The following is a 57671-nucleotide window of genomic DNA, read 5'->3' as shown; positions in this document are numbered from 1 at the left end:
GCGATGTACGTGATCCCGAAACGGTGCAAGCCATGGTGCATGAAACGGTAGAGACATGGGGCGGCATTGACATTCTCGTGAATAATGCGGCAGGCAATTTCGTGTGCAGGGCCGAGGATTTGACCGTGAATGGCTGGAACGCAGTGGAGAATATCGTACTTAACGGAACATGGTACTGCAGTCAGGCAGTTGGAAAACAAATGATTGCGGCTGGTAAGGGAGGCGCGATTCTTAATATCGTTGCCAGTTATGCATGGACAGGAGGTCCAGGAGTCGTGCATTCCGCTTCCGCGAAGGCTGGAGTTATTGCCATGTCGCGCACGCTTGCTTCAGAATGGGGGAAATACGGAATCCGCATCAACTGTCTCGCACCAGGCCCGATTGAAGGAACCGGCGGAATTGAGAAGCTGATGGCCAATGAGCAAATGAAGGAAGCGGTAATTGATAACGTTGCACTGAAGCGATTAGGGACGAAAGAGGAAATTTCTTCTGTCGCAGCTTTCTTGGTCTCCCGCTACTCTTCCTTCATTACGGGTGACGTGATTACCGTGGACGGCGGTAGCTGGCTGGATACAGGCTTTCTTCACCAGTGGGAACGTACTGGAGCAATGTAAGACAGCATACCTTTCTGATGATGAGTATTACGAGGACATAATTAAAACGACTTCTTTATGAGGAAGTCGTTTTAATTATGCATGACAGGAAACGATAAATCGGAAATGATACAAATTGGACAGCGAGATATTGTTGACAGAAGAAGGATAGTGGACTACCATATCTATGGAGATATTTTCCTAATATAGCACTATATGTGTTTACATTCATAGGATATAAGGAGGTTGCAATTATAGTGGATGTTTGTAAAGTGTTAATTGTTTGCGATCACCCTTTAAAAGCATCTGCATTAAAAGAAATTGTGGAAGGAGTCAGTCTTACAGAGGTAATGTTATTGGAGGATCCTGATAAATCGGCATTTGACCAATTGCCAAATGTCAATATAGATGTGGCGCTAGTGGCTATGGAAGAATTCGATAATCAATTGGACATCATTTCGATCATAAATAAAACGCTACCCACATCGAAAATCGTTGTACTTTCAGATCATATCTCATTTTATCACATGTCAGAGCTGGGTTTAAGCGGTATTCTTCCTAGGAAATCGAAAAAGAATCAGATTACCAGAATGATAAGTACAGTTATGCATGGGGAAACGATTGTCCCCATCTCCAGCATAACCCAACTATACTCTCCCAATGACCGCATGACAGCACTGACCGTGCATGAACAACGTATCTTGTCTTTTGTCCTCCGCAAATTTACGAATATGCAAATTGCAAAACAGCTTTTTGTAAGTACCAGAACCGTCGAGAATTACTTGAGGCGAATCTATGAAAAGCTGGGCGTCCGTTCAAGAGGGGAATGTATTGAGATGATGAAGAGTAGAAACATTCATCAGTAAAAGTTGTAATACCGAAGAGACTGTTGCGGGATACCGAAGCAAAAAATTCGTTTTCCACCTAATTCCATTTTCGGGATAGAAACCCTTATATTTGAGGTAGGCAGCAAATATAGGTTGAAACTATGAAAATGGAGGGATTTTTAAATGGGTGCTCTGGTTAGAAGAATTGCTCGGTTTTTGATTGATAGATGGAATGGTCTCAGCAGTTGGGCGAAGAAAGCAATTGAGTACATTGCAGGATCGGCGATCGTTGAGGCAATTATGAACGGATTCGATGCTCTGGTGAACTACTTGTCCGGTTTCGGCCAGTCCGTGTTGGAAGCTATTGCACGCATTTTGGGGCTGTAATAAAGAAATCGCTTAGCACGCTACGATTCGCACCAATCATCACCGGTTCAAGAAAAGAAGAGGCGTCATCGATACTTGTTCATCATCACATGCTAAGCGGGTATGCCGCAGAAGGAATAACTTGCCGGTTGCTTCCTTTTGCCTGGTATTGAAATCCGATTTGCCGACAACCTATATTTGCTGCCGTCACCACATATTACATTATATTGAGGAAGAATTCAAATATGCCACATTCTATTTTAGAAGTTTCTAATTTATCCAAGGCATTTCAAAAGCAATCGTTATTCGAAAACGTAAACCTTCAAATCCACTCGGGAGAAATTTGCGCGCTCGTCGGCAAGAATGGGATGGGGAAAACCATATTTTTAAAATGCATATTAGGTTATGAACCGTTCGATGACGGAGAAGTTACGATTGCCGGTCACCATTTGAACAATCGTGAACAGATTAGGCTGCATTCCGCCTATATCCCGTCTGACGGTCATGACCTATGCGACTTGCTAACTCCCCTGGAATATTATCGCTTCATAATCGCTGTTTATCAGTTGCCAGAAAAAGAAACGCTGCTTTACGCCAGTGAGCTTTCTGTACAGTTAGGAATAGAATCCCATCTTGAACGGTTAATGAAGGAATTGTCTTTTGGAACGAAAAAGAAAGCCCTGCTTCTAGGCGCGTTATTATATGATCCTGCATTATTGATATGTGATGAGATATTTGAGGGACTTGATCAATCTTCAGTGGAAGCCGTGATCAGTCTATTTCAAGAACGTGCTAGGAATAATAGGTCTGTATTATTTACGACTCATTTGCAAGACTTGCTCGATGCAGTATCTACAGTTGTGTACCGGATAGAGAACAATCAGATTATGCAGATAGCCAAATAGCGAGTGAGGACAGAGACGTTATGTTAATGAAGGAATATCGGCAGCTTTATTCGAGAATACTTGGGTATTCGTTTTCGTGGGCGCTGTCGGTTATCAGCGCTCTAATTGCAGGGGGATTGGCGTTCGTAGCCTTATTGTATGTAACAGATACAGAGCTTGTTTTGAAATCCATTCCTTCCATACTTTTCTTTTTGCATGTCATTGCAATTTTTATGGAAGACCCGAAAAAAGGGAACATGGGCCACTTGTTTTCGTTTCTAAAGACGACACCTCTAAGAAAAGCACTTATTATTAGGATGAATTATGTATGCAAAGTTTTAAATCTTGATCAAATGCTGTTATATGCAGTTTTCATTCTTGTTTTTCTTCTGTGCCAGGTTGCGTGGGTAGACGTGCTGATTTTGTTTACAAGGCTGTTCATCATGCTCTTTATAGCTCAGATGATTGAGTATGTTTACATATTTTATAAAGAAAAATTTCTTTATCATTTTGCGTTTCCGGTTCTTTTGCTGGTTATCAGCTTACTCGTCAGCAATGCAAAACAACTTCAGTATCACATACAGGTGATTTTCAGCCATTATTTCGATATAATAATAATATCTGGATTTGTGTTGACCGCCATCATTTGCCCCATCATTGTGTCCAAATTGCTAGTAGCTCAAAAAAAGTCTGTCCCCGCTGCCGTAATTCGGTTAAGCCGTTCAATGTCTAAGCTCTCCCACATCTATGTCATGCCTTCGCAATGGAAATCGCTTATGGGATATCAATTATTGGCTTACGTACGAAATATTCAAATTTTATCGAAGTATGCTCTTATCGCATCATTGACCGTAGCATATTCTACGTTTAGCTATATGCTGCGAGAGGACACGAACAGCTCGATAAACTTCATGGTAATGGCCTATATTATGAGTATTTACTTCTTCAGTGAGATTCGATTGAATTTCCTACTTGAAAAGCACTCGCTGCTGCGTTTTTTTCCGGTTTCCACATTTGTGGAAAGAAGGATCGTACAGAGCTGCGGGCTGCTGTTTGTCTGTTTATTCGGATCAATCGGCTTCATTTACAGATACATGCTTATGGACATTTCAATCATTGTATTGGCAAAAAGCCTTCTTTACTTAAATTTCTGCTATTTGATCGGCACCCGATTCCGTATTGCAAGTCCCCCTATTTCGAAAGTACATAGGTTGAAACTAGTTGCATTATACAGTGCATTATGCCTGTTAGCGTTAGTTCTCATTTACAACTTTCATATAATCATCGACGTGTTCATTATTATTGCATTTGGATGGCAGGCAAACAGAAAAAGAAATAAAAGGGAGGAGATAACATGGCGCATCTAATTATACTTATCGGCCTTATTGGTTACATTGTGTTTCGCTCAAGCACGCCTTATCAGTATATTTTTGTCGTTATTATGATCGTTGGCTTGGTTATGGCGTTCATGGGGAACAGAAAAAAGAAAGGCGCAGATCAGGTTGAGCATCATGACAAATAAAGAAAAGGGGGCGGCCTGACCGGCATGTACGCAATTGCAAAGAGGGAATTTTTGACGCTATTCAAAAGCTTTAAATCTGTTGCGATAGTGCTATTGTTTTGTGTCGTTGCTTTCTCAATATCGAATTTCGTGAAAAATAATCCAGGTTTGATGTTCGGAGAGGAATCAAATCCCTATGTATCAGGTATTCGTTTCCTTGTAACAGTGCTTGGTTTTTTATTTGTCTTAACCCTTTCCCACGATACGATTAATCGGGAAGTGGAGAGCCAAACCATTCGATTTGTCGTGACTAAAGTACCGAAGACATCCATCGTTTTCGGGAAATATCTCGGCATTTTATTGTTTTGGGCAGTATGTCTGGCCTGTTCATTCATAGTCATTTTCCTAAGTATCGGGCAGCTTTATGTTTTAGAATATATTCGACTAATCGTGTTTATTTCGTTTGCCGTCGGAGTGAATATGCTGTTATCCACAATCATTCCCAAAGGTAGTTATTCGATTTTTGCGAGTTTGCTGTGTGGATTACTGTTACCAGCCGCTGGAATGTGGAGCGTTTTTACGGAAAATCAAGCATCTCAGCTCGTTAAATATGCAACTCCTTATTTTTATCTCATTGAATCGAACTGGAAGTCCTATTTTCCGTTCGTGATTTCCATCCTGTTTGTATATGTGTCCATTTTCATTTTCAGGAGGAAGGACTTATAATGAATGCGCTCGAGGTACATGGTCTGAAAAAGAAATATAAAGATACATATGTCGTTAAGGGGGTTACATTTGAAGTAAAGCGTGGGGAATTGTTCGGATTTCTTGGCAAAAACGGAGCGGGGAAGTCAACGACTATCAATATGCTGACCGGGATTGTTCGTCCGACGGAAGGCAGTATTCATATACTGGGGGAGAATCATGCCCGGATTAACGAAATCAAAAGCAAGATTGGCGTTATGCCGGATGCGGCTAATTATTATTATGACATGACCGCACTTGGGCACCTGATTTATTTTTCTGAATTGAAACGAACGAGATTGAAACGGGATGAACTCGTTGAGCTCTTGGGAAGCGTGGGTTTGCGAGGACATGAAGAAAGCAAGGTAAGAGGGTTTTCGTTTGGCATGAAAAAAAAGCTCGGTATAGCGCAAGCGCTGCTCGGCGACCCGGAACTTATTTTCCTTGATGAACCTACTTCTGGACTAGATCCCGAATCGGCAGTCGATATTCAGCAAATCATTCGAAACCTTCATATCCAAGGCAAGACGATTTTTTTAACCTCCCATAATCTCCACGAAGTGGAGATGTTATGCAGTAGAATCGCTATTATGGAACAGGGCGTAATCACCAAATACGGCACGATGGAAGACTTAAGAAAGGAATATCAACAGCATATCGAATTATTCTGCAAAATCAGTCCTTTGTCTTCCGAGCAGGGGGAACATATAAAAAAGCAACTCATCGATATCGCAGAGAACCTCGCTGTTTCAGAAAGGGAAATCACTTGCACAATCACTGATGAGGAAGTCATCCCTGATATCGTGCAAACGTTGGTGGACAACAAAGTGCGTCTTTATAAATTGGAGCCGAAGCAAGTTACGCTAGAGGATATTTTCTTTGAAAAATAGTTGCAGCAAAAAATTAAACAGGTGAAACGGATAGAGGCAGCATCAGCGATGCTGCTGTTTTCTTTTTGTGTGTCACTCGGCAGCCCTGAAATATGGTATCCTTTGATAAAGCATATGAGCAAGCAGACATATAGGGAGGAGCTGCAAGATGACGAGAGAACAAGAAATCGCGCTGGATTGGGAAGAAGAAAAAATTGATGACCCCGCACATTTTTTGCTTCATCAAGGGATGAGAGGAATTTTTGAGGCTGAGGAAATGATAGAAGGGGACTGTATCATCATCCCGAAATGGGAACTTACAATACGTCCTCATGTGGCGAAGTGGACGGATCAGACCGTCATGCTACAGTTTCAAGTAAGTTCACCGAAATGGGATCGCGATATTTTCGAAACGACGGCGGGCATCGGCAGTAATCTAAAAAATGCATTCGGTACCGCAATAGGCGGCTTTGCCTTCTCCCTCATGGAAGGAATCGCCTCCATGGAGCAGGACAGAAATCCTGAGACGCTGCATACGACTTACGGAGACACCGTGCATCACTGGAAGGCGTATAAGAGCAATATCGTCGGCCTGGGAGAATCATCGCCTGAGATGGAAGAATCCCCATATTGGGAAATGCTTAAGGACGAAATCGCGAAGAGAATCGGCGATCAGAAGCTGTGCTATATCAAAATCTATGCCGCAAAGCACGGAGATGACATTACTGGTGAATGCCGCATAAATGATATTTCGAGCCCGGAACTGGGGCAAATGGTAGCGGATATCGCAAACAATTGGCAGGTGGAAGGCTTTGCATCTCAGAAGCAGTTTATTTTCTTACAGCAGTCGGAGGACACATATACACCGTATCCATATCAGCCGGAGCAAATTGAGTATGCCACGCATACAGCGGTACGCCTCTTCATGGAGTGCGATACGCAGGAGAAGTACGACAGTTTCCCGGATTTATTGGCTGAGAGATTGCAGGATGCTGATTTAGCCCAAGAGCTATACGCCTTTTTGCCTGAGATCTGTGCAGAGCATGCTTTTGATACGCTTACTTACAACGAAGAGATGCTTTTGTATAGGGGAGATGAATCCTTCCGTGTGTATCGGACTCAATTTGCCAGCTATTTTATGATTTCTGCTGCATTGTTTGAGGGCTTCCGTACAGGAGAATTTGATGATGACATATACAAGCAATATATAAGTGTCAGCTCTATTTACAACGTAATTTGCCAAGCGAAGGAGCAAGGAGCGGACTTGGTGAAGGATGGCGGCGTCTTGACGCTTTCTTACGGTATGTCGGAGCAATATCGATTTAGTTGAGGAAAGAGAGACACGTCGAGTTTATTAGCCTGTTGCGAGATTGGGAGCAATAGGCGGAAGTTAGCTCGAATGCACTTGTCTTTTTCCGGAAAAGAATGCCATACTATGTATATCAATCATGGGAGGTGTTGCAATGGAACGTCGTACCATCACAGCAGAAGATCTGTACCAGTTCGTCTGGTTGTCTGATCCGGATGTCAATCCTGCAGACGGAACGATTGCTTATGTAGCGAAGCAGGTCAATGAAGAGAAGAGCGGTTATTGCTCGCGCATACATATCTCGTCAGCAGATGGAACGAAGAGCAAGGTATTTACCCATGGAGAGCAGGATAGCGCTCCGGTCTGGTCGCCGGATGGCCAGAAGCTGGCCTTTCTTCGTAAGAAGGATAAGCACCAGCAGATTTGGACAATGGCAGCTGATGGCGGCGAAGCAGAGGCGATTACAAGCGCGGAGATCGGAGTAAGCGCATTCTCATGGTCGCCGGATGGTTCCCGACTGTTGTACACAGCGAGTATCGATTCTTCCAAGAAAGAAGAGAAGGAGCAGCTTGCGGACGACAGTCAGAAGTCAGCCAAGCAGGTGATCGTAGTTGATCGGTTAAGATGCAAGGCAGATGGAAGAGGCTTGCTGGACGACAAGCGCACTCATTTATTTGTTCATCATATCGAAACAGGCCAATCCGTTCAATTGACTTCCGGAGATTATGATGTCCATGATTCCGTATGGTCACCAGACGGGAAGGAAGTGGCCTTTTCTACGAATCGTGTTGAGGATAAAGAAGTTGACCCTGATCTGGTTCTTAGTCAATTCATTTATATCATAAACTGTGAGGATAGAGTGTGCCGCCGTATAACGGAATCTGGTCTCGTCATCGGGAAGCTTGCATTCTCGCCGGACGGCCAATCGATTGCATTCTATGGACATGACCGACAATACGAGAACGCCACCCTGCTTAAGGTATACACCGTACCAGCAGCAGGAGGAGCACCTGAATGCGTTACTGCCGACCTTGATCTGTACGTAGGCAATGCAGCAGTTACCGATATGAAGGGTCTTGGATCCTCGCCACTCGTCTTTACATCAGACGGTTCTGCTGTATACTCGCTTGTCTCAGCTGAAGGAAATGTACAGCTCGCACGGATCTCGTTAGAAGGTAGCTGTGAATATGTAACGGTCGGTGATCGGGAGATAACTCAATTTACGATCACGAAGGACGGAGAGCAGATTGTATTCATTTCGGCTGATAGGCTGCAGCCCGGAGAGCTATTCATCAAAAATTTGGGCACAGGGCAAGAACAGCTGATTGAAGCCCCGAACGAACGTTTACTAGCGGAACTGACGCTAAGCCAGCCGGAATCGTTCTGGTTCCAGACAACCGATGGTTGGAAGGTGCAAGCTTGGATCATGAAGCCACCAGCAATGTCAGCAGGCGATAAGGTACCGACAATTGTTGAAATTCATGGCGGCCCGCATACGATGTATGCGAATTCCTTCATGCATGAGTTCCAACTGCTTGCCGCTCAAGGTTATGCGGTTCTCTATTCGAATCCGCGCGGGAGCCTCGGTTATGGCCAGAAGTTCGTGGATGCTTGCCGTGGGGATTATGGCGGGAAGGACTACGAGGACATTATGGAATCCGTTGATCAGGCGATTGCCCGCTACGACTTCATCGATGAAGATAGACTTGGCGTTACGGGCGGCAGCTATGGCGGATTCATGACGAACTGGGTTGTCGGCCATACGAATCGTTTCAAGGGAGCTGTTACACAGCGTTCAATCTCGAACTGGTTCTCATTCTATGGGGTTAGCGATATCGGTTATTTCTTTACCGAGTATCAGATCTGTGCACAGCCATGGGAAGACCCGGAGAAGCTCTGGAAGCATTCACCGCTCGCCTATGTGGACAATGTGCAGACACCGCTCCTTATTTTGCACGGAGAGCAGGATTTGCGCTGTCCAATCGAGCAGGCTGAGCAGCTATATGTGGCCTTGAAGCGTCTGGGCAAGACAACGCAGCTCGTGCGATTCCCTGATGCGAATCATGATCTATCGCGCAACGGGCACCCAGAGCTTCGTGTAGAACGTCTGAACCGGATTGTTGGCTGGATGAAGCAATATGTGTAGGTCTCGATAGACCTCTAGCAATCATTAAATCCGAATAGGAATTGGATAAGAACAGATTGGAAAGAATGTGCTTTCCATCTGTTCTTTTTTATATGAACCTTTTCAACTAAAATGTTAAGCTACATTGCCAACTTATATCTGATTCAATAAATAAATTTAGATGAATAAACAGTCTAGCATTAAAATTTATGTATTTATGGTTAGGCAAGCAATTGTCGCGTGCAAGCCTGTACTCGAATGTCATCATGTAGCCGGCCAATACGACTACTTATTGAAGGTACTCGTTGCAGATATGCAGGAGTTGGAATATTTCATATCTCATACGCTGAGTAATATGATCGGTGTTCAGAGCAGTAATTCGATTATTTCCCTTTCTTCTCTGAAAGAAAATAAAGTTGTAGACTGACGATACTTCATTAAGCTATACCAGCAGGATAGTCCAAAGTTTTCGCGAATACCCTACATAAGGAATTATTTACGAAGTTCGTGAATAAGACGGTATGCAAAAGTCTGTTAGAACATACAAGCCAAAGACCATTAAGAAAGATGTGATTCAAATTCATGTATTAAATCATCAAGTAGAAAAACTAGCTCAAATCGTACGAAAACATAAAGCTATATATGAATTTCTTGATAGAGTTCAAGAACTGAAGATAAATAATTACTATGTTGGCGCGGGATGTATTACTCAGACAACATGGAATTATTTAAGTGATTTGCCCCTCGATCATGGAATTAAGGATGTGGATTTAGTCTATTTTGATGATAGTGATTTATCTGAAGAGAAGGAAGATCAAGTAAAATCACAGCTAGAAAGGATGTTTCCTAATTATCCATTTAAGATCGATGTAAAGAATGAAGCTAGAGTTCATTTATGGTACAAGAGCCGGTTTGGATATGAGATTAAGCCCTATCAGTCAGTGGAAGAAGCAATCGATACATGGCCAACGACAGCTACGTCTTTAGGAATAAGAATAACTTCCGATGAATGGGATGTATATGCACCTTACGGATTGGATGATTTGTTTAATAAAGTTGTAAGACCAAATAAGCGACAAATTACTAAAGAGATCTATGATAAGAAAGTAAGTCGATGGAAGGCGCAATGGAATGATTTAAGAATAGAGCCTTGGTAGTTGATTCAGGAAGAACAGACCATCGCATAACACCATTTTCACGCATCGCAGCCTAACGGCTGCTCGGTCACTCGAAGAATTTTGAGGAGGCGGAATCAGGCAACAACCCTGCACTGGCTAACTGAACAGTGCAGCCAGCGACTATCTCGCATTAAAACGAGGTATAACCAGCATAAATTTGTCATTCTAACGGGACACGTCTGTTCCTATTTTTCAGGTCAGTCTATAACTTATTTTATGGATATACGCCAAGAAGCATGAAACAAAAACAGGGCAATCCCGGGAAAGGGATCTGCCCTGTCTATCTATTTATTGCTGAGCAAGTCTATCTCTCCGCTCATGCTCAGGCTCAATATGAATCAGTACTTCTGCCCGCTCGAAACTGCCTTGAATCGTATGCTCGATTTCATCACACAGATGATGCGCGGTTGCAATATCCATTCCAGAAGGTACCACGAGATGAAAGTCCACGTATTCAACAGGGCCGGAGCGTCTCGTACGAAAATCGTGAAACTCAATATACTTATCTTTGTGCAAGAGTATCAGCTGCTGAAGCTGCTGCTCTTCCTCTTCGGACAACCTAGCATCGATCAGGGGAGGAAATGATTCCTTCATAAGCGTGAATGCTTCCTTCATAATGTACACCGCAAGAAAGATCCCAATAATCGGATCTAAAATTGTCCACCCTGTCAGCGTTACGAGCAGCAAGCTTACACCTACGCCAAGTGACGTATACACGTCAGTAAGCAAATGCAGTGCGTTCGATTTCATCGCCACAGAATGCAGCTCATCTGCGGTCTTGCCAACCTTCCTCGCAACGACCAAATTAATCCCGGCACCAATAAACATAACCGCGATTCCAAGATACGGCATCTCAATTTCTGCTGGCCGCAATAACTTATGAACACACTCATATATAATCCAAATGCCTGCAACGAAGATGAGCAGTGTTTCGATCGTACCGGAAATATTTTCAACCTTACCATGTCCATAGGGATGATTGCGATCCGCTGAACGATTCGATATGCGTACGGAGAAAAACGCAATTACAGACGCTGCCAAGTCCAAGGAAGAATGGATCGCCTCTGAAATAACGGCAATCGATCCCGTCAGAATTCCTACGACCAGCTTTAATATCACACCAGTTGTATTGCTAAGAACTGATAAAAATGCAACCTTTTGTCCGTTCAAGATCATCACCCTTACCATTATCATCAACTTATTCTTGCCAACATAGTCAACCATAGCAGATGAAAATCGAGTGGGTCTATAGAAACCTTTTTTCACGAAGTCAGATAAATAGGGGCAATTGAAAAAAGTTGACGCCATGCAAAAAGACTGGATCATACCATCATATTCCATATGTTGCGGCATTCCGTACAGAAGTTGTGCTACTATATGGATATACTTGGACAAGGAGGCATCTTTGTGTCGAATGAAACTCGAATTATGGGAATACCTGTCCCTAAAATAACGATGACAGAGACTGTGCACATCATTAGCGATGTCATTCATACTGAGGGCATGGAGAATCAACAATTGTTCCATGTAGTGACGCTAAATCCTGAGATTACGATGGCCTGCCAACAGGATAAGAACCTGCGAACAATCATTGACGATGCTGGGCTGCTCACAGCTGACGGTATCGGCATTGTCATGGTATCTCGCTTGAAGGGCAATCCGCTTCCTGAACGGGTGACGGGCTGTGACTTATTATTCAATCTCTTAAGCGAAGGGAATCAGCGAAAGTGGTCTTTCTACTTGCTTGGTGCAGAAGAAGCTGTGAGTAAGAGAGCCGCTGAGGTTATTCAGGAGTCTTATCCTCATGTGCATATTGTAGGAAGGCATCATGGATTCTTCCATTCAGAGGACGAAGCCAAGATAGTCAACGATATTGCTGCCGTGAAGCCGGATGTATTAATCGTGGCACTCGGAGCACCTTACGCTGAACGGTGGATACATAAATACAAGCATCAGCTCCATTCCCGCGTAGCAATTGGCGTTGGGGGAAGTCTGGATATCGTTGCAGGGAAGGTCAAGAGAGCCCCTGCTGTGTGGCAGAAGCTGAATCTGGAATGGCTGCATCGGCTGCTTAATCAGCCGTCGAGATGGAAGAGACAATTGATTTTGCCGCGCTTCGCAGTCAAAGCTGTCTTGTACAAAGAAAATAAAGAATGAGCGGACATTAGGTCAGAATAGATGTAAGAGCAACATTTCAAAATATGCCTTGTGCTATAACATAGTTGACCCTATACATAAGGAGATGAACTATGAACAGCTTACAAGGTAAAGTCGCCGTAGTAACCGGCGCTAGTCGAGGAATCGGACGTGCCATTGCACTGCGCCTTGCGCGCGAAGGAGCCTTCGTTGCGGTGCATTTCGGGAGAAGAGAAGAACTTGCTGAGGAAGTGGTACGGCATATTCAACAACAGGGTGGCTTGGCTTTTAAGATAGGCGCAGATATCAGTCAATTGAGCGGGATTCATGATTTATATAGGTCTCTAGACGACACTCTGCAGAAGCATACAGGGAATAATCGCTTCGATATTCTGGTGAATAACGCTGGAATCGGCCAAATATTGAGCCTGGAAGAGGCAACGGAAGAATCGTTCGATGAAGTAATGAGCATCAATGTCAAAGGGCCTTTTTTCGTCATTCAACAAGCGCTGCCGCGATTAAATGATGGCGGACGCATCATTAATATTTCTTCCTTTGTCACCCGAGCGGCGTCGCCAGTCGTCTTTACGTACAGCATGACGAAGGGGGCGATCAACACACTAACATCCGCTCTCGCTAAGCAACTTGGGAAACGCCAAATTACGGTGAACGCCATTCTGCCAGGGATCATTAACACAGAGATGAACGCCGGCACGTTAAGCCAGTCCGAAGGACAGAGGTATGCGGCTGGACTGTCGGCCTTCAACAGATGGGGAGAACCGGAAGATGTAGCTGATATAGCCGCATTTCTAGCTTCAGAAGATAGTCGTTGGGTAACCGGACAATTGATTGACGCGAGCGGAGGATCACATTTGTAATAGCGAGAGCAATAAAAGAGAGGGATACCCACTTATCGCATATGGGCAGCGTGATCCGTTATGGACGCGCTGTTTTTTGTGACATGAGGCGAGATTGTGAAATTGACGCGATATTCATGATTTTGAAATATTTGATGTGATCGTACGCACTCGGGGGTGCTTCCCTATGTAGTATGTTGAAAATAGAAAATCATTTTGACAGGGGGAAGCGCAATGTTCTGTCATCAATGCGAGCAGACGCCGACGGGCGGCTGCATGGTTGTCGGAGTGTGCGGCAAGGACGAGACGATTGCTAGTCTACAAGATACGATTGTGTTTGCGTTGAAAGGCATCGCGGCGTATGCGACGCATGCGCGGCAGTTGGGTTATGTCGATGAAGAGGTTGACGCGATTACGCATGAAGCGCTTTATATGACGTTGACTAACTCGAATTTCAACTTACAGGAGCATCTGGACATGGCGATGAAGGTAGGGGGCGCGGCGATCCGCATTATGGATGTGCTGGATCGGGCCCATACGGAGCATTTCGGCGTTCCGGTTCCGGTTACCGTCCCGCAGAACAAGATAGAGGGCAAGTCTATCGTCGTGACAGGGCATAACTTGTATGCGCTGGAGGAATTGTTGAAGCAGACAGAGGGCAAGGGCATCAACATTTACACTCATTCCGAGATGCTTCCGGCGCATGGTTACCCGGCATTGAAGAAATATCCGCACTTGAAAGGCAATATCGGCAAAGCCTGGTACGACCAGCGCCGTCTGTTTGAGCAATATCCTGGCGCCATCCTGGCGACGACGAACTGTGTAATGCCTATTAAGGGGACCTACGCCGATCGGTTCTTCTCCTATGACGTGGCCGGACTCGAAGGTGTGACCAAGATCGTGAACGACGATTTCTCGCCGCTGATTGAGCGTGCGCTAGTGCTGCCCGCGGCGGATGTGGAGAGCGAGCAGACATTGATAACGGGGTATCACCACGAGACGGTGCTCGGGCTGGCGCCGGAAATTATTCAGGCCGTTAAGGATGGCAAAATCAAGCGCTTCTTCGTCATCGCGGGCTGCGATGCGCCAGGCAAGGGCGGCGAGTATTACCGGGAGCTCGCGACATCACTACCGAACGATACTGTTATTTTGACGACCTCGTGCGGAAAATTCCGGTTTAATGATGTCGATTACGGTACGGTGGCGGATACAGGCATTCCGCGTTATATCGATCTTGGGCAGTGCAATAATTCCGGCTCCACGGTCAAGATCGCAGCTGCGCTTGCAGACGCCTTCGGCTGTAGTGTCAATGAACTGCCGGTGTCGATCGTGCTCTCATGGTTCGAGCAGAAGGCGGTTGCGATTTTGCTTGGCTTGTTCAGTCTGGGCATCCGTGATATTCGCATCGGGCCGAAGCCGCCGGAATTTATCTCGGAAGGCGTGATGAACGTACTGACCGATCTGTTCGGCCTGAAGCTTATCGGGGATGCGCAGGAAGATATGAAGGCGATGCTCCGTCTTGTCTAGATGGTGAATGAGATAAAGTATTTATAGAGTTAATTGATTGAGACGCGATCCCTTAAGGGGTCGCGTCAGACTTTTGACAGGACTTTGTCGAGTCTGAGAGAGGGGGATACCCTCTCTTTTTTTATTGAACATGATGTCCTTGAGCTGCCAAGCTGCAACAAAGGATGAATGCCAATCATGGAACGATAAAACTAGCGTAGCTTGCCAGTCAGATCTATTGCATGCACCTCGCTATTCTACAGATGATTGATCGAGTATAATAGAATCATTAGATCGAGTTGGAGGAAGGGCATGGATCAGGTAACTTCAGCTTATGGCAAGCACGCAATATACAACATATTTGTTGAGCTTATTCATCAACAGGAACAGCACGAGGATTTGATTCAGAAGCATATCGCTCATGAAATGAGAAAGTTAGGAGATGAATTCGACGAGGAACTGCAGCTGAATATCACAGAACTTCACGTTATATCCAGTATTGGGGAGCATGAACCTATTAATGTGACGGCGCTCGCGGAACGATTACGAACATCTAAAGCGACAGTATCTCGAATATGCTCCAAGCTCTTATCTATGGACATCATACGAAGAACCCAACTAAGCGATAACAAGAAAGAGGTATATTTCCGCTTAAATCCCAAGGGAAGGAAATTGAATGTACTGCATGAGGATGTGCATCATGAACTGGAACAACGATTTCTGGGTATCCTAGATCCCTATAATGAAGATGAGCTGCTTATCGTCCAGAAGGTGTTTCGGGACATACTGAACAATTGGACATCCATACACGAGAATTTAGATACACGAGGTTAGGTACTCCTATGAGAGCCCAGTCCATGAGCATGCGGACTGGGCTCTCGTCCTACCACAAGGAATTGCATTACTTAGCTGGTGCAAGTCTAGTCTGCTTGCTGCTGAGATTCAACGCTTTTCTGATCTTTCTTGCGAAGATCAATGGTTTCTCAACAGCCTCAATATTGACATAGACTAAGCGTGGACGTTCAAACAGCCATTCACTGTGTACAGACGATACGAGGATACCTTGCTCGCGAATAGCGGATAGGAAGCGGTTCGTTTCTTTTTGTAATAATGCTACTCTGCCTAGACATAAAGCTCTGCGTGTTCTCTTAGTTAGGGATTCAAATGAAAAAGAAGAGGTTACGCCGAATTTCTTTCCTAAAATAAATGCCCGAATCTGCTGACGAGATATCGTAGCTACGCATTTACCACCTGCAAATCCTGGTTGGCCACCAATGATCATTGCGAACTTTCGACAAAGAAGTTCCTCACTGGACATCATGTATCGATAACCTCCTATGCGAACACAACTCAGAAACGCGTCATAACGTCAATAGACAAAAACAATGGTCGTTCTACATAAGTAAATACGTGGATGGAAGTTCATTATTATTTTGCCTGCTCCGATTGTCATAATTCTATTGTCAAGACAATGTATGTCTCTCGGAATAATGATGTCTAGGCACGTATCTCGATTGCGTTTCAAATGATTGGATTCATAAGGAAGCTGAAGCACGTTACACAGGTTGAGCCTTTTCATACCGTGTACACATGATAAACACAAATGATTTTGGAACGGCTCCGCAAAGAACTGATCGCGAACATTTCCCATGAACTAAAGACCCCGCTCGGAATTGTCAAGGGGTTCGCCGAAGAGTTGCAGGACAATGTTGCATACGACAAGCGAGATCCTTATGTAGCTCACATTCTGTCCGAAGTAGATAAGATGAATGCATTGATTATGGATAAAGAACAGCTTCAACGGGTATGGGAGCAATTTTACGGAGGTGAGTGCTCAAGGGATCGCAAATCTGGCGGAACAGGCTTAGGGCTGGCGATCTGCAGGCATATTCTTGAACTGCACGGAAGCACGTATGGGGTATAGAACACGAAAGATGGCGTATCGTTTTATTTCACAGTAGCTCGATTAATAGGTGAAGTAGGTGACAACAATGAACTCGAATAAATCGCAATGGCTTCTTATTAGTCTTGTATTGTTCATGCTGCTGACCGCATGCGGAACAACAGGTACAGCTGATTCAGGCAAGAATGCTCAACCAACGCCTGCAGCGAAGGAGAAGGTTAAGCAGGAAACTCCAATACTGGTTGTCGTCGACCAGACGACGTATCCAGGCCAATCCGAGCATCATTTTTATTTTCAAGTGGAGCAGCTCCCCAAAGGATATGCACTAGCCGAGATGAGTTGGAAATCAGAGAAGACAGACATTATCAATACGACAAAGCAAGCTATCGAACACGGTGGAAATGGGGAGGATGGCTTCTATATTAGCGGAAATGGACAATTTTCAGGATTTATCTATGACGACAGTTAAAGGGGGAGAATGGTGAGGTCACCTTCGTATTCCGCAACGATGCTGGTGAAGAACGGAAATGGAAGAAGAAGCTCACGTTGAAGTGAACAGACGCGAATGAAGTTCCGCATCAATAGCCGGAGTCAGGCAGTCAGTGCTTGCTCCGGCTTCATTTACATTCATAACTGTAATCCGAATCTCTTCAGCTCAATGAATGTCCCTTCCAGTAGTTTGCCTCTCTCTGTTAGCGAATACTCTACGCGGGGAGGAACCTCAGGGTATACTTTTCTCATCACAATGTCGTGCTGCTCCAGTTCCTTCAATCGAAGCGAGAGTGTCTTCGGACTTATTCCATCCATTGCTTTCAATAAATCGCTAAACCGCATTGTTCCCTCGATCAACAAGTCACGAATAATCAAAAACGTCCATTTCGTACCAATTATATCAAGCGTTTTCGCGATAGGGCAGGTTTGACCAGGGGTTCCTTTTGTCAATGTTACAGGTTCAGATGGATGAAGCATGATCGATCCTCCTCAACAATTTTTAGATGTTACGTCCCCATCATAACACAATACTTCCCTAACGGAAATAAGGTGAATAAAATATCAGTACTTCCTTAAAGGAATTATTGAGTATTATACTGTTCTTGCAGCCAATACTTCACACTCAAGGAGCTGAATCCGATGAAAAATATTCTGATTATTAACGGTCATCAACAATACCGTTCTTCTGAAGGGAAACTGAACAACACCTTAATGGAAAACATGGTTCGTGTGTTACGTCCACACCACAATGTCAATACAACAGTTATCCAAAATGGTTATAACATCGAGGAAGAACAGAAGAAATTTTACTGGGCCGATGTTGTCATTTATCAGACACCAATCTATTGGTTCAGTGTACCAGGTCTGCTCAAAACCTATATGGATGAGGTGTATGCATACGGTACATTCTTCACTGGTTCCGATCAATATGGTGCTGGTGGATTGCTGACAGACAAGAAATACATGCTCTCCACGACTTGGAACGCTCCATCTTCTGCATTTGAGAGAAAGGATCAATTTTTTGAAGGGGAAGGCTTGGACAATGTGCTAAGTCACCTTCATCGCATACACAAGTTTCTCGGTATGAAGCCTTTACCAAGCTTTTCTTGCTACGATGTAATTAAGAACCCGAACATTGATCACTATATTGCCAAACTTGAGCAGCACTTAATGGAGGTATTCACAGATGAATATGTTGCAGAATAATAAGGTTGTATTTATCGGTGGCAGCTCCGGCATCGGACTTGAATCTGCTAAGCAAGCGATTGCTCATGGAGCTGAAGTAGTCATAGCAAGCCGTTCCGAGAACAAGCTGCAGCATGCCAAGGAACAGCTTGGAATGAAAGCATCGGTTCAACAGCTTGACCTCACGATTGAACATGAGGTAGAGCAATTCTTTCAGAATATTGGATCATTTGACCATCTTGTCGTAAGTGCGGCAGAGACGTCTGGCGGCCCGTTCCTGAAGACGGATACGAGTCAGGCAAGACAATTGTTCGAGAATAAATTCTGGGGACAATATTATGCAGTCAAATACGGCGCTCCAAAGCTGTCTCCTAATGGCTCAATCGTGTTATTCTCCGGCGTTGTTGCCTATAAATCGATGATCGGTTCATCTATTCTCGGCGCGGCCAATGCTGCTGTATCCAATATGGGGAAGACGTTAGCGTTGGAACTTGCGCCAATTCGGGTAAACGTTGTATCACCAGGAATCATGGATACACCTTCTCGAAGCAAGATGACGGAAGAAGCACGCCAGCAATTGTATGAATCGATCGCAAGCCGTCTTCCCGTACAGCGTGTAGGAACTCCAGAAGATGCTGCGCAGAGCGTAATGTATCTACTCACGAATTCATTCGTGACCGGTACCGTTATCCATGTAGATGGCGGACACGTATTAACGTAAAGCTCCATCATTAGCACTTTGCAGCATAATTTACAGACGAGAAACATAAAACCCCCCGGCATGAATGCCGGGGGGTTCATTGTATGATCAACATACAAATATTAGTATTGAAAAATTACTAGGTATATGTTACTATAGTGTGTGCTCTTAATTTTTACATGCAATTAAAATAAATCATATCATAGACTTTTTTCTTTGTCAATTATGAGTAATTCACTCACATACCGGAAAAAAACGGCTCGAATCCGTACGCATACTTTTAGGGGGGCGACAGTTTGACTAACGAAGAACACAATGAGCAAACTCATTCAGATGCAGATATTAATTTACTACCTCCAGGAGTCAAGATAGATGACTCTGTGCGGATGTATCTAAAGGGAATTGGCCGGGTTGGTCTTCTAAGCACCGAAGAAGAAGTAGATTTGGCTAAACGTATTGCAGAAGGCGATGAAGAAGCGAAGAAAATGCTTACAGAAGCTAACCTTCGCTTGGTCGTGAGCATTGCAAGACGGTATGCCGGGCGAGGCATGTCACTCTTAGATCTTATTCAAGAGGGCAACATGGGTCTGATTAAAGCTGTAGATAAATTTGATTATACAAAAGGCTTTAAATTCAGTACTTATGCCACATGGTGGATTCGACAAGCAATTACACGCGCAATCGCTGACCAGGCAAGAACGATCCGTATTCCTGTTCATATGATTGAAACGATCAATAAGCTTGTTCGTGTCTCCAGACAGCTGGTGCAGGAGCTTGGCAGAGAGCCTGAGGTAGAAGAGATTGCTAAGGAAATGGAATTGAGTGTAGAGAAGGTTCGCGAGATTATGAAGATCTCTCAAGATCCAATCTCACTGGAAACACCAATCGGGGAAGAGCACGATACCAAGCTTGGCGACTTCATCGAGGATCAGGACGCCCAATCTCCAGTAGAATCAGCAGCTTATGAGTCCTTGAAGACACAGCTAGGTGACGTCCTTGATACACTCACTGAACGTGAAGAGAATGTACTTCGCTTGCGCTTCGGACTCGATGATGGTCGTACTCGGACATTGGAAGAAGTAGGCCAAGTATTTGGTGTTACGCGTGAGCGGATTCGCCAAATCGAGGCGAAGGCTTTGCGTAAGTTAAGACATCCGAGCCGCAGCAAACGCTTGAAGGACTACATCGAATAATGAAATGATATGCAAATGAATGAAGCTGCGTTACACTTCAACGGATTGGAGTGTAATGCGGCTTTTTTTCGTGCAGGCGTACAGGTTTTCATTAACAAGCATGAAAAGCAACAATTTGTAACAATGATTTGGGGAATATCATTTATTTTTCATCTGAACTTCATATTATCTTCATAAGTTTATGTTATTGTATGTTCGATAGAGCATGATAACGTACCCAAGCAAGTATACACATATTGCGTTTGCGCGTTGGGGTAAGGATATTTGGAGGAACAATGAACACCAGCATAGATCAGATTCAACAACTCGTACTCGCCGGAGATGAACGCGTATATACGAAATTATATATCGAATATCGTAGCTTGCTAGTTCAGCACGCTTATCGTTATGTCCGCAATCAACAAGATGCAGAGGATGTTGTACAAGAGGCGTATATTCGTATTTTCCGAAATTTGCATCGGTACAACTTTTCTTGCAAAATATGCAGCTGGATGAAGCTTATTGTAAAAAATCTATGCATTGATCTCATACGGCAGCGTACTCGTAAACCTGCCGTACATTTTACGGAGAACATTGCCTACGACAATCAAGAACAATCATTAATCGAAAGCCTGCAGGATCAGACTCAAGGACCTGAACAGCAAATTCTTGAACAAGAAGTTCAACACAACGTAATTAACATCGTGAATGAAATGCCCGATGCATATCGAGATGTGTTCCGGCTGCGTTACTTATCGGAATATTCGCTTGCAGAAATATCGAATGTCTTATCCCTTGAAATCAATACGGTGAAATCCAGACTGTTTCGAGGAAAGAAATATTTACGCAAACAGGTTGACAGTGGTGATATTTGTTCCTGACCAATTAAGTAAATAGTTACAACTTATTTATCATTGACCATTCATCATTGGACATGTGTACAATAATAGATGACGGCTATTACGGATGACTCTCATCCCTCAGGAGGGCAATACTAGACGATGATCAGCTGTCATTACTCTTCAGGAGGTATCATTCATGATTCGCAAAGCTACACCAGAAGACAGCAAGTACATTATCCCATTGATGATGGAGGCGATCGGCACCATCGCCTATGAACTATCTGGAACTACGAACAGAGATGAGACGATGCGCATACTCGAGCAATTCTATAAGCAGTCCGACAATCGCTTGAGCTGGAAGAACAGTATGGTCTGGTTGCAAGAAGATGTACCTGTCGGCTATGCATTGGCTTATGCGGGGTACAAGCTGGTCGAATTGGATCGCCCATTGGAGGAACGTTTATCTACTCTTCAAGGCAATCCTGTTCAACTTATCAAAGAAACAGAAGGGGAAGAGTACTACTTGGATTCATTGGCTGTAGATTCTTCTCAGCGTGGATTAGGGATCGGAACGAAGCTCATGAAGGCGTTCGAATTAGAAGCAGCTCAATTCGGGTTCAGCATCGCCTCGCTGTTAGTGAACGTTGCGAACACGCGAGCGAAGCAATTGTATGAAGCACAAGGGTATACAGCAGATGGCAAGATCATAACAATTGCAGGGGAAGATTATGAACATATGGTGAAAAAGGTACAGTAACGTATACACGAATGCAGAAGAAGCGACAACTTAGTTGCAGTCACTTTGCGATTACTTACATCAGCTGCAGCACCTTGCACAGTTTAACAAGTTCATGTACTCCTCGGAATTGCTGGCGATTTCGATCATGGAGGCTGCGGATAGCATTTTCCGTCACTTTTTTGGCCTGCTCGATGCTGTGATGGTCAAGAGCATCTACAATTTCTTTCATGCTTTTGAGAAAATATAACGTACTGCGCAAGGTGCGAAGCAGCAATATTTTGCGGATATGCAGCGCGTTGAACATCCGATACCCGTTCTCGGGATTACGTTCCGGGATGATTAACCCTTCCTTCTCCCAATGCCGGATGGCGGACGCGGCAACCCCTGTATATTCAGCAGCTTCGCCGATGGTCATTGGGCTCTTGAAGGTCTTATTCCCAATAGTCGGGAGGTCAATTTGCTCCAATACCGTTAATAATTGATCTGCCACAACCTTCTCCTGATGCAAGTTAGCCTGTTCCTCATTGACAAGCCAGAAGGCTTCGTCCACCTCTTCTTTCTGCATATGTTTGAGAACTGTACAAGTTAGCCCCACCCCAAAGCCAGGGAACATCGCACGAAGACATCGAAAATAAGCAAGATGTACGTCGGTGTACAACCTGTATCCATTCGCATCCCGATCCGGTGCAGGAACCACTCCCCATGATTCATAATGCCGAAGAGCACTCGTACTGATATGAAGTACCCTTGCGATATCCACAGGTTTGTAATACTGCATGTTTTTCCTCCTCAGCTAGTAATGACCTCAATGTATCAGATCGTTTCCCATAAAATCAAATCTTCCAGTAAAACCTTAAAGCACCGTGCTAAAGTTTTGCACGATAAGTCTGTGTCTATCAACACATTTTTTTATAAAACTCTAGCACTTGCATGAATGTTGTAAAGTGGATCATGTAACTCGTATTTCACCGTCACTTTAGAACGATGGAGGGTGCTGCATGAAAGACGTTATCCGTATTCAAGGCGCTAGAGAAAATAATTTAAAAAATGTGACATTAGACATTCCAAAGCATCAGCTTATCGTGGTTACGGGTCCTTCCGGCTCGGGTAAATCAACACTTGCTATGGACATACTGCAGCGGGAATGTCAGCGTCAGTATGTGGAGTCTAGTGGGATATCAGCCGAATCCATTGCCAAGCCTAATGTCGATTCGATTACTGGACTTGCACCGTCTATCTCGATTGGACAGCATGTGACGAACCGCAATCCTCGATCAACTGTTGGGACGATTACGGATATGTACACGTATTTGCGGACAGTTTATGAGAAAAAGGGAGTTAGGACATGCAAGTTCTGTGGAGAGAGCATAACTCCTTCTCCCGTAGACGTTGCGGGTGAGTCAATAAAGTGCCCAGCATGCTCACAGCCACATACACCACTGACGAAGGCGGATTTCTCTTTCAATACACCAAGCGGTGCGTGTTCCACGTGCAGTGGTTTAGGAACCGTAGTCGATATTCAAGTTGAGGCTGTATTCAACAAGGAGAAAACGATTCGTGAAGGCGCCGTAACCTTCTGGTACGAATCCCTAACTGATTATCAAGCCAACATTATTGAGGCGGCAGGGAAGCATTATGGCTTGGATATGAGTGGGCCGCTGCGCAGTTTCAGCCCTGTACAATGGGAATTATTGAAGCATGGGGTGGAGAGCGAAGCATTTGCATGTCAATTCCCGCAAATTGAACCGCCCAAAACAGTTAGCAAAGGCCGATTTAAAGGTGTACTAACTGCAATGTGGCAAAAGTACAAGGAGCGGGATGGGCAGTCAAGCGAGGCGGCTTATTTTACGACTCAATCATGTCCCGATTGCAGGGGAGATCGTCTGAAGCCCGAGAGCAGAACAGTTACCGTCGAAGGCCGTACCCTGCCTAGCCTGGCGAGATGCTCGTTAGAAGAGCTGAATGATTGGTTGCTTGCCGTTCATGTTCATGCGAAGTCTCGTATGGAAGGCGATATGATCCTTATTGCCGTACTCGAAGAACTCCTTGGTAAAATAAAGCGCGTCATTCTTGTAGGACTTGGCTACTTATCGCTCGACAGACAGATGATCACATTATCAGGCGGGGAAGCGCAGCGACTACGGCTAGCATCGATCCTTGGATCTGGGTTAACTGGTGTACTGTATGTCCTTGATGAGCCGACAACCGGCCTTCATCCAAAGGATACAGATGGTCTGATCGAGGTGATGAAGGAATTGCGCGATATGGGTAATACTGTACTCATGATCGAGCATGATACACGTGTGATGCAGCAGGCGGATCACATTATCGATATCGGTCCAGGGTCAGGTCGGTTCGGAGGAGAGATTGTTGGGCAAGGTACGCTTAATCAACTTATGGAACAGACTTCATCCGTGACTGGACATTATGTTAGAGCGCAATCACGTCTTCAATCCAAATGCCGACAAGGCAATGGGGATGTTATCTCCATTCATGAGGCAACCCTTCATAACTTGAAGCAGGTATCCGTGTCATTCCCATTAGGCAGTCTGATCTCGGTATCTGGAGCCTCAGGTTCTGGCAAGTCGACACTCGTATTCGATCTGTTGGCAAATGCCAGCGGCACTGGAGGCCGAGTTGAAGGATGCCGAGAAGTCAAAGGGCTGAATAAAGTTAACAGCATCATTACTGTAGATCAATCTCCCATATCGCGAATGCAGCGCTCGAGTGTGGCAACTTATACAGATCTGTATACCTTGCTTCGCAAGGTGTTCGCCTCACTTCCAGCAGCGAAGGCACGTGGCTTGAACGAGAAATATTTTTCCTTCAATTCACCGGGCGGAAGATGTGAGCAGTGCGAAGGACTCGGAATCGTTGAAGTCGATATGCACTTCCTCCCGCATCTGCGTGTGCAATGTCCAGCTTGTCATGGCAAGCGGTTTATTCCGGAAGTTCTGGCCGTTACGTATGAAGACTACACCATAGCTGACATCTTAGAGCTTAGTATTGAAGAGAGTTTATCACTATTTAAGGGCCACCCAAAAATGGCGAATCTGCTTAAGCTGTTGTGTGATGTTGGTATTGGCTATCTCCAATGGGGACAATCTGTAACAACGCTTTCCGGTGGGGAAGGGCAGCGCTTAAAGCTTGCTAGGGAACTGAGTGCACCTGCTAACGGTCACACCCTGTATCTGTTGGACGAACCGTCTTCAGGCTTGCATCCGCTCGATGTACACAAGCTGTATGTATTATTGGATAAGCTTGTAGATGCCGGAAATACCGTAATCTTGGTCGAACATAATATCGATCTGATTGCGGCATCAGATTGGGTCATTGATATGGGGCCAAGGGGAGGCAACTCTGGAGGTCAGGTTATAGCGGCAGGTACACCGGAGCAAATCGTTAGCTCTGAAGCGTCTTGTACAGGAACCTATTTATCGATATAGATATAACTGCCCTAGGGTAGTGTCATATAACATATACGCAGTCAATGCATTTCAATTGGATGCGAAAAAAGCCAGCCAGATCCATGATGTGTTCTGGCCGGCGTTCTTCTGAACCCGAGTTAAGTTTGTCTGCATTTATTCCTTGGGTCGCCTGCTTGTATACCTGCTTGTATACCTGCTTACGTCACCAGGCTAGGACAATCCTTCTTATTTCTTTACAGCCGTTTCAGCAAACTTTATCAAATCTTCTTTGGTGAGCGGGTTGCCCGGATTGGTTGTGATGCTATAAATATGATCCTGATCTGACCATATCAGCTTGTTTCGAACCAAGCCAGGGATCTTCTTGCCTTGTTCGGCATCGACTTCAGTTGATTTAATGTACCGGTATCCGTTGTTTGCCGTTTTTCTGCCAAGACTGTGCGCTACTTGCATTTCTAAATTGTCTTTTCCGTTTACGAATGTAAGATTGATTTCGCCCATTTCGTTCCAGTCGAATTTTTTGTAATAGACGCCTTTTCCTTGAGCTTCCGCTTCCGCTTTCACTTCTCGTTGAAACTCCTTATGATGCTTTGCAATCGGGGGTTGGATGTTTCCATTCTCAAATTTATAACCTTCAGGCAGACCTTCTGGCTTTTGAAGCACAGGACCCTGCAGTTTGCCTGCCTGGTTTAAATAATCATCATAATTTGTGAATTTGAACATATCCAGATAATACAAGAATGCAGATCCGCCATTGAGACTTGGGTCACTTACGTACAAGAGGTACGTATCCCCTGTATTCTTTCCAATCTCCCCATTTACTTTCTGGGAGAGTTCAGCTTTTGCCGCTTCAACAGCTTCCTTACCAACCGCCGGCGTTTTCGATTCCAACTCCTGTGCGGAGTTTGTTTGGTTTGCAAATGCCTCCGTCATATTTGCGGTGCCAAACAACAACGCGATACCCGTTGCGACAACGGCTGCCTTCTTTACGTATTTCATGTGAATATTACTCCTCTCATTTATGCAAGTTTTATTTTTTTGTGAAGACCGGACGCTATCGATTGGGATCCCTTTGTGCCAGCTTCTGTGATATAAACACAGCTCAGGAAAATTTGGTTCACTATTTCGAACAATATCAGAAACAATAACAATGCGTAATGAAAATCACACTTTGTTTTGCCCCTTTGGAATCGGCATTAATGACATTTTTCAAGCGATTATAATCTATAAACACAATTGAAAGACCGCTTACGCCCATGGAGCGGTCTTCGTCATTTTCTGCCAAAATTCTTGAGTGACATGTTAAAATAGAAAAAGACATATAAACGTAGTAGGATAATTGTCATTGCAAACCTTTGGAATGAGAGGAAGGCGAGATTCAACTGTTGGTTGGAATAAAAATAACATTGTCAAGTTGCATGAAAAATCAGTATGCTTAATTTTACTTGAAACGATTAGGACTTTAGCCCCGTACTAACAACAGTAGGGGATATTACCTAGCGCATTGGCCGATGAAACGAATATTGTATTGGTAGCATATTCCACCATTTCGTGTGAAGGGATGCGGCAACAAAAAAACGTCTATACCTGAGAGCGGAATGAGTACATTTCTATAACAGTTGGCTTCCAAACAGCAAATGTCAACATTACCAAAGTGTAATCATTCGCAACACGAAATAAGGTAAAATGAGATTTACCAATCAATTTATAGAAAGAATTTTTCCGGATAGGAGTAGATTATGTTTCAAAACATCATTGATTTTCTAATGGACTATGGGATATGGGGGCTAGTCATCCACTCTTTCGCAGATGCAGTTATTTTTCCTGTACCAGCCTTCTTCTTGCAGGTGCCATTAAGCTTACTGGATCCATCAAATGCCTTATGGCTAGCAACAGCAGGATATATTGCATGTCTGCTCGGTACTCCAGTAGGCTACATGATCGGTAAGCTGTTAGGCCACTCCGTCTTGGAGAAAATCCTTAAAAAATCATGGATTGACGGCGCCAATCAAATGTTTAAGAAAAATGGAGAAACTACGATTCTTATTGGCTCTTTTACTCCAATTCCGTTCAAAGTATTTACGATTCTATCCGGCTGCATGAATTTCCCGCTATGGAGACTTATCGGATATGCAGCAATCGGAAGAGCAGTTAAGTTCTATGCAGTAGGTCTGCTGTTTTATTTGTATGGGAGATCTGCAGAAGGAATGGTTAAGCACGTCTCGCTGTATATCTTCCTCATTGCTGTTCCAATCTTGGTTATCTTTTTGATTATTCGCAAGAGAAGAAGAAACAAAGCTGCAGCAAAACTAGAACAGACTGAAGCCAATACAACCTCAATCAGCGATTAAACAGCTTGTAAAAAGGTCGACCCTATGGGTCGGCCTTTTATTATCTTCATCAGTCGTATGAGAGTACCTTACATAGTAGGTTGCATATAGCGTAAATCCAGTTGGGCTTCATTCCAAATGGGGAGCAATCTTTTTCCGGTGTCCATCCTGCTTAACTTCATCGAATAAATTCTCTTCTTTCTGGGGCTGCTTCGGAACAGTCTTGTTCCATGCTTTCATGATCCTTTCTAATTCTCCGATCGTCACAGGCTTAGCATGTCGTGCTAACTCGTAACCGATATGACCGCTCATCTCGATTGTCGCCGTTTTCACTTCCGACAACGAAGTAATTCCCTTTGTTCTTAATTTTGCTTCTAGCTGATCGACGGTTAGCCGCAGCTTTTTGAGACTCTTCTCTACAATAACCCCATCCTCAATTACTACCGTTGATCTCCCCACGAACCACTTCTCGACCCAATTGAACTTAATAGCAAGGAATTGAATAGTGAGGAGAAGACTGACAAAGATGCATAAGGTTATCAATGTTCGCAATAGACCGTCCCCTTTGACAGCATGTCCAATCATGGAGGCCATTGCGAGCAGCGTAATGATCTCAACGCCTGTCATTTCTCCGACCGTTTTTTTACCGAGAACGCGAAGCAGACAATAGCCAAAGCTGAGAACAATGACTGCTTCCCCAATGAATGAGAAATCCATAGCATACTACCTCCAGACCCTGTCAATGATGGGAAGGCAACATCGTGCGTTCCACTGTGTTCCAGACATGAGTAGTATGCATATTCGTTCAAATTTTACTCGTAAGGTTGATGTCACTCATTCATTCATTTGCGTTGATTGGAGAAATGCACGGACACATTGCTCGCAGACACAAGCTTTCCTACGAAATTCTGATGGGATTTTCTCTAACAGCACTTGCGGCACCGATAGAGTCATACACCAGCATTCCTGATGGGGGCGGCCTGCCTGGTATGCGCAGTGGTTCTCATTGCCGCACAAGGGACATATTTTCGGATCGATTACTACCTCAGACATGGTAAACACCTGCTTTTGTAAGTGTAATAGCGAAATTGATGCTATACAAAATAATAGCGTATCAGTGAGCATTAACCCAATATATTTCATCACAGCGCACAATTTCATAAAGAAAGTGAAACTGTTTCCTGTGTTGAAGCATCTAATTTGATAGAAAGCCTGAGCTACGCTTGCTAACTCGCAAACATACCACGTTTATATAATCATGGCAATTACCTTTAGAAAGAGGGATAAGGTGATCAAGCGAATAAAGTTACGCACATTATTGATTGGAGCCATCTTTACAATCTTTTTCGGGGTCATTTTCGCTCGGCTGTTCTGGTATCAGGTTATCAATCAATCGTTCTGGATGGAGCAAGCGAGAGATTCGTGGTCCGTGAGGAAGGAGCTGACTCCTATCAGGGGAACGATCTATGATCAGAATGGCGACGTATTGGCCATGGATGCCCGTACTTATACCGTAGCGATAAGCCCCAAGGTGATTCAGGAGCTCCGCAAGAAGGGCGATCTGATCGAGAAACGGATTGATATGGAGCGCATCATCGTAGACAAGTTGCATGCCGTACTGAAAAAGCCTGAGAATGAACTCTTTGAGCTTACACGAAAAATGAGAACAAAGGACGGCAAAGACGAATATTATCCTCAGGTCGAGGTGCGCAATGAAGGATGGAAGCTGGACGACGAAACAGCCAAGAAATTGCGCGTATTTATCGAGGAATTAAAAGATATGACGAGATTGCGTGACGTCGGACTTTACCTGCTGCCCGAGGTCAAGCGGTTCTATGCGAAGAATGCGCTGGCCTCACACGTTCTTGGATATATGGATAAGCAGAACAATCCCATCGGCGGGATTGAGAAAATGTACGATGAACAGCTTCGAGGCACTGTCGGTTTCCTACAATATGAGAAGGATCGGTTAGGAAATAAGCTTCCCACAGCATCGGAAGTATTTCAGCCTTCCCGGGACGGCAGCAACATCTACTTGACGATAGATAGCACGATCCAGCAATATATCGTGAATTCGATGCGCGAGGTGTATAACAAATATACGCCCAAAAGCATGACAGTCATCGCGGCCGATCCGAAAACGGGCGACATCCTGGGACTGGCCAATATGCCGGATTTTGATCCGAATTCATATTGGAAAGCCAAGGACCTATCCGCTTTTTATAACCATGCAGTCCAATCGCGTTATGAGCCTGGGTCGACGTTCAAAATCGTGACGCTGTCGGCAGCCGTACAGGAGGGCATCTTCAATCCGGATGAAAAGTTCGTGTCTGGCAAAATCATAGCCGGCGGAGTACCCATTGGCGACGTGAATCAGACATGGGGAACGATCACTTATTTAGAGGGTTTGAAGCGATCCAGCAACGTGGCATTCGTCAAGCTAGGCTACGAGAAATTGAAGGAAGAGAAATTGAAATCGTACATCGAGAAATTCGGCTTCGGCAAGAAGACTGAGATTGAAATGCTTGGTGAGAACAGCGGACTGATTCGCTTTGAATATGCGGCAGATGTGGCCGCTGCTTCATACGGCCACGGGCAGGTGCTGGTGACGCCGATCCAGCAGGTTATGGCCGTATCTGCAGTGGCGAATGGCGGAAATCTGATGAAGCCGCATCTTATTCGTAAAATCGAAGATACCGTAAGCGGTGAGGTGTCGGAGCGCAAGCCGGAAATCGTGCGCGAAGTTATCGATCAAAATGTAGCCAAACAAGTAAGTGAATATTTAGAGCAGGTGGTTGCCGACCAAGAGATCGGTACAGGTAGACATGCCTATATCGACGGATATCGCGTCGCAGGCAAGACGGGTACCGCGATCAAGGTTATTAACGGGGAGTATAATAATGACCGCGCGGTCGTATCGTTTATCGGCTTCGCACCCGTAGAGGATCCGCGGATTGTTCTGCTCGTCGTGGTCGATGATCCCAAAGATTTTTACCAAGGCGGCGGCTTCGTCGCTCCTTATATGTTTAAGGATATTGTATCCCAATCCTTGCGCTACATGGGGGTACCCTCCTCTTTGCAGTCGAATCCGAAGTTTAGTGGTAACAAGCTCGGCTCGCGGCCGACCGTATCGACACCCGATATGCAAAACATGAAGGTGCGCGATGCGAAGCAGCAGCTTGCAGAACAAGGTATGGTATTCGATACGATTGGCGCAGGAGATACAGTGAAACGCCAATATCCAAAGCCGGGTGATCCGATGGCTGTCAGACAGCGCATATATTTGCTTACGGATGACCCTGAGAAGCTGCTACTTCCGGACTTTAAGGACAAATCGCTGCGTGAAGTGATGGAAATTACTTCGCTTCTCGGATGGAAGGTACGCGTCGATGGCGAAGGATATGTAGTAGAACAGAAGGAAAGCAGTGAAAACGGCGTGCACGTCCTTCATGTGAAGCTGGAACCGAAGTATCCGGGAGGATGATGTGAAAACGGAATTACGCCACCGTGTTCTGGGATCCAGGAACAAACGCTCCGGGATTAAATCATGTAAAAGTGTAAATTGGTTTGGGTAATGAATCCACAAAAAACAACTTGTAGAGCCTGAATCCTTGTAGGTTCAGGCTCTACAAGATGAACATAGCGATAGTTGTACGTGACACGTATCTCTTACCACAGTTTACTTCTGCTTGCGAGAGAACTCCTTAATAATCGGGTATGTTTTTAGCTTTTTGAGAATCTCTGTCCGATCGATTAGATGCCCATTCATGATGACCGCATGGATTTGGGTTGTGTTGCGGATATCTGCGAGCGGATTCGCGTCTAGCAGGACGAGATCGGCTAGCTTTTCTACCTCTACCGTGCCCTGCTTATCCTCATTTTCTAAATAACGAGCCGGATTAATCGTGGCAGCCTGAAGGGCTTGCAGCGGACTTAGTCCTGCTTTGACTAGCAGTTGAAGTTCTTCATGCAGGCTAAAGCCGTAATATAGATTTGGCATCAAGTAAGTAGAATCAGTGCCAGCCATAATCGGTACCCCAGCTTCATTCATTTTGCGAACTAATTGCAAATTGTTCTGTTCCAGCTCCTGATGGATAGCAGCCCCTCTTTTATCCTTGTGCCAATTTTCTATTAATGCTGCCCACTTCTTCTGAACAGCAGGTTCTAAGAAGCGTACTCTTTCATCAGGTACCTGCTTATTTAAGCTCGTCATCGTTACAAGTGTAGGAACCTGCCAAGTTTCGTTCCGTTTAAAGATCTCAAACAACTTTCCGGCTTCATTTGCATCATAATGCTTTGCAGCTTTATTTTCGTATTCGAGATACAACAACTGATCCTTGTTAATAATCCCCGCTTCTGTATCCTTAACAAGGCTGTTGAAAATACCTGATTTCTTTGATGCTGTAGCAATATGCATCCCATGCAAATGCTCGAAGCTTCTCATACCGTCGTTAGAAGCTTCATCTGCGCGTACAGTAAATGGTAAATGGCCACTAACCGGAAGCTGTAGCTTCTTCGCTTCCTTCATAGCCACAGAATACAGGTCTTTAGGCATGTGGGAATACATTTTAATTTGATCGACCTGATATGTTTTCAACTGTTGTACAGCTTTGCGAACCGCTGCTTCATTCTTTAAATTATAGTGATGCGAAGGTACCTCATTATTTGGAAATTGATTAATAACTTTACCGGATTGTACAATTCGCGGAGTCAACTTTTCCTGATTATTAATGCTGCGCGTCTCTTGAACATGGTGGAGGCTGGAGCCCATCTCCCTAACACCTGTCACTCCGTTTGCTAACAAGTGGGGGACTGCACTATCCATGTGATTTTCCAAATGGACGTGCATATCCCATAAACCAGGGATAAGATATTTCCCATTAGCTTTGATCACACGGGCATCGTCAGGTACATCAACGTCAGTCGTATCAGCTATTGCTGTAATTTGGTTGCCCTGAATGACTACCGACTGATTTGGTTTAAGCTTGCCTGTCTTCACATCCACTATGATGACGTCCTGCACAATTAAACGATTCTTATTACTTGGATTTGGTGGTTCTATTAAGGAAAAGGCAGGCCGAGCCAACATTCCCGATAGAACGATCACAATCAACATGATGACACTGTTCTTGAGCAAATACAATCACCCTTTACTCCAATGTGTAGCACACCTAACAGATGGCTCAAGGTGAATATACTCGTTCGTTTGTCATCCGGCATAGTGACGAACTGTCATATGACATTTCATCATATTATGTTATCCCGTCTCCAAAATAAAATAAATTCCCAAAACTCTCCCTTTCTTTATTGTCATACACTTCCGTATTTATCCATTAACAAGTCTGTAGACATCAGTAATAATCTAGGATTTTGCTTTGAACAGGTCTTAAGCGGATTGGATACGGACAAAAAATGAATAGGCATTTGGCCGATCCATTTAAAAGCACGATATAACGGATTATGGATCTGTATGATATCGAATCCCAAATGCGTGCATCCTCGATGCAGCATCGTAATACCGATAATGGCCTTAATTTCACGGAATTTTGGATGGGCTTGAATGTGCCGACACACCCCAGGCAAGGACTGCTCTACTGTGCGATAAATAATTCGCCCCTTCTTTACACCATTATCCATATAAAAAATTTCCGTAAGCAAACGAACATTATGAAGATGTATTTTTACCAATAGATCGCTATGTTCGATGCGTGTCCCGTCAGACAGTATGATTGTCTTGCCTCGATACCTGAGTAATCTTACCCTGAAGATATTCGAACGTGATTGCTCAGGAAAGGTCAGTCGCGTTAACGAAAAATATATCGGATCTAACATACTCCATACGAATAATATCAGCATTTTTAGTTTCATATGGTCTAATTTCCCCTTAACGTAGTTAATGATAATTTGGATTAAACAAAAGGATTTTATCCACAGGTTGAAGTTGCAGCGAATATAGGACTTTACTTGATGCATATCATGTGCCAGGTAATAGGATTAATTAGTATTGTGAGATGATGATATGGAACTTAATAAGGGGGGAGCGAATGGCTGCAGAATTATCGAATTCGCAGCGAGCCGCGCTGCATTTTGTGACTACCTATGCGAGAGGCCGAAAAATGAACGCACAGCATACGATAGCGGGCATATTACAAGGTTCCGCCATTTCACAATCCGAATATAACCAAGCTGTACGAATGATAAAGTCATATGCTAGAGTTGCCCTACACTTCCACCCGGACAGACCTGACCTGAACATGAAAAGTGTTGCTGAAGCTCTTTTGGAACAAGGATTGTACAAAAGCCAATTTGAAACGCTTCTATCCAATGGAAGTGTATCTGCTTATCCTGGAGGTGAACGCGATCTTTGGGAGAAAAAGTTGTTTGGCGGCGCCTATCAGTGCGAAGGCACGGGCAATAGCGAGCGTCCCAAATATGGGGCGCTTAACCTTATGCTTCATTCTGACGGGCCTGCTCCTCGATTTGGCTCGTGTTATTTCCTCTTGTCACCCAAAGTATCAACGCGGTGTACCTTCACATATATGGATTCCCATCTAGATCCGTTGGAAATGGGAACCTATGACGAGCTTGATGATATATTGGCGGCTCTCTTAACAGATGCATATCGCAATAACTGTGCCATTGGGGACAAAAATCTTAGTCCAAGCAAACTAATTAATCAATTACGATGCAGGCTGGCATGTTCATTTCCCAATCCTTCCTGCAGAGAACCGAGTCGCAATCTGGATGAATATATTGAAGCGCAAATTCATGGCGACCTTTCACTACAGGATGACGTTGATATACTAGTCGCTGATCCCTCCTACATACATACCCACATCGGCAGGACACTGGAGGAAATATGCCGTAAGTATGCAATTGCGCTTTACTGGCATAGGGGATTCTCGTTGTTGGCACATGAGGTGCCTAGTGACTTTAGAGGATCGGCAATGCCATCATTAGCAATGCGCATTGCTCGTGAGGGCAGGGTAGATGCCAGCGTTATAGGCGATGCTGTCATGGAATTAAGGAGCGACCCGACTAAATGGATGGATCGTGGCAGCGATAAGGAAGTACTTCAGGAGCTGAAATTGCTGTGGCATGTACTTGTGAGATATGGGGAGCCCATGCTGTAGCGCTACCTGTTTTTTGCTCGACGGAAAGAGATGAGTTGCAACAACTATCGGTTTTCTTTATACTATTAAGTAACAGGGGAGGTGGCAAGGGATGGCAAAAAACTTTGCCAGAATCAGCAACGACTCATGCAAAGCCTGATTTAGGGGCGATACTTTGCATGGGGCTGGACAATACGAAGAATGATTGTCGCCCAAGTACGCTTATATCGTTTCTAATAATGGGCTTTGCACCTTATTTCTTCAACTATTCAAAATAAGGAGCTGTAAAGCATGACAACACCATTTATTAGAAACCACCAATATAATTTGATTAAAAGGCAAGCGACTTTGCTTCAACATACTTGTCAGACAGTAGCGGATCACAAGATTGTTGATACAGTACGATACAGCGCGTTCAACAAGATTACAGAGGCGTTCCAGAGTGCAGAAGAGCAGCAGCTTCGTCTGCTTGAGCGGATTACGACACTCGACAAAACGGAAGAATTCTCTCAATTTCTGCTTTCTCTTGAACCTTACCTGATTGAGTTCGAACAGGTAACTGACAAGCAGCTGAAGAAGCTCTATCCGAAGAGTAAGAAGCTGAAGCTTCCGAATATGGAGGGACTGGATCTCCGCCATACGACGTATCTTGGATGGACGGACATTGGAACGAATCGCATGTATCTGATCCATCAGTTAGACGGACGACTTGTCGGTATTGAGGGGAAATTCACCCAAGCAAAGAAGAAGGGTACTTGCTTCCTATGCAATCGACAGGAAGAAGTGGCCTTATTTACAGCAGAAACGAAATCCAAACCAGCGAATGCTACGCCTGATTATTACAAGGCCATTGGGAATTATATGTGCATGAACAGCCATACCTGCAATCAGAACATTACGGATACGACAGCGTTGGAAATGTTTATTCGCAGCATTATTGGTTAAGTTTACGAGATAAAGAAGAAGAGGATGTCCATTCGGACATCCTCTTTTTCTATTCTGCATGTAGATATCGTCCTATTGTTGGGATAATAATCATGTTATTTTCGTGATGCATTGCTCTTTAATACAGAGGCTATTTTTTTGAACTGGATATTTTCTTGGTTCATTTTGACCATCTGATCTTTAAGAACCTCTGCTGTAATTCTCCCGCCAGCGCCGACATGCCCAATTGCAATACATACATCATGACGGCGGAAATGCTCGCGCATTAGCATGAACTGCTTATGAACAGCCGCCTTCGTATGTACATCATCTAGGAAGATGTGATTCTCTAGGCTGGGAACCTGCACCTCGCTTGCGATCTTGCCAACAATGCTGCGAAAATTAGTATGGCTGTCTACGAAGAAAAGCCCACGTTCTTTGCACACTTTCAACACATTTCGCATAACACGCTCATCAACTGTAGCCTTAGAACCCATATGATTGTTCATGCCTATGGCGTGGGGGACATTATCGATAGCTGCATGTACCCGTTTCTGAATTTCTGCATCACTCAGATCCGTTGTTATTGCTCCAGGCCCAAGCCAATGTTTCTTGCCTGACAATGCTTCCATCGGCATATGAACGATAACATCATGACCTGCAGCATGCGCACGCTTCGCGTCTTTTTCTGTACTTGGCATGAAGGGCATAACAGCGACAGTTACTTTATAGGGCAGCTCCATAATCTCTGTAGTGCCCTTGGCGTTATTCCCGAAATCATCAATAATGATCATTGCCGTTTTTTCTCCGTGCTGCAGATCGGATAAGGATTGTACGTCAACAGGGAATAACGGGAAGCTAAAGAATGCCACTATAAGGCTAAGGGCAATCCGGCATGACAAGCGTTTATTTACATCTTTCACATCAGCACCTGCTTTCTTGCTTGCTTCAATGATATCCTTGCTTATCATTGTTCATCGAAAACGTACAAACCATGCTTATTATTTTTTAGCAGAATCAGTTATTCGATGCAGGGCATAGTAAAAGGGTGCTGTATTTATGTATTTCACGAGCAGGGTGCGAAGTTTATGTGGTCGAAGTGACAAAAGGAAAAAGAGGGAGGAGTTTGTCGTTAACATGTATAGATGGTTTGTTATCCCTATATTCGTTATCGTTTGTATTGCTGTATCCTCCATACCGCAATACACATTCTCCGCAGAACAGCAAACAGTAGATAATGAGCTTACAACATTTATTCAGCAATTATTTGCGAATCGAGCCAAATATTTACTTCGTCAGGAAGATGGGCTGCTCCGCGATTTTTATATGCCTGAACGCGCATCAAGCATGAGGGCGATGAAGCATGAACAGATGCGTGCACAATATGTACAAACGTGGGTGAAGCATAGGCAACTTCAATTGGCGGATGCTGCTAGCAGCCCAAGAGTAATTCGGGCGAAAAAACGTAATGATCAGGTATTTGTCTCCGCTGTAGATTCATTGCGTCTCGGATATACGTACAATCAACCGTCAAGTCAAGTCGAGCACTTCGGGATAGGTACGCGGCATGCGCTTACCCTGATAAGGAAGAATGGATCGTGGAAGGTACTACGAGAATGGTATTTAGACCCTCTGGAAGAGAATCCTGATCTAATCCCGAAATTAACCGAGTTACCGCGCAATTCAGCGTCTAATCGGGTTAATGCCAAGACAAACCAAGCATCGGGTCTACATTCAACTTCAACTCGCTACAACCGTGATAAGGCTATTGATTATGCGAATAAATACGCAGGAATAGCTTGGGGGGCTGGTAACAATCATCGCTACAATCCCAGATATCGGGATTATACCGGGCAAGGAGGGGATTGTACGAATTTTGCTTCCCAATGTATTGGCGATCAAGAAGGCGGCGGATTGCGCATGAAGGGTGGATGGCATCACTATCGCTCAGGAGGCAGTAAAGCATGGGTACAGACCGATGCTTTCAAAAACTTCCTCATATATAGCGGGTACGGCAAAGTCATCAAAAAAGGAACCTACACTACAATTGTCCAGACCAGCAATCAGCATCCAAACGGCGCTTGGGCTGGTCTAAAGGCGGGAGACCTGATTGGGTACGAGCTTAATGGCGATATCGATCATTTTTCGATTGTAGTTGGCTTTGATGCTCAAGGTTACCCGCTCGTGAATTCACACACTGCCGATCGTTACCGAGTACCTTTTGATCTAGGCTGGGATAAATATACGAAGTACTGGCTCATCCATATTCGTGATTAGCTTGCAGAACTGGTCAGCACTTCGGCACATACCTCGTCCACTCCGATCATACAATGATGAGGACAAGAAGGAGTGGTCGGAAGGTGAACGAATGTTGTTGTCATCACTCGTAAAGCAAACTGCACTTCGAAGTGCAGTTCTCGTCATTGGTAAAGGAATAGGCCTTGCAGGCAGAGTAGCCATAACAAGAATGCTCGGTGCAGAAGGCATTGGGTTATACCAGATTGCCTATTCCTTCTTTGGCATGGCCTTGATGGTTATTTCCGGAGGGTTGCCTACTACGCTCGCCTTATTCACAGCGAAGCAGACTGATCGAGGTTGGAGGGTATTCCAGCTTTTATCCGTTTATACTGCATTGATTGGGATGGGGCTCGCATTTTGGACACAATACTATGCGAACAACATTGCTGTGCTAATTGGAGATGTTGAACTTGCATGGGCGCTGCGAGCCCTAGCCCCGGCATTAATCGCTGTACCACTTCTCCAATTAGCACGCGGTTATATGCAGGGAATCCGCAGCTACGAAGCGATTTCCTTGTCCGAATTAACGGAGCAAGCAGTGCGGATTACGGTACTGATTACTTTCGTAAGCCTGTACGCGGCTCAAGGAGTAGGTCGAGCCATAGGCTACGGGTTGTATGGCACGACGATTGCAGCTATTGCTGCGTTTTTGTTTTTGACGATATATGCATCTTCCACACGGCGTACGGCGATAATGATCACATATTCCCCATTGAGCAAAGAAGGGTTAGGCCTTTTTCTAAGATCCTCCTTCGTTATCGGTTGCACGCGAATGCTTGTACCACTTTCAGACTTCATTGACTCCATCCTTATTCCGAACAGATTGCAGGCTGCAGGGTATTCTATATCAGATTCAATCGCAATGTATGGCATTATTACAGGAATGGCTGCTGTCATCGTCTATATGCCGACGATGATAACGGCCTCTGTCTCTTATACGGTAACGATGAAGATAGCAGCGAAGCACGAAGCAGGCATGGAGAGCGGGCGAGATATCGAACGAATTCTCCGGTTTGTCTGGACATGGGGAATCATTAGCGGACTTTTTATTTTTCTGTATGCGAAGGAAGCGGCAATACTCCTATTCGGCGTGGAAGCTGCAGCAGAGCCTATTCGATACCTATCTGCAATCCCTCTTATTGTTGGGTTGCGTGAACTTACCACGAGTATTCTGTGGGCCCAAGATCGCAAACGGATTCCATTAACGGGTCTCGCACTGGGAATCGGCCTATCCGTCTTGCTCCAATACGTTATTGTTGCAATTCCAGGGTTTGGGTACAGAGGAGCTGCGATTGGAATTCTTCTTATGGAAACGGTAGCCGTTCTTTGGAATTTGCATGCGCTTCGGAATGCTAACGTAACCTTATTCACAATTAAGTGGGTAGGATGGGATTTAATATTGTTTTCTTGTATCATGTTTGTCCTCATCTCGCCCCTTATTAAGGAAGGGCAACTAACATTGATTGTTCTAAGTGCACTTTTCTATTGGATAAGCGCAGCTTTCCTTATCGTTATAAGATACCGCAAGTAGAAATTTGCAGAATGATAGCGAGATAGGGAGCCCCCTGTGTTCCATATCATGTTAAAAATTCACACAGGGGCTTGATTTCGTTCTCATCAGGACTACAGGAAGAATGGAAGTAAAAATAAGTCATCAATGAACCCAAATGGGATTCGGCGAGGGAAAAAGCGGCGTCTTGGGAAAAAACCAGGCTGAAACCCAAATTGTCTGTATACAGTAGGTTGTGCAGGCATGCCGCTCATTTGCGTCATCATTTGATCACTTGGTATGGCAAGTGTTAACCCATCTTGATCGACATGAGAGATAAACCCATCATGATACATATTGTCTTTCGTACGAATACCTACATAATTGTTTACACAATTCCAACTCACTTGATGATAGTAATTAGGATCCATAAGTGCCTCCTTGTAAATATCAGTCATCTCAGCATCAGTCTATCCGCGAATCCCCATATTGCTCACGGCTATAGCCCAAATTCAATAGAAACAAAACTAATCCATTTTCTTCTGTCACAAACAGCTGTGCTATGTCGTTCTATGTGCAAATCGATCTTAAGGAGAGAAGCACATGAGAGAACAGACATGCATCATTATTGGAGGCGGCTATGCCGGATTAAATGCTGCACACGCGATGTCAAGTATTATGAAGGGCATGAAAGACTCCTCCCTTCATATTTTTCTTATTGACCAGCATGCACATCATTTGCGTAAAGTACTCCTTTTCAAGCCTACCGCAACAGACACGGCCATTACGGTTCCATGGTCGGATGTATTGCCTAGCAGAGTTACATTCATTCAAGGGAGTGTTACTTCCATACAAGGAGCCAACAAGCATGTACTATACGAAGGTCGGGATGGCCAATTACATCGCATCTCCTATGACTTTCTCATTGTTGCTCTTGGGAGTACTATTCGTAAACCGGCTGAAGAACAAGGAGGAATTGCGCTTACTCATGAACATGCAGCATTGCAGATCCAACAGCAATGGCGAAGCAATATGCAGAAGGCTGCAGGAATACAAGATCAGCTCGAACGCAAGCGTCTCATGTCGGTTGCTGTAGTAGGAGCAGGAATTAGTGGCATTGAGGCTTCTGCCGAATTAGCTTACGCAATGCGGATGGAGGCTATTGAGCTCGGATTAGCTGCGAATGACGTTCGAGTTTCTTTAATAAATGCGCAGGAGCGGTTATTCACCGAAGGCCCCTTGAAGGTAGCTGCCAAGTTGGAAGCTGCACTGAACGAGTTAGGTGTTGCTGTAATTCACCACAGTCGAGCAAGTCATGCAAGGGATGGTATGCTGCACCTTGATGACTGTGATCCGCTGCCAGTTGGCTTATGTATTTGGACACTGGGACTTCAGTCTAATCCAGTCCTTCGTTCACTTGGTTTACCCGTAACTGAAGAAGGGAAAGTCATCGTAGATGCAAGTTATCGAGTTCATGGCCTCCCGGGAGTATATAGTATCGGTGATTGTGCGCATATCGTTGACCCGAAAAATGGTAGACCAGATCGTATGACATGCAAGGAAGCTATTCCACAAGCGAATCGGCTAGCCAAAATCATAGCAGCAGACATTGCGCATCGTCCTGCTCCATCCCACCAATCTTATATGGAGCTATTTTGTATTGGCTTAGGCCCTGAACGCGGATTAGTGTGGTTCCGGCAATGGGGAATAGATTTCGTACTGACAGGCAAGCTCGGATGGAAGATACGAAAGTTCACCTGGGATTCTGCTAGTTTGATAAAATAATGGCATCAATTGTGATTACAAGGGAGAAGGACAATATGGATACGACAGAACTTTATCATCAATATAAAGCACTGCTGTTCACACTTGCCTATCAGTTGACTGGTTCAACTGTTGACGCAGAAGATGTTGTGCAAGAGGTATTCGTCAAAATCCATAAGTTGAACGGAAATGAGCTTGAACAACCGAAGGCATATTTGTGCAAAATGGTTACGAATCAGTGCTATGATTTGCTAAAATCGGCTCAGCGCCGACGAGAGCAATATTTCGGTACTTGGCTGCCAGAGCCTGTTGCAACAACCTACGAGGATCCGATGAATTCAATTGTACGTTCTGATTTGCTATCCTACGCGATGCTTGTGCTGCTTGAACGATTAGCGCCTGTGGAACGCACGATCTTCATCTTGCGTGAAGCGCTCGGGTTCGACTATCCCGCAATTGCACAAATTGTGAATAAAAATGAGGTGAATTGCCGCAAGTTGTTAAGCCGAGCCCGCAATAAGATGGGAATTTCGGAGGAGGAGCCTATCCCTCATGAGCTGGCTAGTGAGGAATGGGTAATGCGTTTATTACAAGCACTGAGGTCGAATAGCGTGGATGCCGTCGTGTCTATGCTGCATGAAGATATCGTTGTTCTGTCTGATGGAGGCGGCAAGGTGTCGGCTGCTGCACATCCAATTACAACGCCAGAACGAGTCGCACAATTCCTCATCGGACTTATGAAGAAGACTGTCCAACAAGAATACCTGTTGCATTATGAAATTACCTCTATTAATGGGCAAGCGGGAGTGATCGTCCATACCGATGGACGACCCGACACCGTTATCCTGCTTCATTCGGAGGGGGCTGCCATTCGCAATATCTATTTCGTACGCAACCCAGATAAGCTTGTACGACTCTAATAGTGGATGACCCCTCTAATATAAGACTGAGAGCCGATCGACCGTTGTTAAAGAATTTACAGTAGTTGATTCGGCTCTAAAATAATGAGGACTTGACAATTATATAGTTAGGAGCCATACTTTTTGTATGACCAATCAACCATTATTTACAAAGAGCAATGAAACCGCACCTACACTCATTCAATCCAAGCGGCAGATTGATCGCTACAACCTCGACGTCGACGCACAAGCCATTCTTGTTGCTGCTCGGTTAATGGAGGCTGGTGCGAAGCTAGGACATGCGGCAGAAGTTCATTTCTCCAGATTCGGATTATCAACAGGTCGATATCGCTTGTTAGCTGACTTGGAGGACAATGGGGGAGAGGAGCTGCCATCGCAATTAGCCAACAACCTCGGTGTGACTCGTGCGACTGTCACGGGCTTAATCGATACCTTGGAACGCGATGGTCTCGTCACTCGGCGTACTAGTGCATCAGACGGTAGGCAAAAGTCAGTTGTTCTCACGGATCAAGGAGCTAATAAGCTCCGTGAGATGGCACCAGAGCATTTCGCAAGACTGGAGGCCATGGTAGAATTGCTAACCAGTGAAGAGCGCACCGTGTTTCTCGATCTGCTCGAAAGAGTTACCGAAGGAATTTCAGCACTTACCGCGGAATCTATCGTCTAAACAGGGACAGTGGATGATCGTGAAAGGGGCTAGTCTTGACTAGCCCTCCTTTCCACCCATATAGTTAGGAACCTAATTATATGGGGGGGGTAGGAGTGAGCAATTTTTTTAACAGAAAGGGTGAAGTCAAACATTGAACAGATCAAATGATGCAAGTGAGACCAAGGATGGTAGTAATAGGATATCTAAGCCTTCTGTTCTCTGGCGCGATATCATGATAGCTTATGCTGCGCCGGCGTTGATGGCCGGGATTGGAGGAGTGGTGATCGGTGACCAGATTCTGTTCATTGCCGCCTTTACTTCGATAGGAGGGACATCTGCCGTAACAGCATGGATCATTGGTCGTTGGCTGCAAGATTGGGGATTACATACACAATGGTTGAACAAGTCGCATCTTCTTGTCATTGCAACGATATTCGCCTTTTTAGGAGTAGCAACAGGGCTGCTGATAGCTTTGGTTGTTACAGAACTGTCGATTTATGCATTTTCACAAGAGATTGCATGGTTGGATCGGGTGTGGATAGACTTTCCTCTATCTGTCGCGATAGCGAGCACAACTACAGTATGCCGCTGGTATAAGGCAACACACAAACATACATCGAACAGGAGCGTGTAAGAAATGATAGTAGTAATCGGTGCAACAGGAACCATCGGCAGAGAACTGCTAAACAGTCTGATTCAAGCAAACGTACCCGTACGGGCCATCAGCAGAGAGCCGGACAAACTCCGGATTCAATTGGGTGCGGGTGACCATAGACAGGTGGAGATTGTCCACGCAGATGCATCCGACGCATCAGCATTGCGCTCTGCATTTCAAGGGGCGAGCCAACTTTTTCTGTCCATGTCGAATAGTCCAAGACAAGTGGAATTAGAGAGCACTGTCATCCGAACGGCTATCGAGGCCGGCATTGAGCATATTGTAAAGATTTCTAGCCCGCTGTATAACGCTCTTGCTCCAGTGGAGATTGCCAGATGGCATCTGGAAATCGAAACCTTGCTCAACCATTCAGGTATTTTGCATACCGTATTGCGACCCTATGCTTTCATGCAGAACTTACTTCGATTGAATGGGCCGATTCGCAAGCACAATGCCTTCTACGGCTCAATGGGGAACTCAGCATGCAACTACATCGATTGCCGAGATATTGCGGATGTCGCCGCAGAAGTACTGACGAATCACAAGAAAGCAGGACGCATCTATACACTCACTGGTTCAGAAGTGTTCAATTATGAACAAATTGCGGCCAAATTCACAGCAATGCTCGGTCGTCCTATTACGTATATCAACATGGATTCGAACACACAGCGCCGTTCCTTAATGGAACAAGATCATATGCCGCTATGGCTTGCGAATCACGTTGTAGAGATTCAAGCCATGTCTGTAGCCATTCCGGAGCATCCTACAGATACAGTTGCTCAATTGCTCGGCCAAGCACCGAGAACGCTCGATAACTTTCTCGAAGAACATATCGTCCTATTCCAGTAGTAGTAGATGCATTTCGCCGCTTTTGATTTCTTACTTATACCAGTTGTAATATTTTCTATATAATTCATAAAAATTGATCGATTAACATAATCTTCGCATGAACATAAGTTTCCCTTAACATACGAGCCCCATAATAATGTTGAACGGAGAGGTGCAATCCCCCGCATCACAAAATGAGGAGGCGAAGAAGAATGAATATGCTAACTGTGTTGAAACGCAAATGGTTCAAAGTTGTACTTGCTGCATTAATCGCACTGCCCACGTTGTCCTTGGGAGCAGGGTCTAACGCTTATGCGGAGGGGCCAGCCGATCCGGCGCCATATATCACGGCAAAGGGTACACCGAACGGCAAGAAAGTATTGTTCGATAACACTCACGGTCAAACGGCTGGCGCAGCAGACTGGGTAATTGATGGCGGCTTCTCAGATTTCGCTAACGGCATTGCAGACAAAGGCTATGAGGTTAAGGAATTGCGCAAGTCTACGCCAATCACTTATGATGATCTGAAAGATTATCAAGTGTTTGTTATTGGCGAGGCCAACATTCCGTATAAGACATCCGAGCAAGCAGCAATGTTGCAGTATGTCAACAGTGGGGGCAGCATCTTCTTCATCGCAGACCATTACAATGCGGATCGCAACAAGAACCGCTGGGACGCTTCTGAAGCATTTAACGGCTACCGCCGTGGAGCATGGAGCAATCCAGCACAAGGGATGAGCACAGAGGAGGCCAACTCAGCTGCTATGCAGGATGTTGCAAGCTCCGATTGGCTGTCCGACAACTTTGGTGTTCGTATTCGCTACAATGCACTCGGTGACATTAATGCTAACGTGATTGTCGATCCACAGCAAGCATTCGGCATTACGAATCAAGTAAGCAGTGTTGCCATGCATGCGGGTTCAACGGTTGCAATTACAAATCCGCAAATTGCGAAAGGCATCGTGTACTTGCCTGCGGTAAGCAGCAGCCAGAAATGGCCAAATGCAGTAGATCAAGGCGTATATAACGGAGGCGGTGTCGCAGAAGGGGCTTATGTATCTATCTCGAAGGTCGGGTTAGGGAAAGCCGCTGTCATTGGTGATTCCTCTCCAGTAGAAGATGCAACTCCGAAATATTTGCGCGAAGAGAATGGACAGACAAAAAAAACATATGATGGCTACAAAGAGCAGGATGATGCCGCACTGCTCATGAACCTTATTGACTGGCTTGCCGAGCAGGAGTCATACACAAGCTTCACACAGGTGCCAGGACTGCAGCTTGACACACCAACTGCATTGCTGCCGTTCGAGACACCGCAGCTCAGTACAGAGCCGCAGCCTGAGCCGTGGGCAGCACCTGCAGCGGGCTACAAATGGTGGGATTCTTCCACATTCAAGAAAGGCTCATATGGCGCTCCAAGTGGGGGACAGAACCCATCTGGCAATCCTGCGATGACACATCCTGCAACGGTAACTGCAGCCACGCCATTCAATGTAACGATTACTGCAGGCGGATTAACGCCGAACAGCAGCATTACGCTTCAAATCGGCGTATACTTAACGGGCGGGCAGCAAGTCGGTCAAGTGCAGCAAGATAATGGCAGTTGGCCTGCCGGATATGGCTATAACAGCGCCACACTCACAGCGGATAGCACTGGTACTGCCGTGAAGACAATCCAGGTGCGAACACAATCAGGCAAGAGCGGGGCAGCCAGCATTCGTCTCCGCAAGGATAGCAGCAATGTATATCAGACTAATCCAATTACAATTGCACCTTAAGCTATAAATGTCATGAATTGTCTGACTTAGCTAGATCGTATAGAGAAGTCCCGGCGGGGTTGCCAGGGCTTCTCTATCCTTTCTTTCGAAAGACACCAGCCAAGATAGGGATAGATGCTTCCAACACAGATGAGGAGAATCCATATGAGCAATGAAACAGCAGTACCTCTTCACGAAAACAGTGATTCCTGCACAGCAGCCATCATACATACAAGTGACATTCACGGAACCGTTATGCCTTATCGTTATGCGGATCAGCAGCATATTGAAGCAGGGTTAGCCAGAATGGCGACCGCTATTGACACTCTGCGCCATCAGTATAAGGAATCTGTACTGATCGACAATGGCGATCTGCTTCAAGGCACACCGCTAACCTATTATCATGCTCGCATACAACCAGAGCTGCCTAATCCAATGGTCGCCTGCATGAACCAGATCAAGGCGGATGCTGCCGTCATCGGGAACCATGAATTTAACTATGGGCTTCCCTATTTGAAGCAGGCGATTAAGGAGTCTCAGTTCCCATGGCTCAGCGCAAATCTACTTCGGGAAGAAGACGGAGAGCCTTACTTTGGCAAGCCCTATATTGTAAAGGAGTATGCGAATGGACTTAAGATCGGCATACTGGGCTTAACAACCCCGTATATTCCGAACTGGGAATTGCCGCAGCATATTGCAGGAATTTGCTTCGAAGACGCGGTTGATGCGGCGAAGCGCTGGGTGAACATTCTTCGATATGAAGAGCGGGTTGATCTCGTTGTCGTATCCTATCATGGCGGATTCGAGCGGGACATGCATACTGGTGTACTAACAGAAGCTGATACGGGTGAAAATCAAGGCTTTCGAATTTGCATGGACGTTCCCGGAATCGACATCTTGTTAACCGGTCATCAGCACCGATTGATTGTAGATGAGCAGGTGAACGGGGTATGGATCGCGCAACCGAGCTCCCATGGGCAAGGAATCGGATTCATGGAGCTTAGCATGATCAAGCTTGAGGGGAAATGGGCACTAGAACAATGTCAATCTCAGTTCATTTCTGTAGAGGGAACAGTCCCGGACGAACGTATCTTGGAAGTGATCCATGACATCGAACAGAAGGTTCAACACTGGCTGGATCAACCGATTGGTACTATGGAAGGCAAAATGTTGGTCGATGATCCGTCGCAAGTCCGGCTTGCAGACCATCCGTTGATCGCATTCATTAATCGGGTTCAAATGGAATACGGATGTGCCGAAATATCGAATACCGCTCTCTTCGATGATAGTGCGCCAGGATTCTATGGAGAGATTACGATGCGACAGGTGCTGGCCAACTATATGTATCCGAATACGCTAAGAGTCATTCGCGTCTCGGGTCAAGATATTAAGGACGCCTTGGAGCAATCTGCCTCTTATTTTGCATTATCGGAACAAGGGAATCAGATACAGGTTAGTGAAGCGTTCTTATATCCGAAGCCCCAGCATTATAATTATGATATGTGGTCAGGCATTGAATATGAGATTCAAGTCTCACGACCGATAGGACAGCGCGTTACTACGCTAACCGTTGGTGGCGCGCCAATTGAGATGAACGCTGAATATGATGTGGCTATGAACAATTATCGAGCCGGGGGCGGGGGGAATTATGTCATGTTCGCCAATAAGCCAATTGTGCTTGATCTGCCGACAGATATGGCTGAATTAATCGTGGATTATATTAGGAAGCGGGGAACCATTGCAGCCGAGTACAGTCATAATTGGAGAGTTGTCTTGTAGGATTTGAAGCAAAATACCATCTTTCAAATCCGAACAAAGGTTATGACTACGAACTAAGGGAGGCTGATTGAGCAGCTTCCCTTGTTTTTTGGGATTCACTCACTTAGAAGCATTTCGCAACCGCACATTCGGATATTCGCCGACATGTAAAAGAAACAGCTAATGTGAAGAGTGCAGACCCACGGTCATTCTACCAATCCAAGATGTACATAAATAGGGAAGGAAACAACGCCATTTGGCTCTAGCTGGTGATCGCGTTGATAACGCTTGAGGGCCTGCGTCGTGCTTGATCTGAACTTGCCGTCACACCTTCCTGTGTAATATCCTGCACTTTGCAGCCTCGACTGAATCAATTGCACATCTCCGCCAACATCACCTTCCGCTAAATCGCGTGGATTATGCCTCAAATCACCCAGTGCATGTCCCATAATCGTTACTTTCGTGCCAATCGGAATCATCTCATACAATTCGATAACATCTTTATTGCGCATACGAATACAACCATGACTAGCGTGGCGTCCGATGGAATAGGGCTTATTGGTACCATGGATACCATAATTCCCCCATGTCACATTCAAGCCGAGCCAACGAGGTCCGAATGATGGACCCCAGTTCTCCCCCTTAAATATGATACGGAATTCACCCGTGGGAGTTGGGGTAGCGGGATCACCAACTGCGATATGATAAGACTTGATTGTCTTGTTATGCTGTTGCACAACAAGGCGGTGAAGGTGGGGGAAGATGATGATCGAGTAGTCATCTCGCTTCGATTCAACGGTATTCAAAGGTTTTGCTTCAACCATATCTGGCACGAGGGCGATCATTGCCAAAGGAATGGATATACTTAACAGCAACAGCCGACATAAAAGTACATAAGCATGTAAATTCATCGATTTATTTCTCCATAAAGTTTTACACTACGCTGGGGATAGTTTCACCGACATTGCGAAATTTATACAATTTGTGCAAGCAGTAATCATAACCTTATTCAATGCCCTTTGTAGGAGATTGGGTATATGCCAGCGATGCATGAAATAACTGCAATCTCAGTATTTACAAGAAATTATCAAATGATCAATTCTTTTTAGAAAACATTTGATTGACCCTCTTTCCAATGACATGTTTCAATGTGCTAGTAGATGAATTTGACAGGGAAGGGCGAGTCTGATGAATGATTGGTCACTTACACATCCTCAACTTAGAATCTGGTACATGGAGAATATGCAGCCGAATACAAGCTTGGGCATTATTTCAGTATCGTTGCGGCTTAAGTCGAAACAAGGCAGACTGGAGATACCTTTCCTGCAACAAGCTATAAATGAAGTCTTGAGGCGAAATGAAGTTCTGCGTCTTCGTATCGTAGAGAGGGACGGACAGGAGCCAAGACAATACATCAGCAAGTATCAAAACTATGAGGTTCCAGTCATTGAGACCGTCGGTGTTGATGTAAAATCCTGGGAAAAGACGAGAGCTCAGATGCCAATGCCGTGGAAGGATACCGATCTATTTGAGTTCATTCTGTTGCGGATAAATGCTACAGAATGTGTATTATACCAGCGTTTCCACCATTTCATTCACGATGGAATCTCCCAGCAGCTTATCATTGATGATATTCTTGCCTATTACAGTTTCCTTGTTCAAGGCGCAGCCTTACCAGAGCCACATCGACCTTTCTATTTGCAGTTCATCGCTAGTGAGCTGGAATACGAGCAATCTGAGCGCCGGGAGAAAGACCGAAAATATTGGCTGCAGGAATTTGAAGCACAATCCTCTGACAGCGTTCATACAATCTCGCCACTCCTACTGCATGATCCTACCTGTAAATCCGATCGTATAACTTATCCATTGTCTGCCTCCGTGCAGCAGCACGTATATCAATTCTGCGAAAAGCATCAAGTTAGTCCATTTACGTTATTTACCGCACTACTTGGCATTTATTTATACAAGTGGAATGGGAACCAAAATCAAGTCATCGGCACGACATTAAGCAATCGAACGAATAGAGCAGAGAAAAACATGTTAGGTATGTTCGTCAGCACCGTGCCACTCCGCCTCCAGATAGAAGGGGAACAAGACAGGATCTCATTCATTAAGCAAGTGAACAAAAAGCAATTCTCAGCGGCAAGGCATCAGAAATATCCATTCAATCAGCTTGTACAGGACATTCGTTCCAAGACAGGCGACAGCTCGCCTCTCTTTCACACATCCATTGAATATCGAGAGACGGATACGTCGAATGAAAACAGCAATGAGCACGTTCAATATGAATGGGAGCACATCCATTGTGGCTATGAGGAAAATGACTTCCTGCTCCGGGTACAGCGAGTCGCGGCGACGAATGAATTGTCCCTGCACTTTGATTATCAGATAGCTAAGTTCAATCCAAAAGAAATTCAGCGACAGATTGAACAGTATGTATATGTAATCGAAGAAGTGCTTGCACAGCCTGAACGCTCTATCGACTCAATCGAAATTTGCACGCCTGAGCAGCGTGCAGAGCTGATGACTTCCTTTCAGACAGCGAAAACACAAGAGTCCAATCCCACTCTCTTAGTAGTTCAAGCGTTCAATGAGCAGTGCGAACGAACCCCTGATGCTATAGCCATTCGATGCGATCTGAAATCCATCACTTATCGAGAACTAAGTACCAGAGCTGACCGATTGAGTGCGCATCTAAGGAATAAAGGTATCGGGCAGGACGATGTCGTAGGCATCCTGATGGAGCGATCTATCGATACCATTGTCAGCATGCTCGGGATATGGAGAGCTGGGGCGGCCTACATTCCGCTAGACCCTGCACTCCCTCATGAACGAATCTCATTTATGCTTACAGACAGCAGTGTCAAAGTCATCGTTACGCATCGAGGCCTAGAAAGGCGTTTCCAAATCGATAGAGCATATGAATGGTTGGATCAAGATAAATGCACCGCAGACAGCGACAAGCAAGAAAGTAGGCAAGAAAGCCAGCTATTAAATGACATTTCAATAGATGACATTCAAGTCACTCACCCTGCTCCAAACAGCCTTGCATATATCATCTATACCTCCGGGTCGACCGGCAATCCGAAGGGGGTGATGATCGAGCATCAATCATTCGGCAGCACTCTGCATTATCGGAACCAAGAATACAAGACAAGGGTAGGAGACACCGTGCTCCCGTTGATTTCCTTCGCGTTCGATGGTTTTGTGGCGACGTGCTGGTCACCGCTTATTACGGGAGCGACAGTTGTGCTGGCAGTTGAGGAGGCGATGAAAGACTTCTATGCCCTACGCAACTTGATTATACAAGAGAAGGTCTATCATATTATTTCCACACCAAGCCTATATGGGTCTTTACTCACTGGATTATCAACAGAAGATATGTCGAGTCTTCGGATTGTTACCTTAGCAGGCGAGCGGGTCAGTGATGCGGTGATAGAGAGAAGCAAGCAGCTTCAGTCCGACACTGAAATTGTAATTGAATACGGCCCTTCCGAGAACAGCGTTGTCACGTCAATCAAGAAAGACGCGCAAGCGGGAGGAGCCTATAGCATTGGCAGACCGTTAGCGAATAGCTTCGTATATATCGTGAATGAGCATCTTCAGCTGCAGCCAATTGGGGCACAAGGACAGCTATGTATCACCGGAATAGGACTTGCTCGCGGATATCTCAATCTACCGGAGCAATCAGAGCAGTGCTTCATAGCGAACCCCTTCTTCGACTCGGATGGATGGAAGCGAATGTACTTGACTGGTGATTATGCCAGATGGCTTCCTAACGGGGAACTCGAATTCATTGGACGAACAGACGACCAAGTGAAAATTCGTGGTTATCGAATTGAAATTGGTGAAATTGAATCGCAGCTGCAGCGCTTGCCAGGCATTCAAGAAGCTGCCGTGCTTATGATCAAGCAAGATACTTCCGACTCGACGCTATCTGCCTATATTGTATCGGATCAAGGACTCGTGATCTCAGATATTCGTACTCAGCTGCTGAATCAGCTTCCTAGCTATATGGTTCCTGCACACTTCATGAAGATTAACAGCATGCCGCTAACACACAATGGCAAGATTGACCGCAAGGCACTGCTTCACATGACCGAACTGTCTTCTGGCAATCAACCGTATATTGCGCCTGCTACCGAACGTGAGCAGCTGCTGGCGGAGCTGTGGGCAGAGACGCTAAATAGGCACCCAATCGGGTTACACCACAGCTTCTGGAAACTCGGCGGTGATTCCATCAAAGCGCTTCAACTCATGGGGCGATTGCATCAGTTCGGGTATACCTTGACAGTAAAGGAACTTCATTCATATCCAACGTTGGGTGAGGCAGCCGCCCGCATGAGATTTACAGACAAGCGCCCCCAGAACGAGATCATCACTGGAGTCGTTCCATTTACACCTATTCAACAGTGGTTCTGGGAGCAGCGGTTCGCGAACCCGCATCATTGGAACCAGTCATTCGTCCTATTCAGTAAGACGAGATTTGTGCAAGAGCACATCGAACATGTATTTGACCATCTTGTTCTTCACCATGATGCATTGCGAATGACCTATCGCCCAGAAGGGAAGTTGATCGTTCAAACCATCCGCCAGCCAGATGAAGGGCCCTTCTATCATTTCGTATCATACGATCTAGAAGATGCTGACCATCCTGAGCGAGAAATGGAACAGATTGCAACTCAACTGCAGCAGAGTATTAATCTCTACAAGGGCCCAATTGTCAAAGTTGGTCTATTCCGTACGAAGGGTGGGGATCACCTGCTGCTCACGATTCATCATCTGATTGTAGACGGATATGCTTGGCGTGTGCTCCTCGAAGATTTTGCTGATGGATACGATCAGCTTGTGAACGGACATCCACTGCGTGTTAGGCCAAAGTCAACTTCTCTGAAGCAGTGGGCAGAGAGACTACACACCTATGCTCAGCAGGATGAGGTTATTCAGGAACTTCCTTATTGGCTTGCGCTTGAACAATATTCTGGAGATCCATTACCCCTCGGTATACGCAGCGATGTGCAAGCTGCCGATTTTGGCGTATGGAGCGATAATGGCATGATTGCGGTTGAATTCTCTTCGGAAGCAACCGACACACTGCTTCGGAGCAATAATACGTCAGCAAGCCCGGAAGCATATGACCTCATGCTAACTGCGTTTGGAATGGCGCTTGCGGATTGGAGTGGAGGACGCACATTTCGCTTGGATGTTGAAGGCCATGGAAGAGAAGCAATCGGGGAAGAGATCGAGGTGTCGCGTACGATCGGCTGGTTCATGACGATGTATCCGATCATTCTCGATATGTCACGAGCCGATTCCCTTCCCGCAGCTGTCGAACAGACTCGGCAAATGCTGCGCAGCATTCCGAACAAGGGAATGAATTATGGGGTACTGAAGTATTTGACCAAGCATGAGTCAGCAAGCGGTACAGCAATTTTGGAGAGGAAGGCAAATATAAATTTCAATTATATGGGTCAATTCGGTAACGAGCTGAAAAATGAAAATTTTACGTTCTCAGCGATGCCGCCAGGTGATACGATAGGACTGGACAATGGACGAATGTATCAATTAGAGGCGGTTGCCATGATTGTAGCAGGGCAGCTTGTCGTTCGGTTCGTGTACAACACACGGGACTATGAACATTCCAATATTCAGGTGCTCGTCAATCGATATAAGGCCCGTCTCGAAGCATTGCTTGAATTACACAAGCACGGATATGCATCAGGGCCGAGTTCCAGTCTAACCGTCTAAGCGTAACAGAGACCGATGCTGCTTCGACTATATCCGTATCTTCATCCGAATAAGTAGGAATGAGATAGCCTAAGTCATCACAAGTAAGATGGGAAAGTCCTCCTATTTTCCATTGAATGTGACGCAATCCACAATTAAATCGGATAGTCATGAAAAAAAGGTCTAGAGCAGGGCGCCATATTACCCTGAACTCGACCTTTCTCTTATTAGATAGGATCCCGCAGAAGGTAAGCTAACGAATTGGACAGCCTCATTCCGTGGTTATCGTCATATTACTCAGTACGATCCTGTTGCCGCTGCTCCGTTTTGACTGCGCCAATCGTACTTCCTGCTGCAATCCGTATCAACTTCGCTTTAGACACTCCAATTTGTTGTGATGTATAGATACCGGTATGACCTGAAAATAAATAGCTGATTAAGCAGGCGATAAACATATAAATGGCACCCTCAGAACCGAACAATTCAATTCCCATCAGGAAGCAGGCGATCGGTGTGTTCGTTGCTCCACAAAATACGGCAATAAATCCGAGTGCAGCCAAGAAGGGGGCATACAACTGCAAGAAGCCCGACAATGCATTGCCTAATGTAGCTCCGATAGCGAATAATGGAGTAACCTCACCACCCTGAAAGCCTGCACCTAACGTAAACGAAGTGAAGATAAGCTTCCCAAGAAAGGCAAATGGAGATACGTCCTCCGTAAATGAGCTCTGAATAAGCGGAATACCTAAGCCAAGATAATCGCGTGATCCAACGAAATACACGAATACGATTATAACTAGCCCGCCTACCGCACTTTTAAGCATCGGATTTGCGAATAACTTGGCATACCCTTTTTTCAAATAGTGGGTCAGTTGACTGAACAGCCGGCTCGTAAGTCCGAACAAGATGGAGGCCAGCACTACCTTTCCCAGTACAAGCATCGATAACTCTGGAAATTCATTGACGACATAATGGACATGTGATACTCCCCATACTGATGAGGTGACAATATTCCCGACAAAGCTCGCTACGAATGCTGGAACCAAGGCCTCGTGACGGATGAGTCCGATGGCCAGCACCTCAAGTCCAAATACTGTACCCGCAAGCGGGGTGCCGAATATAGAACCGAACCCACCGCTAATGCCGCAGATGAGTAGAATTCTACGATCAGTCTGATCGACACGCAGCATTTTGCCAAGCCATTCGGATAAGCTGCCGCCCATCTGGACTGCCGTCCCTTCACGGCCTGCGGAGCCGCCGAACAGATGCGTAACGAGCGTACCGAATAAGACTAGCGGCGCCATACGCAGTGGAATCGCTTCTTTGCCATCATGAATCTGTTCAATAATAAGATTATTGCCTTTCGCGCTGTTCTTACCGAATTTCAAATACATGTAACTGACCACAGCACCGCCCAGCGGCAACAGGTACAACAACCAAGGATGCTCGATTCTCGTCCCCGTAACATAGTCCAAGCTGATGAGAAATATCGCAGAAGCAGAACCAGTCAATAGCCCAACGATACTCCCAAGTACAATCCACTTTAATAAAGAAGCCATAATAGCAGCGTATGTAGATTTCTGTAAGACAGGTATGAGCAACCCTCTCCATTTCTTCACAGCATCTCATCATCCTTTCTGTCATTACCATTCTGGACAAAAAAACAGACTCCTACCAGGGAAGTTATTCTCTGGTAGGAGTCATTAGCCTAGACGGCGGTTATGGCGAACTCCATCGCCTATTCAACTTAATATAGATGTATTTTATTTCATTTCATCCGCATAGTCAATTCTAATCCGAAGTAAGACGCACTTAAAACCTAATTCTCCGTACAGCAATTGCGGTAAGCCTGTCGAAATCATAATGAACAAGCGGTTGCCGGGATACATCGTAAATTCGGATGCAGTCTCATTCGGCATTGCACCGCCCGTTCCGCCTGTGAAGGACATATTAAGGAGCGATCAGCTTCGTACATTGCACAAGAGCTCCTTACAATGATGATGAGCTCCTTGCAGTGAAAAATTTTTCCCAATTCGTTTAAAAAAATGCTCAACGACGATAATTGAAATATATTGATCACAAATATCCACAATATAGGAAATGGAGGATTACGACATATTTTAGCTAGTTTAGGGATCCTCATTATTGCAGTCACCATTATTATCATGGAATACCCAGCATTGTCGAAGAGCGGAAGTAAACAAGAAGCTATCGCATTCGGTACACTGCTTACACTCGGCACAGTACTTGGCATCGCTCTGGCATTTCATGTTAAGGTACCAAGTCCGCTTGACATGGTTGCAGCCATCTATAAACCAATTACAAGCCTGATTTCAACATTCTTGAAGGGATGAACGAGAGGAGCAATCAGAATGGGAAGTGGGGAACAGATTAATATCAGCGTTCGTCAGTTTACAATTCTCGTCTTCTTATATTCCGTTGGAACTGCGATCTTAGTTATCCCTTCAAGCTTGGCTGAAGAAGTGAAGCAGGATGCATGGATTGCTTCGATTATTAGCATTGGGCTAAGCATGCTACTTGTGAAGCTGTACAGCATTGTCGCACAGCATCATCCGAGAATGACACTCGTTGAAATGATTGAGAAGCGCTTAGGAAAATGGATTGGGACAGTCATTTCGTGGTTCTTCGTTTTCTTTGCATTAATCACTTCATCGGAGCTGCTAAACTATATGGGCTTTTTCATGACAACTCAGATATTGCCCAATACTCCTATGATCGCTACGAACGTCATATTCGCATTCATCGTTGTTATGGGCGTACGCTTAGGCTTAGAGGTGCTTGCAAGATCTGCAGAGATTCTATTTCCATATTTCATACTCTTGCTCCTCATTCTTTTGTTATGTATTGCGCCACAGATCGATATACATAAGATTCAGCCTATCTTCGAGTCGAGTATGAAACCGATGATCCGAGCGACATTGTTGTTCAGCAGTATATACTCGTTTCCAGCTGTCGTCTTCTTAATGATCTATCCGTCATCCACTCCAGAAGTGAGCAAAGCAACAAAAGCGTTCTATATCGGAGTGCTTCTGGCCGGTATTGTGTTGACAATCATTATCGCCTGTACGATCCTAGTTCTCGGAGCAGAGACAACTTCACGGCAATTATATCCGAGCTATGCGCTGGCTAAAAGAATTATGGTGGGAACTTTTTTTCAGCATGTCGAAGTAGTTGTAGCTGTCATGTGGTTCATTACTATTTACTTCAAAATGTCGATGTATTTTTACGTCTCATGTGTAGGTCTTTCACAGACATTGCGACTGCACGATTACCGCATCCTTGTGTATCCGTTAGGTCTTCTATTAGTTGCTTTCTCCATAATTGTTCATCCGAGCTCGGTGCACTATAGCGATTATAACAAGACAACCTGGATTCCGTTCGTTGCTACCTTCGGAATCTTAGTCCCGCTTCTGCTGCTCGCTGTTTCTATTCGACACAAGCGGGCACAATCGAGACAGGAATCATGTCAACAAGAGGGGAGAAAGGAGTAGGCAATACGGATACGGTCAAGATCTGTGATGCGCCATTGCCACCATGTTCTCACACCCATTTTCTGATATGAAACTACGAATTGTACAATCCATCGGTGAAGGAGAAGAAGGCTGTCTAACATCCGACTTTACATTGGTGGAATGATTTGTTATTATCTATCCCAATAATAGAAACGCGATGATGAGAAGAGTAAGGAAATATGCCCATATACAGAGAGCTCCTGCAGCTGAGAAGGAGCAATGAGTCATTTCCCGAACCAAGCCTCTGAGCAGCATGCCGGATCCATTCACCCGTGGGATGGCATGACGGGAGCTCCCGTTACAGAGCTAGAGTATAAGCATGCTTCTTATGCCGTACTTGATGAGATTAATATGGCGACATATTGATGAACCCGGGGTGGTACCACGATAACTTCGTCCCCAAGATTTTACGTCTTGGAGGTGAGGTTTTTTTATTGCGTTTTTTAGATATGTGTCAACACTCGATTCACCCCACAAGTTCATGAGGAGGCGTCACCATGAATCAAGATACTGCCTATTCAACTGACCATTATTTATACAGACTCATACATGAGGAACAAGAAGCTTCGCCGTT

General features: G+C 45.1%; 52 protein-coding genes, 3 pseudogenes, 1 riboswitch and 1 other annotated feature (2 of these 57 only partly in view). Of the genes and pseudogenes, 41 read left to right on the top strand and 14 right to left on the bottom strand.

The window, feature by feature from the left end; genetic code table 11:
• The 12 genes and pseudogenes from fadH to ABN764_RS05815 all read left to right on the top strand — a co-directional run.
• A protein-coding gene (fadH, locus tag ABN764_RS05870; protein ID WP_446671245.1) for a 2,4-dienoyl-CoA reductase crosses the window boundary here: on the top strand, window positions 1-614 show its 3' portion. Its footprint begins 190 nt before the window's first position; the window shows 614 of its 804 coding nt (coding positions 191-804); its start codon lies off the left edge, out of view; its stop codon occupies window positions 612-614.
• 236 nt (window positions 615-850) lie between these two features.
• A complete protein-coding gene (locus ABN764_RS05865) occupies window positions 851-1459 on the top strand; it encodes a helix-turn-helix transcriptional regulator (RefSeq protein WP_446671244.1) in 609 nt (202 codons plus the stop codon).
• A 144-nt stretch (window positions 1460-1603) separates the two neighbouring features.
• Complete coding sequence (locus ABN764_RS05860) at window positions 1604-1807, top strand: hypothetical protein (RefSeq protein WP_021252410.1); 204 nt, start codon at window positions 1604-1606, stop codon at window positions 1805-1807.
• 224 nt (window positions 1808-2031) lie between these two features.
• On the top strand, window positions 2032-2691 hold the full coding sequence (locus ABN764_RS05855; protein WP_446671243.1) for an ATP-binding cassette domain-containing protein: 660 nt from the start codon (window positions 2032-2034) through the stop codon (window positions 2689-2691).
• Window positions 2692-2711: 20 nt separating this feature from the next.
• Window positions 2712-4037 carry a hypothetical protein gene (locus tag ABN764_RS05850; RefSeq protein ID WP_446671242.1) on the top strand — a complete coding sequence of 442 codons (1326 nt, stop codon included), beginning with the start codon at window positions 2712-2714 and terminating at the stop codon, window positions 4035-4037.
• On the top strand, window positions 4025-4192 hold the full coding sequence (locus tag ABN764_RS05845; RefSeq protein WP_021252407.1) for a hypothetical protein: 168 nt from the start codon (window positions 4025-4027) through the stop codon (window positions 4190-4192). Before ABN764_RS05850 ends, ABN764_RS05845 begins: the two co-directional genes overlap by 13 nt.
• Window positions 4193-4216: 24 nt before the next feature.
• Window positions 4217-4897, top strand: a complete 681-nt coding sequence (locus tag ABN764_RS05840) for an ABC transporter permease (RefSeq protein ID WP_268626699.1) — start codon at window positions 4217-4219, stop codon at window positions 4895-4897.
• Window positions 4897-5805: an ABC transporter ATP-binding protein gene (locus ABN764_RS05835; protein ID WP_446671241.1), complete on the top strand. Its 909-nt coding sequence runs from the start codon at window positions 4897-4899 to the stop codon at window positions 5803-5805. Before ABN764_RS05840 ends, ABN764_RS05835 begins: the two co-directional genes overlap by 1 nt.
• Before the next feature lie 148 nt (window positions 5806-5953).
• Entirely contained in the window at window positions 5954-7114 is a 1161-nt protein-coding gene (locus ABN764_RS05830) for a DUF6348 family protein (protein ID WP_174809464.1), read from the top strand.
• A gap of 133 nt (window positions 7115-7247) precedes the next feature.
• Window positions 7248-9239, top strand: a complete 1992-nt coding sequence (locus tag ABN764_RS05825) for a S9 family peptidase (protein ID WP_446671240.1) — start codon at window positions 7248-7250, stop codon at window positions 9237-9239.
• Window positions 9240-9462: 223 nt separating this feature from the next.
• Window positions 9463-9645, top strand: a pseudogene (locus ABN764_RS05820) (Lrp/AsnC ligand binding domain-containing protein); the annotation flags it as partial.
• Between the two features lie 94 nt (window positions 9646-9739).
• Window positions 9740-10375 (top strand): nucleotidyltransferase family protein, encoded by a 636-nt coding sequence (locus tag ABN764_RS05815; RefSeq protein WP_446671239.1) that lies wholly within the window; start codon window positions 9740-9742, stop codon window positions 10373-10375.
• 309 nt (window positions 10376-10684) lie between these two features.
• On the opposite strand, the gene ABN764_RS05810 is transcribed toward ABN764_RS05815, so the two are convergent.
• A complete protein-coding gene (locus ABN764_RS05810; protein WP_512699553.1) occupies window positions 10685-11566 on the bottom strand; it encodes a cation diffusion facilitator family transporter in 882 nt (293 codons plus the stop codon).
• Window positions 11567-11803: 237 nt separating this feature from the next.
• On the opposite strand from ABN764_RS05810, the gene ABN764_RS05805 reads away from it, so the two are divergent.
• From ABN764_RS05805 to ABN764_RS05790, 4 genes are all read left to right on the top strand, one after another.
• On the top strand, window positions 11804-12553 hold the full coding sequence (locus ABN764_RS05805; protein WP_446671238.1) for a WecB/TagA/CpsF family glycosyltransferase: 750 nt from the start codon (window positions 11804-11806) through the stop codon (window positions 12551-12553).
• 92 nt (window positions 12554-12645) lie between these two features.
• The gene (locus ABN764_RS05800) at window positions 12646-13410 is read left to right on the top strand and encodes an SDR family oxidoreductase (RefSeq protein WP_021252399.1); all 765 of its coding nucleotides are present in this window, start codon (window positions 12646-12648) and stop codon (window positions 13408-13410) included.
• A gap of 213 nt (window positions 13411-13623) precedes the next feature.
• Window positions 13624-14916, top strand: coding sequence for a hydroxylamine reductase (hcp, locus tag ABN764_RS05795; RefSeq protein WP_446671237.1), 1293 nt, complete (start codon window positions 13624-13626; stop codon window positions 14914-14916).
• A gap of 291 nt (window positions 14917-15207) precedes the next feature.
• On the top strand, window positions 15208-15729 hold the full coding sequence (locus ABN764_RS05790; protein WP_142541994.1) for a MarR family transcriptional regulator: 522 nt from the start codon (window positions 15208-15210) through the stop codon (window positions 15727-15729).
• A 67-nt stretch (window positions 15730-15796) separates the two neighbouring features.
• On the opposite strand, the gene ABN764_RS05785 is transcribed toward ABN764_RS05790, so the two are convergent.
• The gene (locus ABN764_RS05785; RefSeq protein WP_174810147.1) at window positions 15797-16216 is read right to left on the bottom strand and encodes a DUF1259 domain-containing protein; all 420 of its coding nucleotides are present in this window, start codon (window positions 16214-16216) and stop codon (window positions 15797-15799) included.
• Between the two features lie 291 nt (window positions 16217-16507).
• Between ABN764_RS05785 and ABN764_RS05780 the strand changes: the two are divergent.
• Window positions 16508-16900 (top strand): annotated as a pseudogene (locus ABN764_RS05780) (histidine kinase dimerization/phospho-acceptor domain-containing protein); the annotation flags it as partial.
• A complete protein-coding gene (locus ABN764_RS05775; protein ID WP_446671348.1) occupies window positions 16878-17267 on the top strand; it encodes a hypothetical protein in 390 nt (129 codons plus the stop codon). The pseudogene ABN764_RS05780 and the gene ABN764_RS05775, both read left to right, overlap by 23 nt.
• Window positions 17268-17425: 158 nt before the next feature.
• Here the strand turns inward: ABN764_RS05775 and ABN764_RS05770 are convergent, their stop codons facing one another.
• Entirely contained in the window at window positions 17426-17767 is a 342-nt protein-coding gene (locus tag ABN764_RS05770; protein ID WP_021252394.1) for a winged helix-turn-helix transcriptional regulator, read from the bottom strand.
• A gap of 162 nt (window positions 17768-17929) precedes the next feature.
• Between ABN764_RS05770 and ABN764_RS05765 the strand changes: the two genes are divergently transcribed.
• The 5 genes from ABN764_RS05765 (at window position 17930) to ABN764_RS05745 (ending at window position 21946) form a co-directional block, all read left to right on the top strand.
• The gene (locus ABN764_RS05765; protein WP_174810145.1) at window positions 17930-18496 is read left to right on the top strand and encodes an NAD(P)H-dependent oxidoreductase; all 567 of its coding nucleotides are present in this window, start codon (window positions 17930-17932) and stop codon (window positions 18494-18496) included.
• A complete protein-coding gene (locus ABN764_RS05760; RefSeq protein ID WP_174810148.1) occupies window positions 18483-19196 on the top strand; it encodes an SDR family oxidoreductase in 714 nt (237 codons plus the stop codon). The genes ABN764_RS05765 and ABN764_RS05760 overlap by 14 nt, the downstream gene beginning before the upstream one ends.
• A 275-nt stretch (window positions 19197-19471) precedes the next feature.
• Window positions 19472-20368, top strand: a complete 897-nt coding sequence (gene rpoD, locus ABN764_RS05755) for an RNA polymerase sigma factor RpoD (protein ID WP_021262698.1) — start codon at window positions 19472-19474, stop codon at window positions 20366-20368.
• 275 nt (window positions 20369-20643) lie between these two features.
• Window positions 20644-21228 (top strand): RNA polymerase sigma factor, encoded by a 585-nt coding sequence (locus ABN764_RS05750; protein ID WP_315745913.1) that lies wholly within the window; start codon window positions 20644-20646, stop codon window positions 21226-21228.
• Window positions 21229-21385: 157 nt separating this feature from the next.
• Complete coding sequence (locus ABN764_RS05745; protein ID WP_072729595.1) at window positions 21386-21946, top strand: GNAT family N-acetyltransferase; 561 nt, start codon at window positions 21386-21388, stop codon at window positions 21944-21946.
• A 55-nt stretch (window positions 21947-22001) separates the two neighbouring features.
• Here the strand turns inward: ABN764_RS05745 and ABN764_RS05740 are convergent, their stop codons facing one another.
• Complete coding sequence (locus tag ABN764_RS05740; protein WP_072729594.1) at window positions 22002-22706, bottom strand: MerR family DNA-binding transcriptional regulator; 705 nt, start codon at window positions 22704-22706, stop codon at window positions 22002-22004.
• A gap of 220 nt (window positions 22707-22926) precedes the next feature.
• Here ABN764_RS05740 and uvrA point away from each other — a divergent pair, with 220 nt between their 5' ends.
• Window positions 22927-25374 (top strand): excinuclease ABC subunit UvrA, encoded by a 2448-nt coding sequence (gene uvrA, locus ABN764_RS05735; protein ID WP_446671236.1) that lies wholly within the window; start codon window positions 22927-22929, stop codon window positions 25372-25374.
• A gap of 207 nt (window positions 25375-25581) precedes the next feature.
• Here uvrA and ABN764_RS05730 read toward each other — a convergent pair whose 3' ends face one another.
• A complete protein-coding gene (locus tag ABN764_RS05730; protein ID WP_021252386.1) occupies window positions 25582-26352 on the bottom strand; it encodes a hypothetical protein in 771 nt (256 codons plus the stop codon).
• 740 nt (window positions 26353-27092) lie between these two features.
• Here ABN764_RS05730 and ABN764_RS05725 point away from each other — a divergent pair.
• The gene (locus ABN764_RS05725; protein WP_065290902.1) at window positions 27093-27704 is read left to right on the top strand and encodes a YqaA family protein; all 612 of its coding nucleotides are present in this window, start codon (window positions 27093-27095) and stop codon (window positions 27702-27704) included.
• Window positions 27705-27812: 108 nt separating this feature from the next.
• Here the strand turns inward: ABN764_RS05725 and ABN764_RS05720 are convergent, their stop codons facing one another.
• Complete coding sequence (locus ABN764_RS05720) at window positions 27813-28400, bottom strand: DUF421 domain-containing protein (protein ID WP_268625561.1); 588 nt, start codon at window positions 28398-28400, stop codon at window positions 27813-27815.
• A gap of 117 nt (window positions 28401-28517) precedes the next feature.
• Window positions 28518-28736, bottom strand: a complete 219-nt coding sequence (locus ABN764_RS05715; RefSeq protein WP_072729590.1) for a cysteine-rich CWC family protein — start codon at window positions 28734-28736, stop codon at window positions 28518-28520.
• A gap of 235 nt (window positions 28737-28971) precedes the next feature.
• Here ABN764_RS05715 and ABN764_RS05710 point away from each other — a divergent pair, with 235 nt between their 5' ends.
• A complete protein-coding gene (locus ABN764_RS05710) occupies window positions 28972-31167 on the top strand; it encodes a penicillin-binding transpeptidase domain-containing protein (protein WP_446671235.1) in 2196 nt (731 codons plus the stop codon).
• A gap of 195 nt (window positions 31168-31362) precedes the next feature.
• Here the strand turns inward: ABN764_RS05710 and ABN764_RS05705 are convergent, their stop codons facing one another.
• Together ABN764_RS05705 and ABN764_RS05700 are read right to left on the bottom strand one after the other, a co-directional pair.
• Complete coding sequence (locus ABN764_RS05705) at window positions 31363-32820, bottom strand: amidohydrolase family protein (protein ID WP_446671234.1); 1458 nt, start codon at window positions 32818-32820, stop codon at window positions 31363-31365.
• A gap of 173 nt (window positions 32821-32993) precedes the next feature.
• Window positions 32994-33539: a YkoP family protein gene (locus ABN764_RS05700; RefSeq protein ID WP_446671343.1), complete on the bottom strand. Its 546-nt coding sequence runs from the start codon at window positions 33537-33539 to the stop codon at window positions 32994-32996.
• A gap of 188 nt (window positions 33540-33727) precedes the next feature.
• On the opposite strand from ABN764_RS05700, the gene ABN764_RS05695 reads away from it, so the two are divergent.
• Both ABN764_RS05695 and ABN764_RS05690 read left to right on the top strand, forming a co-directional pair.
• The gene (locus ABN764_RS05695; protein WP_446671233.1) at window positions 33728-34816 is read left to right on the top strand and encodes a DUF3626 domain-containing protein; all 1089 of its coding nucleotides are present in this window, start codon (window positions 33728-33730) and stop codon (window positions 34814-34816) included.
• Between the two features lie 270 nt (window positions 34817-35086).
• Window positions 35087-35740: a FusB/FusC family EF-G-binding protein gene (locus ABN764_RS05690; protein ID WP_446671232.1), complete on the top strand. Its 654-nt coding sequence runs from the start codon at window positions 35087-35089 to the stop codon at window positions 35738-35740.
• Window positions 35741-35835: 95 nt separating this feature from the next.
• On the opposite strand, the gene ABN764_RS05685 is transcribed toward ABN764_RS05690, so the two are convergent.
• Entirely contained in the window at window positions 35836-36513 is a 678-nt protein-coding gene (locus ABN764_RS05685; RefSeq protein WP_446671342.1) for a divergent polysaccharide deacetylase family protein, read from the bottom strand.
• Between the two features lie 343 nt (window positions 36514-36856).
• Between ABN764_RS05685 and ABN764_RS05680 the strand changes: the two genes are divergently transcribed.
• Window positions 36857-37996: an amidase domain-containing protein gene (locus tag ABN764_RS05680; RefSeq protein WP_446671231.1), complete on the top strand. Its 1140-nt coding sequence runs from the start codon at window positions 36857-36859 to the stop codon at window positions 37994-37996.
• Window positions 37997-38087: 91 nt separating this feature from the next.
• Window positions 38088-39548 (top strand): oligosaccharide flippase family protein, encoded by a 1461-nt coding sequence (locus ABN764_RS05675; RefSeq protein ID WP_446671230.1) that lies wholly within the window; start codon window positions 38088-38090, stop codon window positions 39546-39548.
• Between the two features lie 92 nt (window positions 39549-39640).
• Here the strand turns inward: ABN764_RS05675 and ABN764_RS05670 are convergent, their stop codons facing one another.
• Window positions 39641-39937: a phosphatidylinositol kinase gene (locus ABN764_RS05670; RefSeq protein ID WP_174810575.1), complete on the bottom strand. Its 297-nt coding sequence runs from the start codon at window positions 39935-39937 to the stop codon at window positions 39641-39643.
• A gap of 172 nt (window positions 39938-40109) precedes the next feature.
• Between ABN764_RS05670 and ABN764_RS05665 the strand changes: the two genes are divergently transcribed.
• The 7 genes from ABN764_RS05665 (at window position 40110) to ABN764_RS05635 (ending at window position 47858) form a co-directional block, all read left to right on the top strand.
• Window positions 40110-41291 carry an NAD(P)/FAD-dependent oxidoreductase gene (locus ABN764_RS05665; protein WP_446671229.1) on the top strand — a complete coding sequence of 394 codons (1182 nt, stop codon included), beginning with the start codon at window positions 40110-40112 and terminating at the stop codon, window positions 41289-41291.
• A gap of 35 nt (window positions 41292-41326) precedes the next feature.
• Complete coding sequence (gene sigJ / locus ABN764_RS05660) at window positions 41327-42190, top strand: RNA polymerase sigma factor SigJ (protein ID WP_446671228.1); 864 nt, start codon at window positions 41327-41329, stop codon at window positions 42188-42190.
• 127 nt (window positions 42191-42317) lie between these two features.
• Window positions 42318-42857: a MarR family winged helix-turn-helix transcriptional regulator gene (locus tag ABN764_RS05655; RefSeq protein ID WP_446671227.1), complete on the top strand. Its 540-nt coding sequence runs from the start codon at window positions 42318-42320 to the stop codon at window positions 42855-42857.
• Window positions 42858-42990: 133 nt separating this feature from the next.
• A complete protein-coding gene (locus ABN764_RS05650) occupies window positions 42991-43473 on the top strand; it encodes a hypothetical protein (RefSeq protein ID WP_446671226.1) in 483 nt (160 codons plus the stop codon).
• Window positions 43474-43476: 3 nt separating this feature from the next.
• Complete coding sequence (locus ABN764_RS05645) at window positions 43477-44343, top strand: NmrA family NAD(P)-binding protein (RefSeq protein WP_446671225.1); 867 nt, start codon at window positions 43477-43479, stop codon at window positions 44341-44343.
• Window positions 44344-44549: 206 nt separating this feature from the next.
• A complete protein-coding gene (locus tag ABN764_RS05640) occupies window positions 44550-46100 on the top strand; it encodes a DNA-binding protein (protein ID WP_446671341.1) in 1551 nt (516 codons plus the stop codon).
• A gap of 144 nt (window positions 46101-46244) precedes the next feature.
• Entirely contained in the window at window positions 46245-47858 is a 1614-nt protein-coding gene (locus tag ABN764_RS05635; RefSeq protein WP_446671224.1) for a bifunctional metallophosphatase/5'-nucleotidase, read from the top strand.
• Between the two features lie 185 nt (window positions 47859-48043).
• Here the strand turns inward: ABN764_RS05635 and ABN764_RS05630 are convergent, their stop codons facing one another.
• Window positions 48044-48661, bottom strand: a complete 618-nt coding sequence (locus tag ABN764_RS05630; RefSeq protein WP_512699554.1) for a L,D-transpeptidase family protein — start codon at window positions 48659-48661, stop codon at window positions 48044-48046.
• Window positions 48662-49025: 364 nt separating this feature from the next.
• Here ABN764_RS05630 and ABN764_RS05625 point away from each other — a divergent pair, with 364 nt between their 5' ends.
• Entirely contained in the window at window positions 49026-53585 is a 4560-nt protein-coding gene (locus tag ABN764_RS05625) for a non-ribosomal peptide synthetase (RefSeq protein ID WP_446671222.1), read from the top strand.
• A 272-nt stretch (window positions 53586-53857) separates the two neighbouring features.
• On the opposite strand, the gene ABN764_RS05620 is transcribed toward ABN764_RS05625, so the two are convergent.
• Window positions 53858-55123: a voltage-gated chloride channel family protein gene (locus ABN764_RS05620; RefSeq protein ID WP_446671340.1), complete on the bottom strand. Its 1266-nt coding sequence runs from the start codon at window positions 55121-55123 to the stop codon at window positions 53858-53860.
• 128 nt (window positions 55124-55251) lie between these two features.
• A riboswitch (Fluoride riboswitch) is annotated at window positions 55252-55312 on the bottom strand.
• Window positions 55313-55375: 63 nt separating this feature from the next.
• A pseudogene (locus tag ABN764_RS05615) lies at window positions 55376-55489 on the bottom strand (ABC transporter substrate-binding protein); the annotation flags it as partial.
• Window positions 55490-55729: 240 nt separating this feature from the next.
• Here ABN764_RS05615 and ABN764_RS05610 point away from each other — a divergent pair.
• The 3 genes from ABN764_RS05610 to ABN764_RS05600 all read left to right on the top strand — a co-directional run.
• Complete coding sequence (locus tag ABN764_RS05610; protein ID WP_446671221.1) at window positions 55730-55918, top strand: hypothetical protein; 189 nt, start codon at window positions 55730-55732, stop codon at window positions 55916-55918.
• A gap of 18 nt (window positions 55919-55936) precedes the next feature.
• Window positions 55937-57076: a GerAB/ArcD/ProY family transporter gene (locus tag ABN764_RS05605; RefSeq protein WP_446671220.1), complete on the top strand. Its 1140-nt coding sequence runs from the start codon at window positions 55937-55939 to the stop codon at window positions 57074-57076.
• A 169-nt stretch (window positions 57077-57245) separates the two neighbouring features.
• Window positions 57246-57501: a binding site (T-box leader), on the top strand.
• 93 nt (window positions 57502-57594) lie between these two features.
• Window positions 57595-57671: the beginning of a glutamine--tRNA ligase/YqeY domain fusion protein gene (locus ABN764_RS05600; RefSeq protein WP_446671219.1), read on the top strand. It continues 1597 nt past the right edge of the window; 77 of the gene's 1674 nt are visible here — the first part of the coding sequence; the start codon lies at window positions 57595-57597; its stop codon lies beyond the right edge, outside the window.

It is taken from the genome of Paenibacillus wuxiensis, from assembly GCF_040195695.1.
Lineage (GTDB): Bacteria > Bacillota > Bacilli > Paenibacillales > Paenibacillaceae > Paenibacillus_B > Paenibacillus_B suaedae.
This window is presented reverse-complemented; position numbering and strand designations above follow the sequence as displayed.

Excerpts from the sequence above, each read along its gene's own strand:
- ABN764_RS05765 (WP_174810145.1), top strand. The coding sequence starts at position 17,930 with ATGAAAAATATTCTGATTATTAACGGTCATCAACAATACCGTTCTTCT.
- ABN764_RS05610 (WP_446671221.1), top strand. The coding sequence starts at position 55,730 with ATGGAATACCCAGCATTGTCGAAGAGCGGAAGTAAACAAGAAGCTATC.
- ABN764_RS05685 (WP_446671342.1), bottom strand. The coding sequence starts at position 36,513 with ATGATCATTATTGATGATTTCGGGAATAACGCCAAGGGCACTACAGAG.
- ABN764_RS05725 (WP_065290902.1), top strand. The coding sequence starts at position 27,093 with ATGTTTCAAAACATCATTGATTTTCTAATGGACTATGGGATATGGGGG.
- ABN764_RS05645 (WP_446671225.1), top strand. The coding sequence starts at position 43,477 with ATGATAGTAGTAATCGGTGCAACAGGAACCATCGGCAGAGAACTGCTA.
- ABN764_RS05680 (WP_446671231.1), top strand. The coding sequence starts at position 36,857 with ATGTATAGATGGTTTGTTATCCCTATATTCGTTATCGTTTGTATTGCT.
- ABN764_RS05800 (WP_021252399.1), top strand. The coding sequence starts at position 12,646 with ATGAACAGCTTACAAGGTAAAGTCGCCGTAGTAACCGGCGCTAGTCGA.
- ABN764_RS05750 (WP_315745913.1), top strand. The coding sequence starts at position 20,644 with ATGAACACCAGCATAGATCAGATTCAACAACTCGTACTCGCCGGAGAT.
- ABN764_RS05850 (WP_446671242.1), top strand. The coding sequence starts at position 2,712 with ATGTTAATGAAGGAATATCGGCAGCTTTATTCGAGAATACTTGGGTAT.
- ABN764_RS05675 (WP_446671230.1), top strand. The coding sequence starts at position 38,088 with ATGTTGTTGTCATCACTCGTAAAGCAAACTGCACTTCGAAGTGCAGTT.
- ABN764_RS05720 (WP_268625561.1), bottom strand. The coding sequence starts at position 28,400 with ATGGATTTCTCATTCATTGGGGAAGCAGTCATTGTTCTCAGCTTTGGC.
- ABN764_RS05815 (WP_446671239.1), top strand. The coding sequence starts at position 9,740 with ATGCAAAAGTCTGTTAGAACATACAAGCCAAAGACCATTAAGAAAGAT.
- ABN764_RS05625 (WP_446671222.1), top strand. The coding sequence starts at position 49,026 with ATGAATGATTGGTCACTTACACATCCTCAACTTAGAATCTGGTACATG.
- sigJ (WP_446671228.1), top strand. The coding sequence starts at position 41,327 with ATGGATACGACAGAACTTTATCATCAATATAAAGCACTGCTGTTCACA.
- ABN764_RS05635 (WP_446671224.1), top strand. The coding sequence starts at position 46,245 with ATGAGCAATGAAACAGCAGTACCTCTTCACGAAAACAGTGATTCCTGC.
- hcp (WP_446671237.1), top strand. The coding sequence starts at position 13,624 with ATGTTCTGTCATCAATGCGAGCAGACGCCGACGGGCGGCTGCATGGTT.
- ABN764_RS05835 (WP_446671241.1), top strand. The coding sequence starts at position 4,897 with ATGAATGCGCTCGAGGTACATGGTCTGAAAAAGAAATATAAAGATACA.
- ABN764_RS05740 (WP_072729594.1), bottom strand. The coding sequence starts at position 22,706 with ATGCAGTATTACAAACCTGTGGATATCGCAAGGGTACTTCATATCAGT.
- ABN764_RS05860 (WP_021252410.1), top strand. The coding sequence starts at position 1,604 with ATGGGTGCTCTGGTTAGAAGAATTGCTCGGTTTTTGATTGATAGATGG.
- ABN764_RS05845 (WP_021252407.1), top strand. The coding sequence starts at position 4,025 with ATGGCGCATCTAATTATACTTATCGGCCTTATTGGTTACATTGTGTTT.
- ABN764_RS05655 (WP_446671227.1), top strand. The coding sequence starts at position 42,318 with ATGACCAATCAACCATTATTTACAAAGAGCAATGAAACCGCACCTACA.
- ABN764_RS05760 (WP_174810148.1), top strand. The coding sequence starts at position 18,483 with ATGTTGCAGAATAATAAGGTTGTATTTATCGGTGGCAGCTCCGGCATC.
- ABN764_RS05700 (WP_446671343.1), bottom strand. The coding sequence starts at position 33,539 with ATGCTGATATTATTCGTATGGAGTATGTTAGATCCGATATATTTTTCG.
- ABN764_RS05690 (WP_446671232.1), top strand. The coding sequence starts at position 35,087 with ATGACAACACCATTTATTAGAAACCACCAATATAATTTGATTAAAAGG.
- ABN764_RS05630 (WP_512699554.1), bottom strand. The coding sequence starts at position 48,661 with ATGGTTGAAGCAAAACCTTTGAATACCGTTGAATCGAAGCGAGATGAC.
- ABN764_RS05770 (WP_021252394.1), bottom strand. The coding sequence starts at position 17,767 with ATGCTTCATCCATCTGAACCTGTAACATTGACAAAAGGAACCCCTGGT.
- ABN764_RS05715 (WP_072729590.1), bottom strand. The coding sequence starts at position 28,736 with ATGTCTGAGGTAGTAATCGATCCGAAAATATGTCCCTTGTGCGGCAAT.
- ABN764_RS05790 (WP_142541994.1), top strand. The coding sequence starts at position 15,208 with ATGGATCAGGTAACTTCAGCTTATGGCAAGCACGCAATATACAACATA.
- ABN764_RS05670 (WP_174810575.1), bottom strand. The coding sequence starts at position 39,937 with ATGGATCCTAATTACTATCATCAAGTGAGTTGGAATTGTGTAAACAAT.
- ABN764_RS05745 (WP_072729595.1), top strand. The coding sequence starts at position 21,386 with ATGATTCGCAAAGCTACACCAGAAGACAGCAAGTACATTATCCCATTG.
- uvrA (WP_446671236.1), top strand. The coding sequence starts at position 22,927 with ATGAAAGACGTTATCCGTATTCAAGGCGCTAGAGAAAATAATTTAAAA.
- ABN764_RS05830 (WP_174809464.1), top strand. The coding sequence starts at position 5,954 with ATGACGAGAGAACAAGAAATCGCGCTGGATTGGGAAGAAGAAAAAATT.
- ABN764_RS05840 (WP_268626699.1), top strand. The coding sequence starts at position 4,217 with ATGTACGCAATTGCAAAGAGGGAATTTTTGACGCTATTCAAAAGCTTT.
- ABN764_RS05665 (WP_446671229.1), top strand. The coding sequence starts at position 40,110 with ATGAGAGAACAGACATGCATCATTATTGGAGGCGGCTATGCCGGATTA.
- ABN764_RS05785 (WP_174810147.1), bottom strand. The coding sequence starts at position 16,216 with ATGATGTCCAGTGAGGAACTTCTTTGTCGAAAGTTCGCAATGATCATT.
- ABN764_RS05620 (WP_446671340.1), bottom strand. The coding sequence starts at position 55,123 with ATGGCTTCTTTATTAAAGTGGATTGTACTTGGGAGTATCGTTGGGCTA.
- ABN764_RS05825 (WP_446671240.1), top strand. The coding sequence starts at position 7,248 with ATGGAACGTCGTACCATCACAGCAGAAGATCTGTACCAGTTCGTCTGG.
- ABN764_RS05855 (WP_446671243.1), top strand. The coding sequence starts at position 2,032 with ATGCCACATTCTATTTTAGAAGTTTCTAATTTATCCAAGGCATTTCAA.
- ABN764_RS05730 (WP_021252386.1), bottom strand. The coding sequence starts at position 26,352 with ATGAAATACGTAAAGAAGGCAGCCGTTGTCGCAACGGGTATCGCGTTG.
- ABN764_RS05605 (WP_446671220.1), top strand. The coding sequence starts at position 55,937 with ATGGGAAGTGGGGAACAGATTAATATCAGCGTTCGTCAGTTTACAATT.
- ABN764_RS05695 (WP_446671233.1), top strand. The coding sequence starts at position 33,728 with ATGGCTGCAGAATTATCGAATTCGCAGCGAGCCGCGCTGCATTTTGTG.